This is a genomic window from Treponema pedis (assembly GCF_017161325.1).
GTDB lineage: Bacteria > Spirochaetota > Spirochaetia > Treponematales > Treponemataceae > Treponema_B > Treponema_B pedis.
On the sequence record NZ_CP045670.1, the window covers coordinates 2,422,200 to 2,479,870 of the forward strand.

Genomic DNA, 57,671 nt, shown 5'->3' on the forward strand with positions numbered 1-57,671 from the left:
TAGCCGCCGGACTTTGAAAGCATAACTCCGTAGCTTCCGGCGGGAACGGCAAATTGCATCCAACCGAAAAAAAATGCCGTACCTCCTAAGATACCGAAAATAAAAAGCCAAATAAAAAACTTACAGATTCCTTTTTTCATAAATGTATAATAGCATAATCGCAAGCGTTTTTCAAGGGAGTGTAATAAAGTTTAAAACCTTCCGATTTAAAAATAAGCGGAAGAAAAATAAACATTACAAATTTCAGAACAATCCATATGCATTTACATATCTACATTTAGTGAATATTTTCTATATTTAAAATATTCCACTGCAAGACATTTTTGCTTATAGGCATCTGTTTATTTATGAGTTTAGACAGGCTTAAATTTTTGTTTTATTGTAAATATAAATTCGGTTTTATATATAAAATTATCACAAAAAACATTTTGATATAACTTAACTCAATGCGATTTATTTAATTTATAAATTAACACAAGTTAAATTACAGCCGATTATTTTTCATATACCGGTTTGCTAAGAAATTTCATTTTTTTAAACTTCAAAATTTCTCAAATACAAATTTCGTAGTTGACATTAAAAAATTTTTATTTTATACTTCGTTTTATGAACGAAGCATTAGAAACATTAGAAAAACGCGGTTTTATCAAACAGTGTACCAATTTGGATTTACTTTCGGAAAAAATGAATAACGGCCCGATTGTTTTTTATAACGGTGCGGACCCGACGGGGCCTAGTCTTCATATAGGACACTTGGTTCCGATTTTTGCATTGAAACACCTGTGTCGGGCAGGACACAAGGGAATTATTTTAATAGGCGGCGGAACGGCGCGCATAGGCGACCCGTCCGGAAAAACGGAAATGCGAAAAATGCTTGATTACGATACACTCGATAAAAATGCGGAAGCCATTCAAAAGCAGCTTGAAAAATTTTTAGCGGAAGATGCCGCTTCAGTACGTTTTATGAATAATAAAGAATGGTTTGCAAATGTAAACTATATAGATTTTTTACGCGACATCGGTTCTCATTTTTCCGTAAATAAAATGCTCACATTTGAAGCTTATAAAAAGCGTATGGAAACGGGTCTTTCCTTTTTGGAATTTAACTATCAGCTTTTACAAAGCTATGATTTTTTAACGCTTAATAAAAATTACGGTGTAACGCTTCAAATAGGCGGAGACGACCAATGGGGGAACATGGTAGCCGGCAGCGATTTAATCCGCAGAAAAACCGGCAACGAAGTTTTTTCTTTAACCTTTAACCTCATTACACGCTCCGACGGGCAAAAAATGGGAAAGAGTGAAAAGGGCGCCTTGTTTTTAGACCCGAATCTTGTTTCCCCTTACGATTTTTTTCAATATTGGCGGAATGTGGACGACTCGGACGTTAAAAAGTTTATGAAGCTTTTTACTTTTTTACCTATGGACGAAATTGAAAGCGTTTGTGCAGGCAATATAAATGCGGCAAAAGAAAGGTTGGCTTTTGAAGTTACCTTTTTAATACACGGAAAAACCGAAGCGGAAAAAGCCTTGGAAGGGGCAAAGGCGGCCTTTTCAGGCGGAGGAAATAAAGAAGCTATGCCCACGGTAGACTTTCCCGCAAGCCGTTTTGCCGAAGGTATCGGTGTATTGGATTTATTCGCGGAAGCAGGCTTGGCTTCAACCAAAAGCGAAGCCCGCCGTCTGGTGGAGCAGGGAGGAGCCTTTATAGGGGAAGAAAAAATAAGCGATATAAAAGCCATTATAAAAACCGACAGGCTCGATAAAGATAATGAGTTAATTTTACGTGCCGGAAAAAAACGTTTTATCAGAGTTAAATTGACATAAAAATTTATTTAAAACCGATTTACAAACGGAAAGGGAACAGGTAAGCAAAAACTTATCGGTTCCCTTTCCGTTTTATTTGCATTTAAAATTTTATAAAGGAAACTTCGATATAAAATTTTTTAAAACTTCATCGGATGAGGGACGTGCGTCAATATTTACGGTTAAATTCTTTTTTCCGTAATAATCTATTAACGGAGCGGTTTGCTTGCGATATGTATCCAACCTGTTTTCAATAGCCTCGATTTTATCATCAGGACGTGTAATTAACTCTCCGCTGCACGAATCACAAACTCCTTCGGTTTTAGGTTTTATAAATTCAATATGAAAACTTTTTCCGCACGAAGAACAAATTCTTCTGCCGGAAAGCCGCTTAATTACCTCATTATCGGAAATATCGAAATTAACAACCGAATCGATTTTTACGATTTTTTCCAAGGCGTCCGCTTGAGCGGTGGTTCTGGGAAAACCGTCAAGAATAAATCCGCTCTTCGCGTCATCTTTTTCCAGTCTTTCTTTTACCAATGCGACCGTAAGGTCATCACTTACCAATTTTCCCGAATCAATAACCGCCTTAACTTTTTTACCCAATTCGGTTTGATTTTTAATTGCAGTGCGAAAAAGATCTCCGGTAGAAATATGCGGTATCTTGTACAACTTTGAAACCTCAAAAGCCAAAGTCCCCTTACCTGCTCCCGGCGGACCTAAAAAAATACAGTTCATTACTTTTCTCCCATTCAATGCCTTAAAAATTTATTTAAATGCCTTTAAAGACAGTTTAAATGAAAAACCTCAAATCGCGCGGATTTGTCATTTCAAAAATATGCCCTACTATATATGTTCCGGTAATTGCCGTAAGAGAATCAATTGCAGCCGCTATGGAACCTATAAAAAATGCGGCAGGCTGTAAAATTAAAAATCCGGATTCAAATCCCTTGTAAAGAGAACATATTGCAACAAGGGAAATATATGTTCCTCCTATCGGAAATCTGCCCAGGAAAAAAGAAAATAAAGCGGACATACAAACCAGCCAAAACATATCTCCGGTTACAAGCCCCAAACTCGAATACGATTTTAAAATAACTATAAAGCTGATAGTTACCACCATTGCACTCCCGGCTCTTCCGAAAATGGAAAAAACCGGCAAACTTACGGAGGAAATTCTTCGGCGAACGCCTAAACTTTCGTTTGAATGACGTAAAAGTACGGGTAAGGTTAAATTCGTATCGCCTGAAAAAAAAGCGGCGCAAACGGGAGCTATCGATGCATAAAGAATTTTATAGGGATTTACGTCCCTGCAAATAATTTTTAATAAGACAGGATAAATAACCAAGGCTATTATTACAAAATCTATGAATAAAAGCATTATAAAACCTGCAAAAAACTTCGTAGCCAGCATACCTTTAAATTGAATTATCCAATTTGCCGAAATTGCAATTAAACCTATCGAAAGCATATCAACAAAAAATGCGGTAACGGCATAAGCAATTCTGGAAAGAGAATCGAAAAGCGTCAAGGCGGGTTTAGAGATATTCTTATCCACCGCGCAGCCGGCTCCCGCAAACCCTGCAAAAATACATACGGGAAGTATATATAAGCCGTTTATAAAAGCTTCAAACGCACTTGAAGGAAATAAGGTTAAAAACGAATCTATAATCCCCAAACGTTCAATCTTGGCGGTTTCTTCTACAAAAATGGGAATACGCGAAGGGTTTCCTATTAAAACCGATATAAGACCGAAAAAAGACATAAAGAATGAAGATAAAACGATAAACAGTGAAACCGTTATTGCCAACTTTAATAAACTGCGAGATTCTCGCAGTTTAAAAATACTTACCGTAAAACCGAAAAATAAAACGGGATATAACGAATACCGCCCGAATTGAACGGAAAGGTCCGTTAAAAATTTAATTGCGGAATTGAAGAATTCGCCGTCGGCGGGAGCAAAAAAAGCAAAACAGCCTCCGAGCAAAATACCTATCAGATATTTAATCCAAATTTTCATAAACCTCATTGTACAAAAAGAAAACGGTTCAGTCAATAGACGGAAAAATCAACCGTACCGCCCCTTGTTTTTTTGCAGCATAAATGTTATATTATGAGTAGAAATTTAAAATAAGGAGTATGCAAATGGCTTATAAAATTTCTAATGCCTGCACGAATTGTGCCTCGTGCGAAAGCGAATGCCCTGTAAGTGCTATAAGCGAAAGCGGCGGCAAACGCGTAATTGATGCTGATGCTTGCATCAGCTGCGGTGCTTGTGCGGGAGTTTGTCCTGTAGAAGCAATATCTGAAGAATAGTGCTTTAAAAGCGCTGTTTAAAAAAGACGAGTCTCGGGGGAGCGATGAACTTAAAAAAAATTCTTAAAGGTTACGGAGCCTTATTTTCAGGGCTTTTAACCTTTATTGTAATCGCAGGAGTCAGTGTAATTGTAGGCTTTACGGTAGTGTACCCGCTTTGGATACTTGCAGTAAAAAACGCCGCATTATACACGATAATATCCGGCTTTATTTTCGGCTGCGGTATTCTTTACCTTTTAATAAAAAAGATAATAACCGCATACAAAAAAAGCCCCCGAAGGCTCTTTATTTCTTTATCAAAAATAATAACCGTAACAGGCGGCACGGCTCTGGCGGTATACTCGGTTTTTAACTATTACAATATTGCAGCCCTTTTAACGGTCATAGCCGTATTTATAATTTACGGCTTTTTAGCCTTTGCTTTACCTCAGGAAAAAGCATAACTTTGAAATTCAATAAGCAAAACCGGATTATCGTATTTTCGCTTTTATTTGTTTTGCATTGCACCTTTTCGCAAACTCCTAATGGAAGCTATGTAAAAAGCGTTTACCCTGAAATTAAAAACCTGGAAATTACAGATGAACTTTTTATCCAATACAACGAAGGCGTTTCATTGGCAAGAAGAGCTATTGCGGCGGGAAAACAGGGAAAAGACCTCCCCTTCGCTTTTTTCTTATACACCCCTAAAAAAGAAGACTCGATTATAAAAATTGCAGCCCGTTGCTCAATTCCGTATGACGCAATAGTAACTCTTAACAGAATAGAATCGGTAGAAACCGATATTACAGGTAAGCCCCTTATTTTACCCTGCCTGCCTGCCGTCTATTTACCTGAAAACCCTCTTTCCAGTATTGAAAAATTAAATGCTGCCCTTTTTGAAAAATACAAGGCCGAACCCGTAGAATTAAATATCTATGATACCTCAACGGGAAATTTAAAAAAAAGAAAGGTTTTATGCTTTGCAAACGAAGTTTTCGACGGCACTGCAAGAGCCTTTTTCTTTAAACCCTTTTATAAATTTCCGTTAAAAGAAGGAGTCTTAACTTCAGGATTCGGTATGAGGGCAAATCCGTTTAACGGAGAAAAAAGCTATCATCCCGGAATAGACTTGGCGGCCCCTACAGGTACACCCGTTATGGCATGTGCCGCAGGAAAGGTAAAAAAAATTTCATACAGCAATATCTACGGAACCCATATCGTATTATCTCATACTGACGGAAGAGAAAGTCTTTACGGACATCTAAGCGCAGTTTATGTGTCCTTGAATGAAAGCGTAAAATCGGGTACACTCATCGGCGCAGTAGGTTCGACAGGCCTTTCTACGGGACCGCATCTTCATTTCGAAATACGGGAACACGGAATCCCTAAAAACCCTGCAAAATATATAGAAAAGGGAAGAAAATAATGCAGGAAACTCTTATTTTAACTGAAAAATACAGGGAAGAATTCGATAAAACCGTAAATCACCCTATCCAATCATGGGCTTGGGGAGAATTTAAACGCTCTATCGGAGCAATCCCGGAACGTATAGGCTTTTTTGAAAACGGAAAAATGTTTGCGGCATTGCAAATAATTTTTTCTAAAATTCCCAAAACAAAATACACTATAGGATATGCGGCAAAAGGCGTTTTTTCGGATAAGGCTCCCATTACGCTCCAAAAAGATATTTTAAAAATCCTTGCAAAAAAACATAATGCGATTTTTATCAAACTTGAACCCGATTTTTGTCTTTCAGTAAAAGAAGATAACTGCGAAGAAATAGAAAAAATTTTTATCGAAAAGGAAAAAGATTTTTTAGCGGGAAAAATTATTCGGGGAAAACATATTTTTACACTTTATGATTTTCACTTAAATTTAAATAAATCCGAAGAAGAATTAACCGCATCGTTTCATTCAAAAACAAGGTATAATATACGCCTTGCCGAAAAAAAAGGCGTAACCGTAATCGATAAAAGTTCCGAAGAAGGAATGGAAGATTATATCCGTCTTATGGAAGAAACGACGAAAAGACAAGGCTTTTTTAATCATAATGCCTCTTATTTTAAAAAAATGTTTAAAATTTTACCGAAAGAGCAGCTTCGTATTTTTGAAGCCGTTTATAACGGCGAAGTTTTAACCGCATGGATTCTTTTTAATTTTAACGGAAAACTTTATTACCCTTACGGAGCTTCCTCAAATAACCGCCGCGAAGTAATGCCCAACAATTTAATAATGTGGAAGGCTATTCAATACGGAAAAAATACGGGCTGTTCCATGTTCGATTTATGGGGAAGTCTGGGGCCTAAGCCCGAAGCCGACGATCCATGGATAGGCTTTCATAAATTTAAAGCCGGTTACAATCCTACTCTTGTTAAATATATAGGAGCTTACGATTTTATATACAAACCGGTTTTATATAAACTCTTTAATGCCGCGAATAAAATACGCTGGAAAATCTTGCGCAAAAAGAAAAAATAAGTTTTTTATATTGCTATTCCGTTTTAAACTTACCTACTTCCGCAGCAAGCTCATCTATACTTTGTTTGTTTTTTACGGCAATATCGAGAGATTCTTTTGTAGCATCGTTTATCAAATCAACTTGCGAGGCGATTTCATTCATATTTTCCCGTAAAACGTCTGTTAAATTTCCGAGACGGGCGGTTTCCGCAATAATCTTTTCTCCGCCCAAAAGCATTTCTCCGGAACTGTGTTTAACTTCGCTTGTCATATTGCTTACATCTTTAATCATTTCCCAAATGGCTTTTCCGTTTTGCTCCTGCTCTTCCATTGCATGAACAACACCTTCAATGGAATGGCTTACATCCTTTGAATAGCCTGCAATAAAATTAAATTTTTCAACGGCATTTGAGGCGGAAGCTGCAAGAGTTTCAATTTCACCTATTAAATTTTTAAGCGTTACCGAAATTTTCTTTCCCTGAGCGCTGGATTCTTCGGCAAGTTTCCTTATTTCCGAAGCAACAACGGCAAAACCCTTGCCGGTTTCCCCTGCATGAGCGGCTTCAATAGCCGCATTCATTGCAAGTAAATTTGTTTGACTGGCTATATTTTGTATTACGGAACCCGTTTCAATTAAACCGTCGGAAGCCTCCGCAATACGCTGAGAAATTTCGTTCGCTTTTATAAGAGTTTCCCGCCCGTCGGTAGTTGCGGAAGATAAATTTAAAATAGCTTCACGGGTTTCTTTTACGTTTCCGCCTACGGCACCTATGCTGAGAGTCATCTTATCGAAAGAGGAAAAAGATTTTTCTACAACCGATGCCTGTCTTACAATGCTTTCGTTTAAAAGTCTTAAAGTCGTAATTATCTGCTCTATAGCGGCATCCGTTTCCGAAACGCTCTTTTCCTGTTCGGTAAAACTTATATTTAAATTTTCTATACTGGAAGTAATTTGCGTAACAAACTCGCTTACCGAAAGCATATTGCTTTCCAAATCGGAGCCGACCTCTTCCATTACTTTAGAACCTGAGCCTACTTTTTGAATCGAATTTCTTAATTTAAAAATAGTTTGATTAAAATATGAAGATAAAACGCTTGTTTCATCTCCGCCGCCTGCCGGCAATTTTATGGTTAAATCGCCCTCTCCTTGAGAAATATTTTTAAGCGCATCTATTATGAGGTTAATCGGTCTTACAATTTTTCGAGCTATAAAAAAGCCTATGATAACTGCCAATATCAATCCTACCAGTGCTATTAAAGTAAAAATACGGATTAAATTAAATACGTTTTCCGAAATAAATTCTCCGGAAGGAGCCGTTATCAATAATGTCCAATCGGAATACCTCATAGACGATACCGCGGAAATATATTGAACCCCGTTTATTTTTGAAACATTAACCGAGGAGACTTCGGAAGTTAAAGCCTTTTTTAAAAAATCCGAAAAACCGTTTTTTTCTTCCGCATATATTTCAGTAAAAATATTTTTATACAAAATTTCAGGCCGGCGGTTACCTATAATAATTCCCTCCGGGCTTATAAGATAAGCTGTTCCCGTTTCGCCGACAATAATATCGCTTATTAAATTTGAAAGCGAATCACCTAAAAGATATGCGCTTATTACGCCCGTAATCTTTCCCTGTAAATCGCGCACGGGAATTGCGGCTATTGAAATATATGTACCGCCTCCGCCGATATTTTCGGCTCCGTAAGCACATACTTACCCTTCACAGCCTTTTTAAACCAATCCTCCGAAAAAATATTTTCACGTTTACCGTCCGTACGGTACAACAGTCCGTCAAGACCTGCTATACCGAAATGAAGCCAACCGCGCTGTTTTTGCATTTGAATTTCATTTTTAAAAAGTTTTATTTTTTCTTTATAAGATACGGAGTCTTCCTGCATTTCTGGAATATTGGAAAAGGCTTCAAGTTTTCCGAAAATGGATTTTGCCCGTTCATCTAAAATTTTTGATGAACTAAAAACCAATTCCTTTAAAAAATATTCGGTATTGCGCATTAAGAAAAACGACGCAAGCTGTACCGAAACGATACACAAAATAGTTAAAATCGAAACGGAAAAAAATGCAAATGCGGCTATCATTCTATTTTTTATTGAAAATAAACTTAACTTTTTATCCGTAAATAAGGGTTCTTTTTTCATAATTTACTCCTAATTATAAAACATTCAAACGGTTTAAGCTAAAAGCCGCCTGCATAAACGGTGTACATCTACCGGTTTTTTAAACTATTATCGGAATTCCGTACAAAGTCGTTTAAAACTTCTTGAACATCTTTACCGGCAGCGGCTTCTTTTAAAGCCGTATTCCAATATTCCCGCATCTTCGAAAAGCCGTTTATATTATTATAATATTGCCCGAAAAAGCGTTCCAAAACCGAATTATATAATATTTCATCGTCATCTATTTCAATTTCTATTTTCGAACTTGCAGGGAAACCTCCCGATGCCTTTATTAAACGCTTTGCCCAAATCTTATCCGTAGCGGCAAAATGCAAAAATTTTTTAGCGGCTTTTATTTTTTCCGCATTATTTTTAGAAAATATACAGGCACCTCCTGCAAGAAATTCCAAAGAAGGAGAGGAGGAGTCGTTAGGAAACGGCATATAAATAGGAGTAAAATCTTTATTTTTATATTTGCGCTTACCGTCATTAAGTTTATTTAATTGAGGTGAATACAAAATAGTATGAGCTGCATTACCTTCGATAAACATTTTAATCGCATCGCTTGAAGTTAAATCGGCTCCGTCTAAAAGCATACCCTGTTTTATTGCATTTAATGTCCACTTAACGTTTTTTACCGCATTCGGGGAATTATAAATATATTCGGAATAATCGCCGTTTAAAAGATTTGCATCACCGTATAAATTAACTAAAAAAGCCCGCGTACCTTGGTCTCCTCCCTGATTTTTGTAATAAAAAACACCGGGAGTTTTGTTTGCAGGCAGTTTTGCTCTTAATTCTTTAAGAAGGGTTTCATATTCGGCAACCGTCCAACTGCGGTCGCGGCGTTTGTAGGGAAGTAAATCTATAAGACCTAAGTCTTCAAGCATTTCTTTATTAAATGCCATCGAAAAAGGTACTTCATGAATGGGATACATGTATGTACGCCTGTCCTTCCCTGCGGAAACCGCCAAAAGCCCCGTAGTTATATAAGGCTTTTCAGTTGCAAGAATATCGTCCAAGGGTTCAAGCAAATTTTTATTTGCCCAAACGATGATGCGCCCCGGAGAATCATATATAATATCGGGAGGATTACCCGAAGTAATGGATTTTTCTATTTTTCCAGGACCCTCGCTGAAATCCAAAAGCGTAAATCTTACTTTTATTGAAGGGTTCTCCTTTTCAAAAGCCGCTATAAGGCTTTTTTCAAAGTCTCCGTCTTTTCCGGTTTCGGAAGTAAAATTGGGGAAACCCCAAAATTCCAGCTCCACCGTATTTTGTGCCGAATTTTTATTATTACAGTTTACAAAAAATAGAGAAAGAAAAAACAGTAAGGCCGTCTTTTTTAATAATATAAAAAAAGTTTTTTTCATATAACACTCCATAAAAACTTTTTGCAAAAGATTATTAAACCCTTTCGAGGTTCCTTCCGCAAAGAAATTTATTTTACATACCCGCAAAGCGGCTAAGATATGCGTTTACGGTAAGCCGATAACGTAAAACCGACTTCAAAAGGTTTAACATCAAAGGCGGAAAACCTCTTCCCTGCCGCTTTTTTAACGGGTTTTTATTTCCAATGAAGTTTTTCTCCGGAATAATAATTTTTATCCTCCTCCGATGCGGGCTTACCCTCCAAATCGGTATACGGGCAGGCCATAGAACCGGTCCCTAAAAAAATAGGGCCGTACTCATTATTTGTAATTGTACTTATAGGCAGATTTCTATAAGCAATATCGTAATCAAGACCGCTTCCGCGTGTATTGCGCTCGTACAAAAAACCTATACCTCCGTCCCTCTGCACTGACATAGTGGAATAAGCACCTGGCCCGTTTTCCACCAAATATTTCTTCCATTCGGAAGATTTTACAAATTCATCTATAGAAATTGTACCGTTCGGGATTTCCCTCCAGTAAATTGTAACATTTTTACGGTCGGAAACCTCGGGAAAGGATTGCAGTACAAGATATACAGGAGATTTCGTATCTTTTTTACGCGCCTTTACTACAAGAATTTCCCCGTTTGTTCCTCTGCAATTTCCCGAATTATACTCTTTTACTCCTGACCAAGTACCCGACACTTTATCAGCATTATAAGTAAAAATATTAAAATACCTTCCGTTATCCTTGCGGCTTGAAAGCACTACGCTTCCGTCAGGCAGTTCTTCCACCTTAGGCTCATCTCCATTATGTATGGGAGAAGTATTCGAATTCCCCAATACATTCCAGTTCTTACCGAAATCGTCCGAATAGCACACGGCATTCCCGTAACCACGGCTTAATAAGGCTGAGTAAATGCGGTAATGGCTTCCGTTTTTTATATAACGCGACTGCATAATTCTTCCCGAACCGAAAAATAAGCTTTCCCATGTATTGTTAAAGCCGAAAATAGTATCCGTTATATCGCTTTCCGTAAAGCCCCCCCCGTCGGAAGAAACAAATTGCTTTACTTTTTGATGATTACTCTTTGTTCCCGCCTGATAAGAAACATTTCCCGAAACACATAAAAGAAGAACAGCATCGGATTCCCTATCCGCAACAAAGGCGGAATCTCCGTAACCGTAATCGGCAGTATCGGGAACTTGTTTAATAAATTTTTCATCTTTCCATGACCTTCCGTTATCGTAAGAATATTTAGCCAATAGACTTATTCGATGGTTATTCCCTAAATCTGAATTATTGCCGTACCGCAAATCGGTTACCGCAATAAGGGTTCCGTTATTTGTAACCGCAAGGGCGGGAATTCTGTAATAATCATTAGGATAGGGAGAGGTTTTACTTTGCCATAAATCCATTGCTTTCACATCTGTTTTTTGTGTCCATTTCGCATATAGGGTAATATCTTCGGTTACAATATCCGTATCGTTCTTCCATGGATTCGTACATTCTTTTTCTTTATACCAGCCGCCGAAATCATACCCCGAAAATTCCAAAGCGGGAGTTTTTTCTACAGGTATTTTACTTTCTACTTTGGTAATAAAGACCTCTGGCGTTTTACCCATTCCCTGCGCGTCAAAATTTACGGTAACGCTTAAGGGCTGCCCCGGAGCGGGTATAATAGGCACAAGTCTTTTATGAGACATGTTTTTTAAATTATCATCGCAGGCTGTTAAAATAAGCACCGCCGTAATAGCCGTAAAGATAATCGGTTTTAAATTCTTTTTCATATAAATACCTCCCGATATTTAATAAATGTTTTTACAGTACAAAAATATTCCTAAACCGTCAACTTTTTTTAATAAACTTTGCCGTTATCTATATATATAATTTTAACTATAGTATAAGCACTTACATTAAATGCCTAATATTAGACATTTTTAATATATTTTTAACATAATAGATTAAATAAGTCAATCATTTAATTATAAGCCGTAATTTTTTATATACAAAAACATCGCGGCATTCATAATAGCATGAGTATAAGGCGGCCTTCCCATATTTTTTATTGCAGTTTTTACCGGAACATTTACAACATTTAAAAATTCGTCCGAATCTAGTTCTTGCGATAAAGATTCCTCTCCGGTTTCGGCATAAAAAATATGACACTCGTTTTCCATAATTGCAGGATTCGGAGAAAGAACCGCCAAATGCTTTAACACCCTTGCCTCTTTTCCCGTTTCTTCCAAAAGCTCGCGTCTTGCTGCGGCGTCCGGAGCTTCGCCTTCATCGATAACCCCGCCGGGAAATTCCATAAAAACCTCTTCAGCCGCATGCCTCCACTGCTGTACCATAACAAAATTTTCTCCCTCTTCGCTCTTACATACGGGAACTATAATAACCCAATCGGGAGCCTTTAAGGATGTAAAGGTCTTTTTTTCACCGTCAGGGGAAATACTTTGTTTTTCACAAACAGTACATACGCGCGTATTAAAAATTTCTTTTACGTCAACAGGTTTCCATAAAATTTCTTTATTTTTTTTCATAAATTCGCAATTCTCCATTTGACATATCTTAAATTTCGGTTTATTCTATTATTATAATTAGATGAAAATTTTAATTTAATTAGGAGGTTTTATGGCAATTATAACAATTTCACGAAAAATCGCTTCTTTCGGAGATGAAACGGCAAAAGAATTGGCAAATATTTTAAATTACGATTTTATTGACCGTAAATCTTTGGAACAGGATTTATTAAATAGAGGAATTTCAGAAGCACAATTAAAAAAATACGATGAACGCAAGCCCGGATTTTGGGCATCTCTTTCGCGCGACAGAGATGCATATTTCGATTATTTAAGAGAAGCCGTGTATGAGCACGCTTCTCGAGGCAACTGTATCTTTATAGGACGAGGCGGATTTGCGATTTTACGGAATGTACCGGGATTGTATTCCGTACGCCTGGTAGCTGCCGACAATATCCGTATCGCACGCATTATGGACGAATTTAATTGGCCTGAAAAAAAAGCGAAAGACTTAATTGAAGAAAGCGATAATAACCGTGACGGTTTCCATAAAACTTTTTTTAATACGGAAAATGAAGATTCTTCCGAATATAATATGGTTATAAATACGGGGTTCATAGAACCTAAAACGGCGGCGGAAATTATAAAATTCGGACTTGAAAAAACGGTTTCGGCCGATGAAATAATTTTAGGCGAAAAAAGAATAAAAGAACTTTTACTTGCTCAAAAAATAGTAAACCACATTTCCTTTGAAATTAAACTTCAAATTTATTTTTTAGAGGCGGAAATAGACGGAGAAGAATTGACTCTGCACGGTGTTGCGGATAATAATGCGGCAATAGAAAAAGCCTGTGCCGTTGCGAAGGAAATGTCCGGAAATAAAAAAATCAATTCCGCAATTACAATCGTAAATGAATATAAACCTTTTCCGTAAAGGAAATTTTCGTTATAATTAAATACAAATGAAGCGCTTTAAACTTATTTCCGATTATGCTCCGTCAGGCGACCAGCCTGAGGCTATTAAACAATTGGCGGACGGTATCCTTGCAGGCGATAAATTTCAAACCTTAAAAGGCGTTACCGGCTCAGGAAAAACATTTACCATGGCAAATATCATTCAGGCGGTACAAAAACCTACGCTTATTATAAGCCATAATAAAACACTTGCGGCACAGCTTTACCGCGAATTTAAGGGCTTTTTTCCTGAAAATGCCGTTGAGTATTTTGTATCATATTACGATTATTATCAGCCCGAAGCCTACGTACCGGCGCGCGACCTTTATATAGAAAAAGACGCCTCAATAAACGATGAAATAGACAGACTGCGCCTTTCGGCGACCTTCAGTTTAATGGAGAGGCGAGATGTAATAGTTGTGTCTACGGTTTCCTGTATTTACGGTTTGGGATTGCCTGAATCTTGGCGCGATTTGCGCATTACAATCGAAAAGGGGCAAACGGTTAATATCGAAAAATTTAAAAAACAGCTCATAGGTTTACAATACGAGCGCAATGATGCCGTATTGGAGCGCGGACGCTTTCGCGTTAAAGGCGATGTTATGGAAATTTTTCCCGCTTATATGGAAGAAGCTTACCGCATAGAATTCGATTGGGAAGAAATTGTAAGGATAAGAAAATTTCACCCTGTAAGCGGCGAAGTAATTCAAGAATATGAAGAGCTTTCAATTTATCCTGCAAAGCACTTTGTTTTACCTGAAAACGCAATTCCCAACGCTCTTGAGCGTATTAAAAAAGAATTGGAAACTCGGCTTGAGGTTTTAAAAGCACAAGGGAAACTTATGGAAGCGGAAAGGCTTAAAACCCGTACGGAATACGATATTGAAATGCTTTCCGAAATGGGCTATTGTCCCGGTATAGAAAATTATTCGGCTCCCATTGCAAACCGTCAACCTGGAGAACCTCCGGCAACGCTTTTTCATTATTTTCCTAAGGATTTTTTGCTTTTTATGGACGAAAGCCACGTAACCTTTCCTCAAGTGGGAGCAATGTATGAAGGCGACCGCAGCAGAAAACAAAACCTTGTAGACTTCGGCTTCCGTCTTCCATGCGCTTTGGATAACCGACCCTTAAAAATTGCGGAGTTTGAAAAAATGCTTAATCAGGCCGTCTTTGTTTCCGCAACGCCGGGCCCGAAAGAGCTTGATTATTCCGTACGCGTAGTGGAACAACTTATACGCCCCACAGGCCTTTTAGACCCGGTCATCGAGATTCACAAAAGTGAAGGTCAAATGGAGCATATTTACGAAGAAGTTCAAAAACGTATCGGCTTAAACGAGAGAAGTTTAATTTTAACTCTTACAAAAAAAATGGCGGAGGATTTGACCGATTATCTTACAGGGCTCGGACTTAAAGTAAAATATATCCACAGCGAGGTGGAAACAATTGAACGGGTTGAAATTTTAAAAGGCCTTCGTGCGGGGGAATTTGACGTCCTTATAGGAATTAATCTTTTACGCGAAGGAATAGACTTGCCGGAAGTTTCTTTTATCGGAATCCTTGATGCCGATAAAATAGGGTTTTTACGCTCCGCTACAAGTCTTATTCAGATTGTAGGTCGCGCCGCCCGAAACGAAAACGGAAAGGTAATTATGTATGCCGACCGCATAAGCGACGCAATGAAAGAAACCCTTGCGGAAACGGAACGCCGCCGCACGATTCAGCAGGCATATAATACCGAACATAATATAACGCCGAAAACGATTAAAAAGGCGGTAGAAGATATTTTAACTCGTGAAAACGAAATAAAAAAAGAAGCGGCGATTGCTCAAGCGGAACCCATTATTTCAAGTTTTAATATACTCAATCCTGCCGACCGCAAAAAACTCATTAAAAAACTCGAAGCTCAAATGGCCGAATATGCCGATATGCTGATGTTTGAAGAAGCGGCGGTTCTCCGCGATAAAATCGAAGAAGTAAAAAGGTTAAGCGGATAGTTTCGGAATATAAGCGAAAATACTTCATAAAAATTTATTTATTCTATACTATTGCATAAAACAAATAAATTTAGTATAATCTTTCGATACACCTTAGGAGGTTTATAATGAAAAAAGATATTCATCCTAAATATGAAGAAACAACCATTACTTGTGCCTGCGGCAATGTAATCAATACACGTTCTACGGCTAAAGATATTAAGGTTGAAATCTGCTCGCAGTGTCATCCGTTTTTTACGGGAAAACAAAAACTTGTAGATACTGCAGGACGAATTGACCGCTTTAAGAAGCGTTATAACATTAAAGGCTAGTTTCAGCGGAGTTTTAACCGTACCGGGTTTAAGCAATACCCGGACCGACGGTTTAATAAGTTAAAGTGCAGAGATTTTTCTCTGCACATTGCTTTACAGCACTGGCCGAATAGGAGGATTTTATGGATTTATGGTCCGTTTGGCTATTAGCCGGAATTATCTGTATCGGACTGGAATTAATTGTTCCGGGACTGGTAATTATTTTTTTCGGTTTAGGTGCAATTCTTACTGCCGTATTTGCTTTTGTTGTTCCGGAAGTTTTATGGCTTCAAGTTCTTGTTTTCATTGTATGCTCGCTTTTCTCTTTACTTTTTTTGCGAAAAAAATTCACTTCCGTTTTTAAAGGTTCCATGTTTTATCCGGATAAAAAATCGGATAACTCTGCGGCCGACTTTGCCGAAGTATCGGAAACCGTCTATGAAAACAAAGAAGGAAGAATCAAATATAAGGGGACGACGTGGAATGCTCTTTCAGTTTCGGGCGAAATCGAAAAAGGTTCTTCCGTTAAAATTATAAAAAAAGAAGGCCTTACCTATTTTGTTGAAAAAGTAATTGCCAAATAAAATACAAATGAGTATTGACAGCTTACAAAGTAAGCCGCTTACTTTGTAAGCGTTTTACGATATAAGCCTTTTACCCGAATTAAGTTGAATTTTATTAAAACTTTTAAATAACATATTGCAGACTTACACAAAATAGTGTATAATCAAAGCCATAAACATAAAAGGAGCTATTTATGTCCACTTTAAAAGCTATAGATCTTTTTGAAGCTTATGCGCAAAACAAACTGCCTATGGATCAGGGATACATCGTATCTTCTTTTTTTAAAGAAGAATCAGCTTACAGCGTATATGAAATTATTTCGTATTCGACTGTAAAAGATATTTATATGACGGGAGACGGATTGACCTTCCAAACAAACGGTAAAAAACTGTTTCTTTTGGTTGAACCTGCAAATTTTCCGCATAAATCAACGGAACCCGTATTTCGTGCCAAGGGCTTTCAAGTACCTTTGCGCTTTAAAGAATCTAATATTATAACTGCAAAAAACCAATCGACGGTAATGTTCAGTAAAGCTCCGCAGGAAGCGATTTCGGCATTTACCGTTGTAAAACCGGAAGGTATAAATTTTGCTTTTTTGTTTTATCCTCTGCCCGATACATTTAAATCAATAGAAATGTTTTTTGAAAAAACTTTAAACCAGGAAGCCGTTATTCCTCTTGCGGACGCAAAAAAAGTGGCAAAAGAATTTGCCGCTATATGCGAGCAAAAGCTGACTTGGCCTAAAGAGTAATTAAAGTTTTCGTTTTTATATAAGTTAAAAAGCTGAAGCCTCAATGGCAACAAAAAAACGGCGGTTTAAACTTATAATGAAAAATATCGTTTAAACCGCCGTTTCGTCCGTATAACTGTAAAATAAAAATTCATATTACAGCTTAAATAATCCGTCTTGTATAGAATCTACCTGCGCTTATCATACGGCGCAGGTAAAGCATTATTTTAACTTTCTGGGTTTAGTCATATTTTCGGGTTTTAAAACCTCATCCAGTTTTTCTTTTGAAAGAAGGCCGCGTTCCAAAACAAGGTCATAAACACCCTTGTTCTCGCGCAAGGCGGTCTTTGCAATATCGGAAGAAGCTTCGTACCCGATAACCGGATTTAAAGCCGTAACCAAACCTATACTTCGTAATACGCTGTTTTTGCAGTGCTCGTAATTTCCGACAATTCCGTCTATGCAGCGTTCCCTCAAAGTTTTCATTCCGTTTATGAGAAGTTTAATAGATTCAAAAATAGAATAAATCATAACCGGCTCAAAAACGTTAAGTTCAAGCTGTGCGGATTCCGCTGCAAGAATTACCGCCGTGTCGTTTCCTATAACGCGGTAGCAAATTTGGTTTACAACTTCGGGAATTACCGGATTTACTTTTCCCGGCATAATGGAAGAGCCCGGCTGCATCGGAGGCAGGCTTATATCGTAAAGCCCGGTTCTGGGTCCAGACGAAAGAAGCCGTAAGTCGCTGCATATTTTAGAAAGTTTTGCCGAAAGGCGTTTTAATTCGGAAGAGTAAGTAACAAAGCCCGATGTATCGTTCGTAGCGGCTATCATATTTTTTGCAGCCTTTAACGGAAGAGCCGAGATTTTAGAAAGGTAATCCGTAACCTTCGGAGTATACATAGGGTCGGAGTTAATACCCGTACCTATTGCCGTAGCGCCCATATTTATTGTATAAAGATTTTTTTCAGCGAATTCTATTTGCTCAATTTCATCTTCTAAAGAAGCCGCATAAGATTCAAATTCCTGTCCCAACGTCATAGGAACCGCATCTTGAAGCTGGGTGCGTCCCATTTTTATATTGTCGCCTAAATCTTCCGCTTTTTTTCTAAAAGAAAGTATAAGGCGTTTCAGTTCTTCGATTAGGGGTTTTGTGTTTAAGCATATTCCGAGTTTTGCAGCCGTAGGATAAGCATCGTTGGTGGACTGCGCAAAATTGACATGATTATTAGGGTGGCAGGGATTATATGAACCCTTAGGTTTACCTAAAATTTCGTTTGCACGGTTTGCGATAACCTCATTGGCGTTCATATTTGTTGAAGTTCCGGCACCGCCTTGAATCATATCGACGACGAATTCCTTGTCGAATTTTCCTTCGGCAACCTCCCTACAAGCCTGCACCATAGCCTTGTACACTTCATCGCTTAAATAGCCAAGCTCATGGTTTGCTTCAGCTGCCGCTTCTTTCGTATAAGCAAGCCCTTTAATAAAATCGGGAAAATCGCAAAGTTTAAGCCCCGTGATTTTAAAATTTTCCGTACTTCTAAAAGTTTGGATTCCATAGTAAGCATCTGCAGGTATTTCCAATTCTCCAAGCAGATCGTGTTCCTTTCTCATTGGTAACTCCTATTGTTAATAGTAATTTATTATATACGTTAGTTTAAAAACAGACAAGTGGGAAAGAATAAACGCGCCGACTTTAAAATGTAAATGCTTAAGCGGCATACTTAAATTTATAAAAGACTCCCTTATAAATTTTTTTTAATTATGTTAAAATATAAAGCGGAGGTATTTATGGATTTCAGTAGAAGACTGCCTATAGGCGTACAAAGTTTTGAAGTTATGCGAAGCGATAAATTTCTCTATGTCGATAAAACGGAATTCGTTTACCGTCTCGTTAATTCAAGCAGGGTATATTTTTTAAGCCGTCCGCGCCGCTTCGGTAAAAGCCTCTTTCTTTCCACATTGGAAGCCTTCTTTTTAGGCAAAAAAGAATTATTTACGGGCTTAAAAATTGCGGAATCGGAAGACGCTCAAAGCACCCCGTGGAAAAAATATCCGGTTCTCCGCTTTGATTTCAGCCCGAAAAATTACGAAACTGAAAAATCAATTTACGAGATTATCGATTCGAATTTATCGTCAATTGAAACTATGTATTCCATACCTAAAACAAAGAACGCTCCTGAAGACAGATTTAAATTTATTTTAGAAACCTTACATAATAAAACCGAAGAAAAGGCAGTCGTGCTTGTTGACGAATACGATAAACCTCTTTTACAAACAATGAATGTAAACGAAAAATTAAATGAAAAATACCGAAACGTTTTAAAAGCCTTTTATTCTGTATTAAAAAGCTGTGACCACGTTATACGCTTTGCCTTTTTAACGGGAGTTACCAAGTTCAGTAAGGTAAGTATTTTCAGCGATTTAAACAATTTAAACGATATAAGCTTAAAACCCGATTACTCGGGAATATGCGGAATTACTCAAAGCGAACTTGAAAATACTTTTAAACCCGAAATAGAAGTCTTGGCGGAAAGAAACAGGTTAAGCTATGAGCAATGTATAAAAACATTAAAACAAAATTATGACGGCTATTGTTTTGCGGACGGAACGGAAAATATGTATAACCCTTTCAGCTTATTAAATGTGTTTGACGGAAAACAATTTGAATATTATTGGTTTGCAACGGGAACGCCTACATTTTTGGTAAATGCTTTAAAAGAGGCAAATTATAATATACCCGATTTGGACGGAAATGTGGAAATGGACGCCTCGGGATTATCGGATTACAGGGCGGGAAACGATTCTGCAATACCTATTTTATTTCAAGCGGGATACTTAACCATAAAGAGCTACGACAGTGATTATAAGATGTATAGGCTAGGCTTTCCCAATGATGAGGTAAGATACGGCTTTTTGCATAATCTTTTACCGGCGTATTCAAATTTAAATTTCGGGGATACGGCGTTCAGCGTAGTAAGTTTTACAAAAGACCTTAGAGCCGGGCGGGTGGAAGAGTTTATGCAAAGATTAAAGTCCATAATGGCGAGTATTCCCTACGATAATGTAAAGAAGGAAAGCGGAGAAAGCCTTGCATTAAGGGAGCATAATTTTCAAATATGCGTTTATTTGGTGTTTGCCCTTATGGGACAGTTTGTAAAAACAGAAACGCATTGTGCAGGCGGGAGAAGCGATTGTACGGTGGAAACCGAAAATACGATTTATATTTTCGAGTTTAAATTAAAAGGAAGTGCGGAGGAAGCCTTAAAGCAAATAATAGAAAAAAAATATGCTGAAGCATACAGGGCTGAAGACAAAGAAATAGTTTTAATAGGCGTAAGTTTTAATGCGGAAGAAAAAACGGTAGGAGAATGGCTTACGGAAAAAGCGTAAACGCCGTATACAATTAAACCGTTTTAACTCCGCTTAAAAGATATCCGTTTAAAATAAAACCGTTTTTATTTTACATCAACCGGCCTAATTTTTCACGGATAAACTCGCTTTTTTCTTTTAAACCTATTTTCCCTGTTTGAAGAATTAAAACATTCGGAGCCTTAGGGTCAAGCGTTACTCTTCCGTCAGATTCTTTTATCATACGTAAAAGTTTATCAACGGAAATTTTAGAAACGCGGGCAAACTCCACTCTTACCTTCGATTTTCTTTCTTTTAAACTTGAAATTGAAAGCGTATTGCAAATAATTTTAATTTCGGAAAGAGCCAATAAGCTTTCCACTTCTTCAGGTGCAGGCCCGAAGCGGTCGGAAATTTCCGCATAAATACCGTCCAAATCTTCCTGAGTTTTTACCGCCGCAATTTTTTTATAAACTTCCATTTTAGTTTCCGGAATGTTTATATATGAATCGGGAATAAAACCTGAGTATTCAAGTTCTATAACGGATTCCTGCATAGGCTCGTAATTTCCGTTTTGCAGCTTTTGCACAGCTTCATCTAAAAGACGTAAATATAAATCAAACCCGACGGAATAAATATCTCCCGACTGCTCACGTCCCAAAAGGTTCCCCGCTCCGCGTATTTCCATATCCTTCATTGCAATTTTAAACCCGGAACCCAGCTCCGTAAAATCGGAAATTACCTGTAAGCGCTTCATAGCAACTTCCGATAAGGCTCTATCTTCCGGATACAAAAGGTAGGCATAAGCTTTTTTATCCGAACGCCCCACCCTTCCGCGCAGCTGATACAATTGCGAAACCCCGTACATATCCGCTCTGTCGATTATAATCGTATTCGCATTGGGAATATCTATTCCGTTTTCTATAATTGTAGTTGCAATTAAAACTTGAAAACCGCCCAAACTGAAACGTTCGAAAATTTCTTCCAATTCGTTCGGAGACATTTGCCCGTGTGCGGTTTCAATCATAATTTCGGGCAAAAGCGATTGAAGCATAAAAAGAGTATCTTCCAAAGTTTCGACTCTGTTATGGAGATAAAAGACCTGTCCGCCGCGCGCCGATTCACGCCTGATAACATCAGCAATTTTTTCCGCATTGAATTCTTCTATTACCGTTTCAACCGGTTTACGGTTTTGAGGGGGCGTTGTAATTACGCTCATATCGCGTATTTTTAAAAGCGACATGTGAAGCGTACGCGGAATAGGAGTTGCCGAAAGCGAAAGACAATCAACATTATGTTTTAAGGCTTTCAGTTTTTCTTTATCTTTAACTCCGAAACGCTGCTCTTCATCTATAATCATTAAACCCAAATCTTTAAAAACAACGTCTTTTTGAATAATACGATGTGTGCCTACAAGTACATCTATTTCGCCTTGTTTTAATTTTTCCAAAACCTTTTTTTGTTCACCCTTAGAAATAAATCTTGAAAGACGTGCAATTTTTACGGGGAAATTTTTAAAACGTTTATTTAAGGTTTCAAAATGCTGTTCGGTTAAAATTGTAGTAGGCGATAAAAATGCAACCTGTTTACCGCTCATTGCAGCTTTAAAAGCCGCCCGCATTGCAACTTCGGTTTTTCCGTAACCTACATCACCGCAAATAAGTCTATCCATAGGGACGGGTTTTTCCATATCCGCTTTTACGTCTTCAATGCAGGTAAGCTGGTCGTCCGTTTCCTCATAAGGAAAGGCGGCTTCAAAGCTAAGCTGCCATTCATCGTCTTTTTGAAATGCAAACCCCTTGCTTGCTTTCCGCCTTGAATATAAGTCTATTAACTTTGCCGCAATATCTTCCACCGATTTTTTTACTCTGGTCTTGCGGTTTTCCCATGATTTTGAACCAAGCACATCAAGATGCGGCGCTTCGCCTTCATTTCCGATATAACGTTGAACCATATCGGCCTGTTCAATCGGAATAAAAACGGTTTCATCGTTTGCATATAAAAGATTTATGTAATCGCGTTCGGTATCGGCAATTTTTACGCGCTCTATGCCTCGGAATTTTCCTATGCCGTAATTAACATGAACAACATAATCGCCGGGATTTAATTCTATAAATGTATCTATTACGCTGCTTTTTGCGGTTTTTACCGACTTCGGGATTCTTCTTCGCCGTCCGAAAATTTCGTTTTCGTGAATTACAAGAATTTTAAGCTCCGGAATTGAAAAACCCGCCGAAAGATTAAAGGGTAAAACATGAACGGCAGATTCATGCAAAATTTCCTGAATACGCAGAGCTTGGTTATCGCTTTCCGCAAATACGTAAACCGTCCAGCCGGAATTTAAAAGAGCTTTTAGTTCTTCCTTTAAATAAACTATGTTACCGAAAAAACTTCTTGCAGGTTCAGTATAAAATTTTATAAAAGACTCCTCGCCGCTTAAAGAACTTTTTTCGTTCAGGGTTTTAAAAAAGACGGAACGCGTATAATTTTGACTTAATTTATCGAACTGAAATAAAATATGCTGAGGTTCGGGGAATTCGGGAATTACGGCTTTACGTTTTTCGTTTTCGTCAAATTGATTTTTTGCTTTTTTATAAAGCCCCAGATATTCCCGAGACAATGTTTCAAAAAAATTTTTTTGTCTGTCGTAATCGATATAAAAAACCGTTATATCTTTTTTAGGGAAATAATCCAGTATTGAAGTTTGCTTTTCAAAACAAAGCGGATAAAAAATTTCTTCGCCTTCAAATGTTTTATAAGTTTTAAGTCTTTCGATTATGCGTAAGGCATCAGGTGAAAACTCTTTTAAATTCTTTAAGTTTTTTTCCAAAACCGAAATACGTTCTTTATCCCAAATAACTTCTTTTGCAGGGAAAAAGGTTACCGACTTTATTTCTTCAAGAGAGCTTTGACTGTTTACATCAAAGGTTTTTATTTTTTCAATTTTATCAAAATCAAATTGAATTCTATATGCATTTTTTAACGAAGAAGTATTCGAAGCAAGACATACGTCCAACACTTCACCTCGTAAGGCAAACTCGCCCCTCACGCTTACCCGCGGAACTCTTGTGTAACCCCAAGAAGTTAAAAGCTCTGCAACTTTTAAAATATCTACCGCGCCTCCTACGGCTAAAGAGCATTTATTTTTTTTTAAATATTCTCCGGGAGGCACCGGCGTTAAAAACGAGCGCTGACAAGTTATAAAAATACGCGGATTTTTTTCATCACTTTTTTTTGATACGCTCCCGTCAGCCTCCCCGCCTTCTTCTCCCGCTTGCAAAAGAAGAGAGAGAATTTCAGCCCGTTCCGCAAAAACCGAAGAAGAAGGTGAAACCGGTCTATATGCAAGACTTCCCCACCACGGTAAAACACGGGTTTCTATATTTGAAAAATCCAAATCGGCTAAAACCTGTTCCACTTCTTTTTCCGTGGGAACAATTATCAAAACGGAGCGTTTGGTTTTATAAAAATATTCCGCCAAAAAAAAGCCTAAAAGCCCGCCTGAAAGACCTGCAATATTAAAAGGATATGCTCCGCTTTCAATTTGAGTAAAAGCGGTTTTCATACCGCACCACGTTAAGATGTTGTTTTGCAAAGATTGAATTGTCCGCGATGACATTAAATTTTACCGTCCAGTTACCGTAATTACCGTTGCTATATGACGGCAATCATCAAGATTCCTTTCTTTATAAACCCGCACTGCTATAAATTCTTTTGACAGATTATCAATATAAGTTTAAAACAGTCTCTTTGTTTTATACAGTTATTATAACACTAAAATTATACTTTTTCTACATTATATAGCCGCATTTAAATTCTTATTCTTTTAACGGCCTCTATGGCGTCTTTATAATCGGGCCAAATTCTTAAAGCGGCTTGAAAGGCGTCCAAGGCGCTTCGTTTTTCACCTGCCGCCTCTCGCACAATACCCAGCCTGTACCACCACAAACCGTTTCCGGGTTCAAGATGTACGGCAATTGAATAAGCAATGTCTGCCTTATTGTATTTTCCCATAATCCTATAAATTTCACCTACAAAAAAATGCGCAACACTTATTCTTTCCCCGTTCGGAGCCATATCAATATAATTTTCCATGTTGCGTAAAGATTCTTTATAATTACCGAGATAAAAAGAAGCTTCTCCCAATGTTTCTATTATTCTCGCATCGCGGGAAACTTTTAAAGCATCGTTACAGGCTATCTCGGTATCCTTATACCGCCCCAGTCTGAAAAGACACCATGTATAAACCGCATAAGAATCCATATTTTTCGGATTGAGGCTAAGTTCACTTCGGCAAATACTTATGGCCTCCGAATAAGCCTTACGGGCATCGTCCCTTCTTCCGATGGAATCAAGACTCCGTCCGTTTCTGTAAAGTTTTAAAGCGTCCGGTTTTTCCTGAGAGTAAACGGCAAAGGATAATCCGAAAACAAAATTTAATATAAAAACAGATTTTAAAAACTTATTATTACGCATTTTTATCTCCAATAAAAACTTTTTACAAAAATCAATTAACTACAACATTTATTTTTACATTGTAATTCCCGTCGAATTTTTAATTGTACACAATTTCGGTAATTATTCAATAGATGTTACCGAAACTTTTTAAAATATAAATATTTTTTTAAAGTTTTATACCTGCCTACTAGCACATAAAATAAAAAGGTGGTAAAATCGGTCTTACATAAACGTTTATGCAGGAAACTTTTTATCGGAAGACTTGCAAAACCGTAAGGAGTAAATATGAACAAGAGAAAAATTTTGGTTACCGGTTCGCTCGGTCAAATAGGAAGCGAATTGGTTATGTACTTGCGAAAAGAGTACGGAAACGATAATGTTATCGCTTCCGACATACGAAAAAAAAGACGTGCCGAAAGTTATAGGAAGCGGTCCGTTTGAAAAACTTGATGTATTGAAAGCAAACAAAACTTTGGAGATTTGTAAAAAGTACGGCGTAAATACCGTTATACATTTGGCAGCTCTCCTTTCGGCAGTAGCGGAAAAAAATCCTAAACTTGCTTATGATATAAATATGAACGGTTTGTATAATATGCTCGAAATTGCAAGAGAACAAAATTATACTTTATTCGTTCCAAGCTCCATTGCCGCATTCGGGCCTTCTACACCTGCCGATAAAACTCCTCAAGATACGATTCAGCGCCCGACTTCAATGTACGGAGTTACGAAGGTTGCAGGTGAGCTTCTTTGCGATTATTATCATAAAAAATTCGGAGTAGATACAAGAGGCGTCCGTTTCCCCGGTCTTATTTCGTATGAAGCGCTCCCCGGAGGAGGAACTACCGATTATGCCGTACATATCTATTATGAAGCGCTTAAAAATAATGCCTACACCTCTTTTATAAAAAAAGGCACTTTAATGGATATGATGTATATGCCCGATGCTCTTATGGCAATTCATAAACTTCTTGAAGCCGATGCCGCAAAATTAAAACATAGAAACGCCTTTAACATTACCGCAATGAGTTTCGCCCCGGAAACCATTGCCGCAGAAATAAAAAAACATCTTCCGAAATTTAAGATAAGCTATGATGTAGACCCTGTAAGACAAGCTATAGCAAATTCATGGCCCAATTCTCTTGACGACTCCTGCGCCAAAAAAGAATGGGGCTGGAAACCGAAATATAACCTCGAAACAATGACAAAGGATATGCTGGAACAGTTAAGTAAAAAATTAAACATCGAGCTTCCGGCAGCTTCAAGACCCGCCGTATCCGTTAAAACAAAAACGGACGCTTCCGTTACGTCTGCAAAAAAAACGGCGTCTCCCAAAAAGCCAAAGACCTCAAAATCAAAAAAATAGATTATTAAAAACCTCTAAAAACTTATGTTTTTAGAGGTTTAATTTTATTTAACTTTAAAAAGAAAAATTTCCGTGTATAAAATTAAAAAAAAACTTTATACGGCATAAATCCGTTTATAAGAAATTTAGGCCTTACGGCATTTCGCAGCCCTAAGAGAATTAAAAACCGCTAAAAGAGCGACACCTACATCGGCAAAAACCGCTCCCCACATATCGGCTATTCCAAAAGCCCCCAAACCTAAAAAGCCGATTTTTATAAAAAACGCTAAGCCTATATTTTCCCACACAATTTTACGTGTAAAACGGGAAAGTTTTATCGCTTCCGCAATTAAAACGGGATTATCGTTCATTAACACGACATCGGCAGCTTCAATGGCAGCGTCGCTTCCGACTCCGCCCATTGCAATTCCGGCATCGGCTCTTGCCAAAACCGGCGCATCGTTAATTCCGTCTCCTGCAAAAATTACGGTACTGTTTTTATTTTCAGCTTTTATTTCAGAAGAAATAGTCTCGAACCGCTCCACCTTTTCATGCGGCAAAAGATTTGCACTATATCTTATCTTAAGTTTTTCCGCAATCTCTTTTGCGGAAACCTCGTTATCGCCGGTAAGCATTTCGATTCTTTTTACTCCTAAAGCTTGAAGCTCCTTTACCGCATCTTCGGAATCGGTCTTTACCGTATCGCTTAAAACTATACAGCCCAAATATTTTCCGTCAAAGGCTGCATAAACCCTTGTTCCGCTTAAGCTATTTTCCGAACGGGAAATTCCGCCGTTAAAATTATCCGAAACGAAAGATTCCGTCCCCGCAAAAAGAGGTTTTCCCTTATACAGTCCGGAAATTCCCTTTCCCGCAATCTCGGAATAATTTTGAATATCGGCTTTTTTAAATTCCTCATATTCCGTTACGCTTAAATTTTCTGCGGCATATTTACGGATTGCGTTTGCAATTGGGTGTCCTGAATGGGCTTCCGCTACAAGAACATAGGTTAAAACCTCTTTTTGCTCCGCCGTAATCATACCCGTATCGGAGGCTCCTTTTGAAGGAATAATTTTTTGAACGCTTAAAACTCCGTTTGTAAGAGTTCCCGTTTTATCTAAAACTACAGCGCCCGCCTTTGAAAGAGCGTCAACATAATCCGCCCCCTTAATTAAAATCCCCTTCTTTGCAGCCCCACCTATTCCGCCGAAATATCCGAGAGGCACGGAAATTACAAATGCACAAGGGCAGGAAATTACCAAAAAGACCAGCCCGCGTGAAATCCACGGAGAAAAACTTTCAAAACCGTTTAAAGGAGCTGAAAAAATAAGCGAATTCAAAATAGGCGGTATTATCGAAATTAAAACCGCAGCTGCCGTAACAATAGGCGTGTACACTTTTGCAAATGCAGTTATAAAGCGCTCCACCTTTGCTTTCCGGTTTTGAGCATTTTCTATTAAGCGCAGCATTTTCGCAGCAGCGGTGTTTTGTACGTCACGCTCGGTTTTTACTATAATAACCCCCGTAAGGTTTACAAAACCTGCAAGAACCTCATCACCCGTTTTTACCGCACGCGGAAGACTTTCACCCGTCATAGAAGAGGTATCAAGTTCCGCACTTCCTTCCGTTATAATTCCGTCAAGAGGGATTTTTTCTCCGGGCTTTATACAAATGAGAGTACCTATTTTTACACTTTCAGGATTAATTAATTTTTCTCCGTTTAAGTCTTCAGGATTATAAATTCGGGCAAACTCGGGGCGTAAATCCATTAAACCTATTATAGATTTACGCGATTTTTCCACCGCCGAATTTTGAACCAGTTCGCCTAAGTTATAAAAAAGCATAACGGCGGCTCCCTCGCTCCACTCGCCCAAACAAAAAGCGCCTATGGTGGCAATACTCATTAAAAAATTCTCATCGAAAATTTTACCGCGTAAAATATTTTTAAACGAAGTAAACAAAACCTTATAACCCGCAGCTGTCCATGAAGCAAGAAAAAATACCGAAGAAAGTTTTAAATTTAAAAAGTTAAAAAGTTTTATATCGTAAAAAATAAATGCAAATAAAATTCCTAAAATAAAAAAAACAGCTGCCGTTCCGAATTGAAAAGCCGTTTGTTTTAAAGAGCCGAAATTTTCTTCACAGCCGCACCCGCAAGCCGAACGGCCATGCCCGGTTCCGCAGCCGCATTTGGAAGAGGCATTTTCACCGTTATGACGTACTCCGCCTTCTTTATGAGTATCTTCACACCGGCAAGTACCGCTTCCCCCGCAACTCTCTCCGTAATGTTCATTTTTATCGTGTCCGTGAACTTCATAAATATGCGCATTACTATGCTCTTTACCGTCTGAATGACTGCAACAGCCGTCTCCGTCTTTATTTGTTTTATAATATGCCATTATCTTCCCTCTCTTATGTGTTCCAACCCTAAGCTGTACAAAATTGCAACATGCTCATCATCAATGGAATAATACATTTGTTTCCCGTTTCTGCGGGCTCTTACGATTTTTGCCTGGCGCAAAATTCTAAGCTGATGTGAAATTGCCGATACCGACATTTCCAAAACTTCCGCAATATCCGCAACGCAAAGCTCGCCTGAAATTAAAGCCGAAACGATTTTTATCCGCGTGGAATCACCGAAGTTTTTAAAAAAATCGCTTAAATCGCTCATAGTTTCTTCATCGGGCATCTTCCGTTTTGCATGTGCTACCGATTCCGGGTTAAAACCTTCCGTAAAATCATCTTCCTGCATGCCTGCGGAAACCGGAGTCGGAGAATTTCCCGCTTCCAAGCCTTCCAAAACGGTTTTAACACGATTCCGTTTATCCCCACTTATAACAATCTCTTTCATTCAGCCCTCCATTGCTCAATTGAATAATTATTCAATTGATTATACGTACAGTATACTTAAAATAAAATATTTGTCAAGCAAAAACCCGAATTTTTTGTACAACATTATGAAAAACTGTATTAAACATTCTTAACATTTCTCCATTATTTTCATCTTGACCTTTTACCGAATAAAGTTTATTATATGCGCATGGCATTTGCATCAAGTCAACAACTAAACAGATATTACGACTTATACAAAGATATAGATGTAACTTTCTCGCGGGAAGTTATTTTAGCTCTTAATTTGGACCCTCGTCAGGCATTTATCCGCTGCTCGGGCGGACAGTGGCCGTGTATTATAAATTCAGCGTCTATGACTAAAGCAAAAATTATTTGCGGAAAAAAAAGCGGTTTTATCGAAAAGCTCAAAGCAGGTACTACGGCAATAAGCCTGCGTTTTACCTTTTTTGAACCTGAAGCAAAAGATACTCTTTCTTTTTTCGTATCGGCAAAACTGATAGGCATTTCATCTTATGAAGCCGGAAATCATGAGCTTGTTTTAATCAGTCTTGAATATACGCAGCGTGCACCTGACGATTTAATTGAAAAACTTGGGATTCTTCTTGAAGCCAATATCAATTCAAAAAAAAGACAGTACGACAGAGTAGTTTTAAATGTGGAAAATTCAAGAAAAATAGGGCTCGTTCAAAAAGAAACCGTTGTTTTTGTAGACGGAATCCCCAGAAGATGTATATTGCGCGATATTTCGTTTTCGGGAGCAAAAATTCTTCTCGTAGGCGTTGCAAACTTTTTAATCAATAAAGATGTAACGGTAAGATTTACTTTTGAAGACCCTCCCGCAGTATTCGGAATAAAGGGAAAAAGTTTAAGAGCCGAACACGTGGAAGGAAGAAAAGACCTTGTGGCAATAGCCATAGATTATTATAGCGAAACTATTCCTATGATGTACAAAATGTACTTAAACCGTTATTTTTCCGTTGTACGTAAACCTCAAGCGGAAGAAGACGGCGAAAATATCGACAATCAAATTCAGCAGACGGACTCTCTGCCCGCAATTTAAAAATGCGGTATATAAATTTATTAAAAATCGGTTTTAAGATTAAATTTTAGGAGAAAAAATGTATAACAGCCTCAACTCTCTTTTATATGTAACCGTACCTGAAGAACAGGCAAAAAAAATGTTTCCTGGATTTGACGGCTCGATTCCGCTGCCGGTTCAATTACCCGAATTTTATGAACCTTCCGATTTTAAGCCTGAAGACCTTGAGCCTGAAATGCTCCTTGCAGGAATGCTTACGGTATTTGCATATAACCGGGAAAATATTCATATAGAGCGTTATCGAAAAATATTCAACATGCTCAAGCCCGATATACGTAAAGAAATGACGGAGGCGGCTATAATAAAAAGTAAAAACGGAGATTTCGATACCGCCGAAGAATTATTACTCGCCTTGGAGGGTTTATTTCCTCAAGATAAGGTTACGAAGCTGAACTTGGCTCTCTTAATGGAAGAAAGAGCGGCATTTTGTAAAACCTCGTCATCGGAAGGCTTTAAAACTTCCGCCTTAAACAACTCATCAATGTATACGGAAAAGGCGGAAATCCTTTACAATGAATTAATCGTTACGGAACCGCCGCTTCCCGAGGCTTTTTTTAACGCCGCCTATTTTTTTATGCAGCACGGAAAATATGAAAAAACAAAATCGTTTTTACAAACTTATTTGCAAATAGAAACATCGGTTTCCGACACGGCGGAAATCAGAAAACAAAAAGCGTCTGAGCTTTTAAATTCGATTAAAAGCCAATCGCTTGACGATAAACTTTTTTCGCAAAGCTATATCCTAATGCAGGAAGGTAATGATAAAGATGCGGCCGAAAATATTAAAATATTTTTACAGCATAATCCCAAAAGTCCCAAAGGCTGGTTTTTATTGGGTTGGGCACTGCGACGTATGGAGCGCTGGGAAGACGGAAAGGCGGCTCTTTTAAAAGCCCTTGAGCTTTTGCATGAAACGGACCGTGAAGAAGAGTTTTTTTGCGAAATATCCAATGAAGCGGCCATTTGCTGTATGGAACTTAATTTATTTAACGAAGCTGAACAACATCTTTTAAATGCCTTATCATCTGCACCTGAAAATATAAAAATAATTTCCAATCTCGGAACCCTCGCCCTAAAACAGGGAAAAAAAGAAGAGGCGGAAGCATTTTTTAAAACAGTCCTTGAGCTTAACCCCAATGATGAAATCGCAAAAAACGTATTGACAAAATAGGTTATATAAAAATTCGTCTCTTGACATTTTTACCTTAACTTGTTAGTATAATTCTGCAATAAATAATAATTGCAAAGATTCTTTAAAAAACGGGAGATGTAAATATGATTAACTATTAAGAACCTCTTAAAACAAAAAGTTTTAGAGGTTCCCTATCATTTTAAATATACTCAACAACAAGGTAGGATAGTTTTTCATGATTAAAAATTTCTTTAAATTATATTTTAAAAGTTTATCGGTTATATTTAAAGCCGATAAACTCCGCTCAAGTTTACTTTCGGCGATAATTCCGCTTCAAGCATTAATGCCGTCTCTTCTCATATATTCCGCAAATAAAATTATAAATGCGGCTTTAGAAAAAAACATAAACGGCCTTCTTATAATCTTATTTATTTGGGCAGCGGCTTTTTTGCTTTCAAATATTTTGCAGCCGGTTTACACTACAATACAGGGCTTTTTAACGGACAAGCTTACGTTTTATTTAAACACTTCGCTTATGAATAAGTCGAAAACGATAACGGAATTATACATTTTTGAAGACAGCCGTTTTTATGATGATGTTGATATTCTGTGTCAGGAAGCAAGCTGGAGACCCGTAAATTTACTGGTTTTCGGAGCAAGCATAATAAGCAGTCTTATTACGGCGGTATCTATGCTTGTTTTACTTGCCGATTTCGGAAGTATTATATCTATACTAATGCTAATTGCAATAATTCCTCAAAGTATTGTTTTTTACGGAATACAAAAAGAAGCTTTTGAGGTTTTGGTATCGAATACTCCGGACGCAAGAAAATTAAGCTATTATTCAAGTATACTGCTTTCAAAAGAAAACATAAAAGATGTACAGTTATACGGACTTTATGATTTTTTTATCGATAAATATACCGAAGCCTTTAAAAAAATCGGTAAGGGAATAAAGCGGAACCGCTTAAAAAAACTTTTAGCCTCGGTTTTCTTTTTATCGGTAAGCACGATAATAAGCGTTTTCGTTTTTAATAAAATTATAGAAAACACTTTTTTCGGAATACACCCGGCAGGAAGTATCTTAGTTTTTTCTTCAAGCATTCTTTACACAACGCAAAGTATTTCACGTCTAGTGGAAGACTCAAGTCTTTTATACGACACGCTTTTGTATATGCAAAAATACTTCGATTTTATTTCTCTTCCTGCAAATAAAGGCGAAACAAAACTCTTATCCGATACTTGTTTTAATAAAATTATTTTCGACAATGTTTCGTTTAAGTATAAACCGAACAAAGAATTCGCTTTGCAAAATATTTCCTTTTCGGTTTCCCGCGGAGAAAAAATTGCAATTGCAGGCGAAAACGGAAGCGGTAAAACTACAATGATGAAGCTGCTTTGCAGATTTTACAAACCTGCTTCAGGGCAAATAAAATTTGATGATACATCTATAACGGAGTATGATATTTTCAAATACAGAAAAATAATCGGAGCGGTATTTCAAGATTATGCAAAATTTGATTTAACGGTACGGGAAAACATAGGACTTTCCGATTTGAAAAATTTAAATAACGATGATAAAATTTTATCCGCTTTAAAAAAAGCCGGCTTTGACAAAACATGCAAACCGGACACTCTTCTCGGAACTCAATTTGAAGACGGACGCGATTTATCGGGAGGTCAATGGCAAAAATCGGCAATAGCCAGAGCCTTTTTCGGTAATTTTAAAATTCTTATTTTGGACGAACCCACAGCCTCCCTTGACCCCCGTTCCGAATTCGCTCTTTACGAAAGATTTTTGGAATTGGCAAAAGGCAATACCGTTTTCTTTGTTACTCACCGTCTTTCTACCGTAAAAAAAGCGGATAAGGTGTTAGTTTTAAAAAACGGAAAAATTGAAGGCTTTGATACTCATTCCGTATTGATGGAAAACAACGAATATTATGCGGAGCTTTATAATATGCAGGCAAGCTCATTTCAAAACTGAGGCTTATTTAAGACTCAAACAGAAAATATCATGCCCTTTAATTTTTTCCGTAAAAAGTGTATTTTCTTTTTAAACGGAAACGGAGCTTATGAGTTTTAAAACGGTTATTATTTTATGCCGCCCCGAAACAAGTATGAACATAGGGGCGGTTTGCAGGGTTATGGCAAACACCGGGTTATCCGAACTTAGAATAACGGGCAATAAAACGGATTACAACGAAACGGAAGTACTGAAACTTGCCTTACACGCAGACTATATTTGGAAAAAGGCAAAATTTTTTCCTCCTACAGCCGACGGATTAAAAGAAGCGGGGGCGGACTGCTCCGCTCTTGCGGGCACTACCCGCCGCACAGGACAAAAACGAAAAACGCGGGGTATTACACCGGAAGAACTTTGCGGCAATATAGAAAAATTTTACGGAACAAGTTTAGGTATCGTTTTCGGAAATGAGAGAACCGGACTGACCGATGAAGAGCTTAACCAATGTACCTTTGCAATAAACATTCCGGCGGAAAAAAACTTCGGCTCTTACAATCTGTCCCATGCGGTTTTAATATTGGCATATTCCCTTTACTCTTCGCAAAAAAATTACCGCCGCACGGAAATTCCCGTTGAGCAAAAATCAAACCTAAAAAAAATACGGGAAACTTCTAAAAAAATATGCTCATATCTTACGGACTTGGGAATGTTTAAAACAGGCGGCAAAAACGAAAACGAAGCTTTTTTTACAAAACTCTTATCTTCCGCAGGAGCTTCCGAATTCGATACCGAACATTTGGAAGGAATTTTTAAAAAAATTTTTTATATAAAAAACAATTCCGAAGACAAAGGCGTCTAATCGGCAAAACGTTTTTTTATTCCCTGAATACGCGGAAGCACTTCAAAAAACGCTTTTACAAGTTCCGGGTCGAATTTTGCTCCCGACATTTTTTTTATCTCTTTAAGAATCTTATCTTCACCCCAAGCCTCTTTATATGTGCGCTTTGAAGAAAGAGCATCATAAACATCAGCTAAGGCGACAATCCTCGCTCCTAAGGGAATCTCTGCGCCTATTTTTCCTTGAGCCCTGCCCGTTTGCGGATTGATTTTTATAGGAGAGCCGTCCTCCAAATTGATATGCCCCGGATACCCCGAACCGTCCCAATTTTCATGATGATTTAAGGCAATTTCACTTGAAAGAGTATCAAGATAGGATTCATCTTTATTAAAAAGCTTAGCCCCTACCCAAGTATGAGTTTGCATTAAAAAAAATTCTTCTTCGGTTAATTTACCGGGCTTTTTTAAAATTACATCGGGAATTGCAATTTTTCCTACATCGTGCAGCATTGCGGCAATTTTTAAAGCATCTCTAAAGCTGTTTTGTTCTTTTTGCCGAACCGAATTGTTAAAAGCCCAACGGTCATAAATTTCCACCGAATAGTTTGCAACTCGATTTACGTGCATTCCCGTTTCCATAGGGTCCCTAAGCTCGGCCATCTTAATCATTCTCATAATCATAGAACGCGTCAGTAAAGCCCTCTCAAGGGTAATACTGGCATTTGAAGCAAAATGACTTAAATAAAGTTCATCATCATGGGTAAAGGCTCTGGGTCTTCCGTTTTCGTCCAAAGCATTTAAAACCTGCAAAACACCCAAAAGCATTCCGGATATGGAAAGTAAGGGAATTGCCAAATTGGAAACGGTTTTATAACCGGTAGCCTTATCGGTACCTTTGCCGAATTTATACGGCTTATCTTTACCTATGTTATAAACGTCCGGCACATTTATAAGTTTTTTCATATTGGCGGCGCAGCCTGCTATCGTCGAATTGTTAATGGGAAAATCAAAAAAAACATAAGGAGGTTTTTGGCCGGCGGGAAGCTCTTTTTGCAGAGTATCGTTTTGCGCATAATGAATTATAAGCTTTCCGTTTTTTGCAATATAAATAGAGCCTGCATCGGCATTTACAACGCTTCTTGCCTGAGCAAGTATTTGCTCCAAAAGAACGTCAACGTCCTGTATAGTGTGCAAAAGAGCTTCCGTTTCTATTATCTTTAAAAGGATTTCTTCCCGTGAAAGATTTTTAAAATTTTTCTTGATACTCATCGAAAATATTATAGTATATTGCAATCAAAATGTCTAGTTTGAGTTTTTTGTCAATACCCCCACCCCCGCTTTTTTATAATAAAAAAATAATTTTATTTTAATTTATTGACATACGGCTCTTTCTGCTTTATACTGCCCGTATGAAAAAAACAAACGAAAATCCGCTTGCAAAAATTCCGCAAACGGAAAAAATCTTAAATGAATGTATTTTAAAAGAAACAATAAAAAAAATAGGAAAGCCCAACGTCGCAAAAGCGGCTTGTTTATATTTGGAAAAGGTAAGAAAAGAAGCTCTTTTAGGTAAGGCCGTCCCTTCGATTACGGAATGTGCCGAAGAAGTAAAAAAATTATGCATTCCTATTTTGCGCAAACGTATTACACCTGTAATAAATGCAACGGGAATAATTTTGCACACCAATCTCGGACGCTCTCCCTTGCCTGAAACAATTTGGGACGCTGCAAAGGAAGCCGCTTCTTCATATTCTTCGATAGAAATGGATTTAACCGACGGCAGCCGCGGAAAGCGCTTTGAATTTTTAAATGAATGTATGTGTCTTCTGACCGGAGCGGCTTCCGCAGTTATGCTTAACAATAATGCCGCAGCCGTTTTTTTAATGCTTAAGGCCCTTGCGGGAAACAAAGAAGTAATTGTTTCAAGAGGGCAACAAGTACAAATAGGCGGAGGTTTTAGAATTCCTGAAATTTTAGAAATGGCAGGCTGTAAATTGGTTGAAGTCGGAACAACCAATATAACAACCCTTGATGATATAAAAAAGGCAATTAACGAAAACACCGCTATGCTGCTTTGGGTTCATACCTCAAACTATAAAATACGGGGCTTTACCGGACAGCCTGAAATAAGAGAAATAAAAGAAATTTTACCTGAAAACGTTATCTTAGCGGTTGACCAGGGTTCCGGAAATTTAAGTTTAAATGTACCGGAAGAGCCCTCCGTTTCTTCCATTTTAAAAGAAGGAGCCGATTTGGTTTGTTTTTCGGGAGATAAAATTTTAGGAGGCCCGCAGGCAGGCTGGGTAGCGGGTAACGCCGATTATGTAAAAACAATTTCAAAAAATCAGCTTATGCGGACTTACCGTGTAGGAAGGGCTGTTGCAAGTTTAATGCAGGAAACTTTGGTTTTTTATTTAAATCAAGGCGAATCGGCTGCGGCAAAAGCGTTAAATACAGAAACCGAAAAAATAAAAAAGCGCGCGGAAAAAATAGTTTCCATGCTTCCGCAAAACAAAGCGGAAGTTATAAAAAAGCCTTTTTCTTTAGGCGGCGGAAGTACTCCGGATACGGGATTTCCCTCATGGGCGATTAAAATTAAATCGGCAAAAACCGCAGAAAAAATAAAAACGGAATTACGCGGAATGGAAATTCCTATAATAGGCTTTATAGAAGACGGAAACTTTTTTATTCACCCTGCAAGCATACCAGAAAAAGACGATGAATATGTAATCGGCTGCGTAAAAAAATGTATATAAAATTTTTATAAATTAAAGACTTTCCGCAAAGCGGGAAAAAACCGCAAGTCTATTAGGTACTGGATTTTTTTTCGGAAACCTGATATATTCACAACAGGTTTATAAAACTTTATAAGGAGTTTAAAAATGCTGAAAGAAATACGCGGAAAAAGCGCAAAGAATTTGCGCGGCAGAAGTTTTTTAAAATTGTTGGATTTCACTACGGATGAAATCCGCTATTTACTCGATTTGTCTAAAAATTTTAAAGACATGAAACGGGCAGGAATTCCTCACCGCTATCTGGAAGGAAAAAACATTGTTCTTTTATTTGAAAAAACATCTACAAGAACACGATGTTCTTTTGAAGTCGCAGGTTATGACCTCGGTATGGGTGTTACGTATCTTGACCCCAATTCATCTCAAATGGGGCACAAAGAATCAATCGAAGATACAGCCCGCGTTTTGGGAAGAATGTACGACGGAATTGAATACAGAGGTTTTAGCCAAGAATTGGTAGAAACCCTTGCCGAATATTCGGGCGTTCCCGTATGGAACGGCTTAACCGACCTTTTCCACCCGACTCAAATGTTGGCCGACCTTTTGACAATTGAAGAAAAATTCGGTTATCTTAAAGGCTTAAAATTCACATATATGGGCGATGCCAGAAACAATGTAGCAAACTCTTTGATGATTGCTTGCGTAAAAATGGGAATGCATTTTACTGCCTGCTCGCCGAAACACCTTTTCCCGACGGAAGACCTCGTAAAGCAAGCTAAAGAAATTGCAAACGAAACAGGCGGAAGCGTAACCTTAACCGATGACGTAAATGCCGGAACAAAGGGAGCTCACGTTCTTTATACCGATATTTGGGTATCTATGGGCGAACCCGACAGCGTATGGGAAGAAAGAATTAAACTCTTAAAACCCTATCAGGTAAACAAGGCCGCTATGGATAATGCGGACAAAGATGCTATATTCCTGCACTGTCTGCCTTCTTTCCATGACCTTAAAACGACAAAAGGTCAGGAAATCAATAAAAAATTCGGCTTACCCGAAATGGAAGTAACAAACGAAATATTCGAATCTTCCAAATCGGTAGTTTTTGATGAAGCCGAAAACAGAATGCATACAATAAAAGCGGTTATGTACGCTACAATGTGCTAAATAAACTGTTATTGCACTCTTTAGTCGAAGCTGAAGAGTGCAGTTTTTATAAAAACCGCTATAAACCAATCACGAAGATTAAAGTATAAAACAAAACCTTATTCTGTATTCGAATTTACTATTCACCTTAACCGAAGTTAAATTTTATATATTTTTAAGGATTAACTTTGATGAATTCCAAAATTTCAATATTATCCCGTTTAGCCCTATTGGTTACGGCAATAGTATGGGGAAGCTCCCTAGTTGTGGTAAGTTCTTCTTCGGATTTTTTTAAGCCTAATTTTTTACTTGCAATCAGATTCAGTATAGCCTGCATTCTTTTATGCATAATCTTTTTTAAAAAACTGAAAACGATAAACAAAAGCTATCTTGTTAACGGCTTTATTGTAGGCTTTGCTTTGTTTATTGCATATTCAAGTCAAACTTTCGGAGTTACCGCCGCAGGAGGACTTCCGGGAAGAAGTGCATTTTTATCGGCATCATATTGTGTTATAGTTCCGTTTTTATCGTGGGCAATAAATAAAATGCGACCGGATAAATTCAATGTAATCGCAGCATTGTTATGTATAACCGGAATCGGTATTACATCTTTTAAGGACTTGGCTGCCTCTTCTTCAAGTATAACCTCAGGCGACTTTTACGCCCTGCTAAGCGGTCTTTTATTTGCAAGCCATATAGTTGCCGTTACACGCTTCAGTAAGCGTAAAGAACCCGTTTTAATGACAATAATCCAATTCGGAGCCGCCGCAGTTTTTTCATGGATTACTACTTTTATTTTCGAAGATAACGGCAAAACCGTTTGGAACACCTCTTCGGTTTCGGCGATATTGTATTTATCGATAATGTGTACGACCCTTGCCCTTTTATTACAAAATATCGGACAAAAATATACGGAACCGTCCACCGCTGCAATCATACTCGGACTTGAATCGGTATTCGGTATAATATTTTCAATAATATTTTACGGAGAAAAAATCGATTTTTATTCCGTAACGGGGTTTATTTTAATTTTTGCAGCCATAATAATTTCGGAAACAAAGTTGGAGTTTTTAAAAAAGAAAAACTTTGTACACGGATAACAGGTTAATAATTTGAGGAAGTTCTCATACCGCCTAAACCGCTTTCCGTAAAATGCTCAGAAAGGCTTATTTCATTTTGAATAAAACTGTAATAATCTCCCGAAGGGACAAGAATTATATGGTCTAAAAGTTTTATTCCTAAAATATTTCCCGCTTCATATAAACGGTTTGTCAGTAAAATATCTTCCCTTGAAGGCAACAAATTACCCGACGGATGATTATGAGCTACGATTACGGAAGCGGCGCGGTCTTTTATTACATCGGAAAAAACTTCACGGGGATGAACCAGAGTTTTTGTCAAAATTCCTATACTCACAACCCTTGCCGCAATTACCTCGTTTGCTCCGTTAAGTGAAACGCAAATAAAATGCTCTTGAGAACGTCCCGCATAATGCTGCAATAAGGGCACGACATCCGAAGGATGTTCTATTACTCTTCCTTGAGTATTGTAATAACGCCGGCCCAATTCCATTGCGGCCATTACAGATGCAATTTTAGAATCCCCCATACCCTTAACGGAACGTAAATATCCTTCTATTTTTTCAGGTTTTATTTTATCTATATGAAAAATTATATCTTCAGCTAATGCCTTTACGGGCTTATCTTTAAGTCCTGTTCTAAGTAAAATTGCCATTAACTCGGAATCATTTAAACTTTCCGGGCCGCGTTCCAAAAGCCTCTCCCTCAAATCCGGTTTATGCACAAATCCGTTAATTTTTTTTATTTCTTCCATACCTAATATATACGTATTTTTTTTAAATTTAACGAAAAACTCAAAAAAAAATCCCTCCGGGAGTATGCAAGCCGGAGGGATCAAGAATAGAGTATAAACCATTCATAGAAAAATACTTTTATGAACGCTTTTGCAAGAGAGGTCTGGGAAACCTCCCTTAATCTGTGCCTATAGTCAAGTTACCATATTCTTACATAAATGTCAATAGGTTTTAACAAAAAAAATACATTTTTTTATAAAAATTTACAAATTTTTCTTAAAATTTTACCGTTTTTTTACAATAAAACCGATTTTACGATAAAATTTACCTTGTATAATAACAAAAGCTCTGTTATAATATACCTGCATTTCTATTTCAAGGAGGATTTGCATGAAAAAAATTTATAAAATTTTGTTTATCACAGCCGTTTTTTTTACTTTAACGGCGGCATTGTTTGCAGGCGGAACAAAGGAACTTGAGCCTACAGAGGAAGAAAAAGAAGCCGGCTGGCGGTATTTTATGCCTATCGGCTTTAAGCTTAAAAGACCGGCATTTTTTGACGCCTACGGCGACAACCTCGACACCAATGCGGTCGACGGTAAAAACGAGGCTCCCGAAAGTCCCCTGTATGCGGCATATGAATACAAGTTTTTTTCTGATGAGTTGATAGAAATTTATACCGAACTCATAAACGACAAAAAACTTTCGCGTGAAGAAAAGCACGAAAAATTCAATGCGGAAATAGCTCCCAAGATAAAACCCATTTACAGTTTGATTGTTTTAAAAACACCTTTAATCGAAAATAAGCCCCTTGAAGAAATTACAGGATATCCTTACAACGATGTTATCAGAAAAACAAAGGAGTTTACTCAAATTTTATCGATTGCGGAGTTTAATGCGGAAGGCTTAAGCGCCGAATCTGCCGAAATTTACAAAACTATGATTTCTCAAGTCAAACCCATAAGAGACACCATTACCTGTACGGACCCTATAAGTCCTGAATCCGTTATGTTGGGAATCAAAAACTTAAAATTCGAAACAATCGATTTGGAAGGCGGTAAGGTAACAAGCGATATTTTAAAAAACTACGATGTTACTATGATAAATATCTGGGCAACATGGTGCCCTCCCTGCCGTGCAGAATTACCGGAAATTGCAAAACTTTACGAGTCGTTCAAAGATAGGAATTGCAATATTATAGGAATAACCGGAGATGTAAGCCCGAAAGAACAAGATGCTCTTGAAACTGCAAAAAAACTCATTAAAGATGCAGGCTGCAATTATACGGTTGTCCAAAACAATGAAAGCTTTAAGCCGTTATTTAGAGGCTTAGTCGCTTGGCCGATGACCATTTTCGTAGATAAAAAAGGAAATATAATAGCCTCTTCGGAAGAAGACCTGATTGTAGGAAGCAGAACGTTTGAAGAATTTACCGAAGCTATGGAAAAAGCTATAAATACGGTCAAAAAATAAAACAATATCGTACCGGATAGTCCGTTTTAACGATTATTCGGTACAATCAGGTAACCGTAGCCGCCTTTCTATGTTATAAATAAAGGGAAGAGCAAACGTTAAGTTAAAAGCTTTTTGTTTGTTTTTTTGAAGTATGCGGGGAATTACTGTGCCGTTTTACAAAAAAGTAATCGCCGATGTGCAAAAAAATTTTATAAAGAAGAATACACTTTGCGGTTATTTTTATTCAGATTTTGTACTTACCGCACTTATTTCAAAATCCCTCAAATTAAAAAGCTCTTTTAAAAATTAGTCCTGTTTAACGGATTCGGGCATGTTTTTAATCTGCACAACGTTATTACATTGCACGGATTAAATTTAAAGTTTTGTTTAAAAGCAAAATCGATGCCGTAATATGCCGTTTCGCAACGCAATAAGAAACGGTAAAAATAAACACTCTTCGGAATTTGAAAATTCCTTGCGGTTGTTTATTTTATAAGAGTTTTAATAGGCGGGAATTCGTCATCTTCGGATTGGCGGATTTATATTTTAAGCAGTTAAATTTTAAAATTAGGAGTTAATCAATTGAATAAGAAAATGGCGGCGGCAATTGTAATTGTTTTATCCCTGGGAATGATGCTTTTCGGGATTTACCGAGGAGAGGTTTCGGTCGTGCTTAAAAAAGCAATAAATATCTGTATGGAATGCATAGGAATAGGCTAAAATGAAAAAACAAAAACTTTAAATAAAAAACGGCATATAATTCACGCATTGGGAATGTTGGCCGTAGACGGAAATTTAAGAGGGTTTTTAGAAGGAAGAATCTATAAGGGCCCTTTAAAAAAAGCCTGTGTTCCGGTTTTAAATTGTTATTCATGCCCCGGAGCCCTTTTCGGATGCCCAATCGGTTCGATTCAAGCAACAATCGGAAGCAGTAAATTCAATTTGGCTTTTTATGTTGTAGGTCTTTTGAGCTTATTCGCTATAGCTGCAGGACGATTATTTTGCGGTTATGTTTGTCCGTTCGGTTTTTTTCAAGACTTATTGGATAAAATACCCGTAAAAAAATTAAAGGTACCGAAAAAAATAGCCGGCGTACTTAAATATTTAAAATTTTTGATTTTGGCATTTTTCGTATTTATTTTACCTTTTGCTCTTCAAGATAAATACGGAACAAGCGACCCGTACTTTTGTAAATATATTTGCCCGTCGGGAATTTTATTGGGAGCTTTGCCTTTAATTGCGGTAAATAAAACTTTGGTTGCAGCACTCGGAACCTTATTCAGCGTCAAATTTACGGTATTGATAATAATGGCAATTTTATCGACAATATTTTACAGACCCTTTTGCAGATTTATATGCCCCCTAGGAGCTTTTTTAGGCATTTTCAATCCTATAAGTTTATACCGTTTAAAAATTAACGATAAATGCATTAAATGCAGAAAATGTGAAAGAACATGTAAGATAGATATTCCGACATACAAAACGCCGAACAGTCCGGAATGTATACGATGCGGGGAATGTATCAAGGCTTGTCCCGTCCATGCCATAGAACACAGCTTTTTGTTTATGGAAAAAGACGCGGGAAAATTTAAGCCTGTAGAAAGACCTGCAAAGGTAGGTTTTATACGCCCCGAGCCGGCAAAAGCAAAATAATATTATTCCTTGCATTAAGCGTATATACAAGCCGCTAATGCAAGGTTAATTTATACAATACATACTATCTTAGCCCGACTCTAACCTTATTTTATTTAAAGCTCATTTACCATCCTGTGCCTGCCATAAGGTTTTATAATAACCGTCTTTTTCAATTAAAGCCGCATGAGTACCTTTTTCGGTTAATATGCCTTTTTTAAAAACCAAAATATTATCCGCATTTTTAATCGTCTTTAAACGGTGGGCAATAACAAGCACGGTTCTGTTTTTTGCAAGCTCGGTTACGGCATCTTGAATAAGCGATTCGTTTACAGGGTCTACATTGCTGGTCATTTCATCTAAAATCAAAATAGGAGCATTTTTTAAAAATGCTCTGGCAATGGAAATACGCTGCCGCTGTCCTCCCGACAAAAGACCTCCGTTTTCTCCGATATGGGTTTTATAGCCTTCAGGAAGCGTCATAATAAAATCGTGAATGCGGGCTTTTTTGCAAGCGTCAATTATTTCCTTTTCGGAAGCGCCTTTTTTCCCCACCCTAATGTTTTCTTCTACGGTATCGTTAAAAAGCTGAACATTTTGCATAACAATACCGATACGATTTAACAGCTCATCGTAAGGAATATCCCGTATATCGGTACCGCCTACGGTGATACGCCCCTTTTCAACATCATAAAAACGTAAGAGTAAATTCGTAACCGTTGTTTTTCCTCCTCCGGATTCGCCTACGAGTGCGGTAGTTGTATTTTCTTTTATATTAAAGCAAATATCCGAAAGCAAAAACGAATCTTTTTCATAGCAAAAATAAACATGCTCAAAGGAAATTTCATTTCCTGAAGGAATATAGCCGTCCTGTCTGTCGGCTACGGAAGGTGCAAATAAAATTTTTCCCAGCCGTATATAACTGTCTGCGGCGGACACATAATACATATAATGAGTTTCCATTAAAGCAAAGGGTTTATAAAATTCTTTTGAGATAACCGCAAATAAAATAAAGGTCAATACCGTAATGCTTCCGTTTAATGTAAAGATTCCTCCCGTTATCAATAATCCCAAATAAGCGATATCCAATAAAAATGCAAAAATCGACAACTGCTTAGCTTTAAAAGCGGAAGCAGCCTTGCTTGTCATACCGAAAATTTCCGTTTTTTCCGCAAGAGAAATATCTAAATTTTTATTGTTTGAAAAACTTTTTAATACCGGAATCCCCCGTACGTATTCGGTAAACAAGCTGACCATATCCGCCAAAGCGGAGTTGTTAGTATGTTCTTTTTCTTCGGAACGCTTAAGGCTCAAGGCGAGAAAGCCTAATGCGGGAAAAACTCCCGCCGCCATAACCGCTGCAAGGCGGATATCCGAAACTGCAAGTCCTACAAACACAACGGCGGAAATTAAAAAATCCCCTATCATTCTCGGCCATACGTGTCCCGCTACCATAGACATCGTATCTACATCTTTATGAAGCACCGTACTTATTTCGCCCAGTCTCTCATCGGTGTAAAACCCCAAACTGAAAGTTTTGAGTTTTATAATCATTTTTTCGCGTATTTGCTGTACAATATCAAATCCCGCATTGTGCTTTTCCAAATCGGCAAGCATATTACATACACCCTTAAATACTACCGAGATTGCAAGTGCAGTAAAATACATGTATAAATTCGATATGTTTCCTTTTGTAATTTTAAACAAAAGAAAAAATACAATTACAATCATCGCAGAAGAGCTTAGCCCGTACAGCGCAAAAAATATAGCCGACAGTACAAGAGAGCGTTTCCCGCTTTTTGTAAAAAGTTTCATTATTTCTTTAAACATAAATTGTCCCCTTGGATACAGTTATCCGGAATAAACAAATTTAAATTCAATAATAAATTTATATTCAATTTTGTCAAGAGGGAATTATTTAAAATGCTTATTTTCTTAAAAAAAGACCGTATCGTTTTAATTACCGATTTTTTCAGTACTTCTTTGAAAAGTCTTTTATGAATATTTATTTAACCGACGGTTTTTAATTTATCTTTCTTTTTGTCTGTTTATACAGGTTTTCCAAATCGGCCTTAAGTTCTTCGCTTTCGCCCAACTCTTCCATAGCCGTACGTAAGGTAATTTCCGCCCTTGCATAATCTCCTTTTTCGGCCGCAACTACGGCAATAAGCCTATAAATACGTTCGGAAGGTTCCATATCCAAGGCTTTTACCAAAAGGTCATCCGCATCGTTTAAAAAACCTATTTGAAGAGAGTTTTCCGCCTTATCCGTTAGAAGTTCCGCATCTGCGGGACGGAGTTTAATTGCTTTTTGATACCAAACATCGGCCAGCTCGTATTCTTCATCAAAAAATAAGGCGTTTGCAAAAATATGAAAAGCCCTGGCCCGGTTTCTTTCGGCGGCAAGGTCGGCGGTTCCCGCTTCTATATCGAAAAGAGGAGCGCACTCTTTTAAACGGCCTTGAAGTCTAACCGCTTCCATGTAGTTTTCTAAAATAACTATTTCATCGGGAAGAATTTTACGGGCCTTTTCAAGTTCCGCTTCAGCTGTAGAAAAATCGTCTTTATCCATTGCACAAAGCCCTTTTAAATTGTAAACCCATCCGTTACCGGTATCCAAACGTTCGGCTTCGGCTAATATATCCGAGCAGTCTTCTCCGTTTAAATAAAGGGCTTCGGCAAGACGGAACGCATAAAGTCCCGCTTCAGGTTCAAGTTTAAAGGCTTTTTTAAAGGCCTTTATAGCTTCATTTGCATTTTTATCTTCGCATTTTTCGGAATCTTCCGCTTGTAAAAGAAGTCCGTACAAGTACCATATGGCGGAATCCTTTGTTTTACCGGCACAAAGTTTTTTAATGTTTTTTAAGGCTTCCGTTTTGTTTTCAATTGCATAGTAGAATTTACCGGCAAGAGATAAGGTGTTTTCATTATCCGGGTCAAGCCGCTCAAGAGCGTTAATTACATCGGCCATATCCTTGTACTCTTCTCCGGCTAAAAAAAGATTTCCGGCCTTTATATATGCCTGTACAGCCTCTTCTCTTTTGCCGGCAAGCGAAAGTTCATTAGCTTCATTATATTTTAATAAACCTTTTGTAGGCTCAAGATTAAAAGCGGCGCCGTACATTTCCGCAGCTTCCTCATGTTTTCCTTCGGCATTCAATAAATGCCCCTTTAAAGAACAAAGTAAAACGGAGCTTTTTATCCGCGTTTGAGGTATTTTTTTAAACAAGGTTTTTAATTCTTTTATTTTATTTCCCCGATAATAAACACTTGCCAACTCCTGCATAACCTCAACATTGTCGGGCTCAAGCTCCGAGGCATTTAAAAATTCTTTTTCGGCTTCTTCAAGCAAGTGCTGGGCAAAATAAATTCTCCCCGCCAATATATAATCTTGAAATACCGGCTCCCTTAATTTCCAAGCCTGTTTAATTTGATAAATTGCCGCAACATACTGACCCATTCCGAAATAAGTAGTCGCCAAGTTAATATAGCTTTCGGCGGAAATCGTTTCGGGCGCATTTGCAGCGGAATCGGCGGTTTCCACTAAAAGCGCTTCGGAAACTATTTTAAAACTTTTAAGCTTAAATTGAACTTGCGGGTAAGTTTCCCAGTTTTGTCCTGCAAAGGCAATTTTTCCGGCCGCCTGAACAATATCCGAATCGAATTTACCCAGCCAAGTATTGTTTATAAGAATTGTAATACCTGTTCCCGCACAAATTATTTTAACTTTAAAAACCGAATTTAAAATTTCGCACAAGGGTTTTGTCCAGCCGATAATCGGCATGGGAGTACTGTTTACAACCGCATCAAGCCTTACCCAGCCCTTATCGGAAATTAAAAGAGCGTAAAATGCCTTGTCGCTTATATGGCGGAATAAAAGTCCCGCAGCGCAGGCACCGGCATTATCGGTACGCCCGTTATCGTTTATATTTTTTACGGTATCTTCTTTAAATTTAGGCAATTCTATTTCGGCATCAAGAACAAAATCCTTGTACCTGAACATATTATTTAAGGTCCAAGCATATAAGTGCTTGCGTTTAAGTTCAAGAGAAAAAAACGAACCCGTATCTTCCGTTTTAAATAAAGCTTCATAACCGTCTCCCCTTTCTTCGGAAAAACGGGCTTGTGTTTTTTTTGAAAAATCCGCTTCCCAAATTTCCCGTTTTATTTCTTCGGTATCTATTTGCGGATTTTGTTTTGCTTCTTTTCTTTTTTGCAATTGGTGTTTAACGTAATCGATATATAATTTAAGTCTTCCCATAGCTTTAAATTTACACGAAAAAAAAGGTTTAGTCTAGCAGGGAATACGGTGCCCGGCACTTTTCAAAACAAACACGTATCAAAAAAATGCCTAACACAGTTTTTAAAGCCGACAGGCAGTCAGGCTACCTGCGGTTTAAAACACTGTTAGGTTGACACCTACGGCGCAATGAAATAGATAAAATGTTTTATTATTAATTTTAAAATACCAATTAATAAAAATTCTTAAGATAAAGAAACCCGTATATAATACTGAAATACAATGTGCACAACTTGACAATGTTGTACATGTATATTATTATATTTATATGAAAACATTACCGGTAGCCGAAGTAAGAACAAATTTCTCCGCGCTTTTAAAAGAAGTGGAATTAGGTAACGAAATCGGTATCTCATTCGGTCGAAAAAAAGAAACAATAGCTGTAATTGTTCCGATTGAAGAGTATAAAAGAATAAAAATGAAGAAGCTCGGTACATTGGAAGGGAAAGTAAAAGTTGAATTTAGTGAGAATTGGACAATAACGGATGAAGAGTTTATTAATTTATGAAAATCCTATTAGATACGCACTATTTATTATGGGCATTTATTGATACAAGTAAAATACCTCAGTCGGTTTATAATAAACTATTAGCAGATGAAAATGAGGTTTTTTATAGTCAGGCCAGTTTATGGGAAATATCAATAAAATTTAACATGGGAAAATTATCTCTAAATGGAATGAAACCTGAAGGTTTCTATGAAGAAGTAGAAAACAGCTTTTTAAAATGCAGGCCTTTTAAAAGTGATGAATTAATTACTTTTTATAAATTACCAATAGAACACAAAGACCCATTTGATAGAATTATGATTTGGCAATCAATAAGGTCCGGTTACTATTTTTTATCTGTTGACAGTAAGGTAGTAAATTATAAAAAATATGGCTTAAAAATTTTGTCCTAAAACCCGTTTCAAGGAGAATTTAAAAAATGAAAGCTAAAAGCGGAGATGTATTTTGCGTTTATAACTCATATCTAAAAAAAATATACGGCTTGTCAGATAACGAAGATAGAAAATAAGGAGGAAAAGCTGTTTGCAGTCCTTCTTTCTCTGGATTGGTCAGGCGACCAGCCGCTTAAAGAGGAAGAGTTAGCGACGCTACAGCCTCTTTATAAGGATTTTATGTATTGGGAAAGGGGCTTGCATTTGGATAATGTCGAGCCGGAGATACCCGCAAACTATATTTTGGCAGGGAATATCACACCTCTAACCGATGAAAGTACCGATTCATACACTTATTTTTGGGGAAACGGATATGACGTGTATCGCCAGCTTAAATGGCAGGAAATCCCGAAGGAGCAAAGGGACGCGTTTAAAAAGGCGGATAAAAGCAAGGAAAAGATTGAATTCGCCGGCGAGCAATGGAGTGTTTCCAAGCGCTGTTTATATGATGATTCGATTTCCTTTGAAAGCGCGTTGGAGCTAAAGGCATTTCCCTGCCTGTCCTATTTGTCTTGCAAAAGGTGGCATGCCGATTTGTATGAATATTTGCGAATCTGTCCGTTTTTGGATGAGCTGGTACTTGAAAACCATCAGCAAAAGACGTTGAATTTTGCCGGCACGCATTTGCATAAACTTTCCATTGATATGAACGGCGTCGAAGAGCTTTATCTGAATGATGAGTTAGAACAGCTTATTCTGCTAGGCGAGACGACGAAGAATTGTAAAATATCCGCTACAGAAAACGGAGCAAGGCTGCTTTTAACGGCAAATAAAACAATTCCCAAAGTACAAGGATTAGAGAGGCTAGAAAATCTGCATTGCAGCGGAATTTCCGAACTCGATATAGCGGAAATTACAGCGGCTTACCCAAGACTGAGGGAACTGCGGCTATGGGGTAAGCCCGGAACTCTTTCTAACTTCGCTATGATGTCTAAGTTTACAAAACTTGAAGGACTTACCACCAATGATTTATTCGGCTTTTCCGCCGAGGACATTCCGGAGCCTGAACGTTTACCCAACTTAAACTGGTTTTGGATGAGCAGTTTGCCGGAAGATGCGGCGAAAAGAGCCAAGCAGCTTTACAAAAAGAAAGCGGGGCTTAACCTTTGGATACAAAAGCCGCGAAAACCGGAATGGCTGGCACAAAACCTTGACAATCCGTTTCGCTCTTGGGACGGACAGGAAAATATTCCGCAGGCCACCGCCAAGAAAGCGGCCGATTTGTACAGAAAGACAAGGGCGGAAATACTAAAATTGGAACAAAGCTCTCCGCCGGAAGCTGCCCTGACCGCCGAAACTTTAGTGAGGGCATACACCGAATCCTTTAATAAAATGGACAAACGCAAATATTTTATCGAAACGGTCGAGCGGGAGGATATTTATTTCGCGTTAACCGAACTTTTGGAACTGCTACCGGAATCATTGCAGGTCGATAAAGAAAAGCTGTTGCAGATTTTTGACGAAGTACGGGATTTTTAGGAATACGGAGAGCCGGCCCAAAAGAACGGCGGCGAACCGGCAAGAATACCGAAGAGAGGAAATTAAGATGAAAGCATATCCGTTACTTTTAGAAGGAATTTCATTCAGGGCTCATAACATAATAGGTATTTATAGGATAAAAGAAAAAATAGCTGTCCTGCACTGCGCTTTTAGCTTTGCCGGCGCGGAACAATCCGCGGAGGATAAAAGGAAGCCGAATTATATTCTACTTGATTTGTTCTCAGAAAATTTTAAAGAACATAGCAAAACGCATTTGTGTTTTTACGAGCAGGGATTTGTTTCCGCTTTGGACTCGGAACTTTATGAGGAGAAAGGCAAAATCATTTTAAATACCAAAGCGTATAAAGGATTTGCCCCAACGATTGCAAAGCTGATTGAAGTTTCCGATACAAGCTTAGTGGAAATCGGGCAGCCGCCGATGCCGATTGCTCGAATATATAATGACCGCAAAATATATCCGTTCGGCAATGTGGAAGTTTATATGCATTCTCCGTTTATGATGGCATGCCGAAATAGCTGCTCCGGTGAAATCCTTTGGAAAACGAAAATCGGCGCTTATTTATATACGGAAGTCAAAGCGGAAAGCGGCATTTTGTATTTTGGAACGGACGGCAAGGGCGGGAAGTTTTGGGCGGTTAATTTATTAGACGGCAGTACAGTCTATAATTATAACAGCAGGGGAACCTCAAACTTTTTGTTTTATCGGGATTATGTATTATTATCCAACGAGAAAAATAAACCGATTTTATTACACCGAAAAGACGGCACATTAGTTAAAGCGCTCGAATTCGGCGATTACAAAATAACGGTCTATCAGCAGATGATTATAGTAAAAGACAGATTATACGCTATTGCCTCTAAAAAGGATACGGTTTATGCAGTATACACCGATTTGGTATAATTAATATAAGGAGAATAAACTGCTTACTATTGAAAGAATTGATTAAAAATCAAAAAATTTTAATGAAAACTTCTTTGCAAAAGTATCGGATAAACTATGGGAAAGAGGAGAAATAGAAGAAATTAAAAACCGAACCGATGAGAACTTATTTCTTTTTCATAATCTTCTGTGAACTTCCTTTTATGCGGGCTGCCGACAACGCAATATACGCTTAAATCGGACGAATTAAAAACGGGCTTGTGTTTTTTTTGAAAAATCCGCTTCCCAAATTTCCTGTTTTATTTCTTCGGTATCTATTTGCGGATTTTGTTTTGCTTCTTTTCTTTTTTGCAATTGGTGTTTAACGTAATCGATATATAATTTAAGTCTTCCCATAGCTTTAAATTTACACGAAAAAAAAGGTTTAGTCTAGCAGGGAATACGGGGTCCGGCACTTTTCAAAACATACACGTTGTGATAAACTGAAAAAATGAATTGTGTTGTTTTTACAGGCGGAGGAACGGGCGGTCATATTTTTCCCGGTCTTGCCGTAGCGGAGATTTTCAGCTCCAAAACAAATTACAGGATTTACTGGATAGGCTCAAACGGCGGTGCGGATAAAAATATTGTTGAATCCGAAGAAAAAATTTCGAATTTAAAATTCATAAGTATACCCGCCGGAAAACTTAGGCGTTATTTCAGCTTGGAAAACTTTATAGATATATTTAAAACGGCGGCGGGATTTATAAAATCTTTTTTTATTCTCTTAAAATTAAAACCCGCTTTTGTTTTTTCAAAAGGAGGCTTTGTTTCGGTACCGCCCTGCGCCGCGGCGAAACTTTTAAAAATTCCTATTATTACACATGAGTGCGATTTTTCTCCGGGTCTTGCAACCAAACTTAATTCCAAATTCGCTTCTCATATTTTGACCTCCTATAACGAAACAATAAATCAATTGAGTAAGGCTGTCAGAGGAAAGGCGGTTTGTACGGGCAACCCGGTAAGACTTTCTTTTTATTCCGCAGACGAAAAAAAAGGAAGAGATTTTATAAAAGCGAACTCGGATAAACCCATTCTTTTGGTTTTAGGAGGAAGCCTCGGCGCCCGCCAAATAAATGACCTTATTTTTGATTCCATAGAATTTTTAGCGGAACACTTTACAGTAGTTCATCAAACAGGTGAAAAAAATATTGAGCAGGGAAAAGAAATTTCGGAAAAGTTAAAAAAGTCGCAGGCGGCGGAATTAAATCCGTCTATATGTAAAAATTATAAACCGTATGCTTTTATAAAAGATGAAATGCCGGATATTTTAAAAGCCGCTTCAATTATAGTTTCCAGAGCGGGAGCAAACACTGTTTGGGAATCCGCGGCGGCGGGAAAACCTATGATTTTAATTCCTTTGGAAAAAGGAAGTTCCAGAGGGGACCAAATTGAAAATGCAGAATTTTTTAAATTAAACGGAGCTGCAGCCGTACTGAAAGGAGATGAAGTTTCTTCCGATAATTTTACAAAAATCGTAAAAGAATTTTTAGACAACCCCGAAAAGCTGAAAAAAACGGCTGAAGCGTCCGGAGCCCTTGCAAAAGAAAAGCCCGCATGTATAATTGCCGATTTTTTAATGAAGTTCTTAGATGAATAACCGTGAACATAAGGATTAACTCGACAAGGACGGAGAATTTATTCTTAAAAAGCAAATCCGTAACCAATTAAAAAGCGTTTTTAGAAATTTATGCGAAACGCCTACTTTGAAACTCTAACAGTCCCGATAAATAAAAAGGTAGACTTCTTTTAACCGCTGTTGTTACACCGATTAAAAACGCAGCGAGTTTTGCTTACATACTTATTTTTGCAAAACTCGCATTATTTCAATACACGTTTTCATTCCATTTAAAACATGCACAAAATCAACACTTTCGCAATTCGATAATTGCTAAAACGCCGATTTTATATGTACATATTCAACAAATGATAAATTAAATCGCTTTACTGTTTTTCTCGCCGAAATTTAAATAAGATTATTGATACATGACTTTACGGATTTATCAGCCGTTCTGTATACTCTGTAACTTTATTTTTTTAATAGAGGTGTTTTCGGCTCACCGATTTTCAAAAGGCTTCCGAAACATTCGGCACTACCCTCCTCCCGCTACCGTATCTCCGATGTTATGTTTTAAGACGATATGCATCAGATGTATCTACTTTTACCGATTCAGCCTGCTTTATTTAAGATAAAATCAATTGAACGTAAACACTACGTCATTCAGCAGTTTATGCAGCCTGCACTACACACCTCCGCCTGATGGAAGCGGCTTAATAAAAACAGGTCTAATTCGGTTTTGAGGTATTGATTGTACGAGTTTTATTATGGTAGAAAGTCATGTTGTAAAATTTTTCCGGCAGATTAGGTTGAGTGAATAACGGATTGTGGGATATAATAGGGATAGGGTGAAAAGGTGTTATACGCACAACTAAGTGTGTCGGGTTTTAGGAACAAAAATGTATTTTTTAATGATTTTAATTGTATTTTCAATTTTTTTGTCGGTTATTATAAAAAATACAAAGCAGAGCAAGAAGTTCCGATAAACAGTGAAATTAAAGAAGAAGATTATCAAGAAATTCAAGAGTATATTTCTAAAACATATAATATAGATATACATGAGATTTTGTTTACATTAATAAAAAATCCTAATAATAAAAATCTGATTCGTTTTGAATTAAAATTAGAAAATAACTCGCAAGAAAAAAATATTAAATTTGATGATAAGAAAAAAAAATGAAATTACTTTTTATATAACAGAAAAAGAATTTGAATTACAAAATAAGTATAAGGCAGAGTTCTTCACCTGTTTTTAATCATTCGAACGAGAAGAGTTAGAGCGAATATATAAAAATTTACCAGCTGATTTGAATTTCCTAAATTAAAGGCATAAAAGAATAAATACTCAAAAAGAAAAAAGACAGGTTGCACGGAAATTATCTGAAATGTAAAAAAACCGACAAAGCGGGAAAACCGTGAGGAAAAGTATCAAGCAAGGCGAAAGAATGAAAAACCAAATGCTTTGACAACCCGCAAAAGATACCGGCAAAAGGCTATGGATAATAAACGGCATAAATAAAAACTATTATTTACATAGTTAGTTGACTATAACTTAAATTATCGCTATGATAAAAACCGACAAAATTGTCGGTTTTTATTTATAAGGAGAGGTTTACTTTGGAAGAAACAAAACAAAAAGTAGGTCAGGTCAGAAAAAAAGAGATATTGGATGCGGCAAAAAAGGTCTTTTTAACGAAAGGATTCGCCGACACGGTAATGGAAGATATTATTACCGAAACATCACTGTCTCGAGGAGGCGTGTATTACCATTACAAAAATAAGGTGGAAATATTACATGACTTAATGAGAGAAGGCATGGCGTATCGCGTAGAGAAGATTAATGAATTTTTAGCGGATTATCCGAAAGCTTTAGATGAAAATGCCGCAGCACAGATGATTGTCGATAAAATACTCGACGAAAGTGAGCTTATGAGCGTATATGCCATCTATCTCCAAGCTCAAAAAAATAATGAGGAGCTAAAAAATTTATTTCCGGTTTTGGTTGAAGAATCCTTAAAAACTGCGTATACCGGCGTTAAAGGGATAAAAAAAGAAAGCTATACATATCTTACCGACGATTTTTTACTCTTTTTTATGAATACGATTATTCTGGGCTGCGAAATTTTGGACGGAGCACGGGAAAACTTTATCAATAACAGAGAGTTCTTTGTAGAAATAGTAAAGCTGTTTATTGAAAGCTATAATAAAGGCAAAATAAAATAATTTTTTTAACTATAAGTTAGCATAAACCAACAAGAGGAGCGATTTATATGAATAACAAAAAAACCGATTTTGACGAAATGCTTGACCGTACTTCGGACGGCAAGAAGGCCAAGCAAACCGAAGATTTAATCAAGGAAGTCGAAAGTTTAAACCTCGATATTCCCAATGAGATTATGAAGCGGATTAAGAATGAGGTGCAGCAAAGTGAAAAGCAGGCACAAATCAGTATGGGCGGTTTGAGCAAGGCTCTTATGAGTGTTGCTCCGGAGTGCAAGGGCAGGATGCGCCTTTCCGTTATTCTTGCCTGTGTCGGAGAGATGTTTAGCTTTGCTACCTATTTCTTTAGCGCTTATGCTGCCGGTTGGCTTATAAAAAGAGCCGGCAACAATCCGGCAGGTTTTGACGAACTTTTGAAATATGCTTTTTTAGCAATGGGTTCATTACTGCTTTATTTTATATGTACCGGATTCAGCACAGCCATTTCGCATAAAACATCCTTTTCCATACTTGCAAAACTCAGACAGACCCTATTTGAAAAATTGAAAGTCATTCCAATGGGGTACTTGGTGGATAATCCCGTCGGCAAGATTAAGGTAATTCTTATGGAGCGAGTGTCGGATATGGAAGATTGGGTAGCCCATCTCATGCCGGAGTTGCCGAGCCGTCTATTACATCCGGCGCTTTGTATCATCATCTTATTCTTTTTCGATTGGCGTATAGGTTTATCGATTTTTGCGCCCTTGCCGATTGTCATTGCCGGTATGGCGGCGATGATGTATAAATACCGCGGCAGAATGGCTGTTTGGCTTTCGAGTTATGCAAATGTTGCCGATAGAAGTGCGGAATATGTTCGAGGAATTCCGGTAATCAAAGCCTTTGCGCAAGATAAGCTCTCTTACGGAAAATTTGCCGATGCGGTCAAATTCTATCATTTTTCCACGATGAAGTGGTGGAAACAAAGCTGGTTAGGTAAAGCCTTGATGACTGCGGCGATGATGACGCCGCAGCTGATGAGTATGCCCTTAGCCTTTTATTTTTACGGACAGGGTCAAATAGGTATTGAAACCCTGCTTTTAGCCCTTACCCTTCCTATTTCCATACTGCCGCAGGCTTTTGCACTAATGACGAGCTTTGAACTCTTTCAGATGGCTTCCGGCAACTGGGGGCATATACAAGAATTGCTTGATATGCCTATTCAAAAACGCCCCGATGCGGAACATAGAGCTGCTATCGATGCTGATAAGGGAATCAAATTTGAAAAGGTAAGTTTTTCATATACTGACGGTAATGAGGTGCTGCACGATATCTCCTTTGAGACCAAGCCGGGTGAGGTAACTGCGCTTGTAGGTCCTTCAGGCGGCGGAAAATCGACAATTGCAAAGCTTTTGGCAGGGTTTTGGGACCCCTCATCGGGCATAATTTCTCTCGGCGGTGCGGAAACAAAATCCATTTCATTTAAGCAGCTTGCCGAAGAGATTTCTTTCGTTTCTCAAGATAACTTCCTGTTCGATGTAAGTATCAGGGATAATATTCGTCTCGGAAAACCGAATGCGACTGAAGAGGAGATTATTGCGGCGGCAAAGGCTGCGCATTGCCATGAGTTTATCACGGCGCTCCCTGAAGGGTATAACACAAAGGCGGGCGAAGCGGGCGGCGCAATGTCGGGCGGAGAACGCCAACGCATCACCCTTGCAAGAGCCATTCTGAAGCCCGCTTCCACCATTATTTTAGATGAGGCGACCGCCTATGCAGACCCCGAAAATGAAGCGCTCATTCAAGAAGCGATATCGCATCTTGTAAAGGGAAAAAATCTTGTGATAGTTGCTCACAGGTTGAACACGATTAAGCAGGCACACCAAATTATCTTAATTGATAAAGGGCGGATTATAGCCAAGGGCAGACATGATGAGCTGATGAAAGAACCGCTCTATGCAAATCTTTGGAAACAATATTTAGGGGAGTAATAACATATGAAGTTTATCACATTATCTTTTAAATTAGCAGGACAGTATAAAAATCGTCTTAAAGCGGGAATGTTCCTTATTTTTCTGCAAAATGCTTCGATTTTATTCGGGTTTTTTGCGCTCTTTCTTGCATTCGGTTGGATGGGGGAAACGACCGGCGCTCATATTCGGACGATTTTCGCAGTATTGTTTGCCTCTTTCTTTTTTAATTTTTTAACGGGCTGGGCAAAAAGCAGTCTAAGCGACGGCGTTTTTTTCGGAATTTTTAAGGATTACCGGCTTACGGTCGGCGAAAAGTTAAAAAAAGCCCCTATGGGTTATTTTGCCGAACAAAGTCTTTCAAGAATTATGGCGGCATTTACCAATGTTATGAAAAGCCTCGAAATGTACTCTGCAATGAGTATTGACTTTAGTCTTTCCGGTGTTTCACTCTCCTTTTTCCTTTTAATCGGGATGTTCGGTGTAAATGCTAAAATCGGATTTCTAACCCTTATATGCTTAACACTTATCTGGCTCTGCGTATCTCTTATGGTACATCAGGCTAAGAAAGAGGTTATACGTGAACACGCTGCAATTACCAAGGTGAGCGACGCTCTTATTGACGGTATTTGCGGTATTCCCGTGCTTCGCAGTTTTCCGTTTGCGGATGCAGGGGTTGTGGAAGAAATTCATTCTAAATTGAAAAACGCTTCCGAGGAACTCAGACTTTCTCAAGTACATTTCGAGACGGTTTTTGTTATTTATGCGAGAATTTTTTCTACCGTTATCAATCTTTCGAGCCTGCTTGTTACACTCTTTTCCTGTTATCTTTATACGAAGGGTGAAGTATTATTGCCACAGGCGCTCACCGTTTCGGCGGCGGGCTTTATGCTTTTCGGCGGTTTAAAACAACTTGAAAATGCGGCAATCCTGATGGTTAAAAATCCCGCCAATATGCAGTATTTGAATGAGGTTTTAGATATTCCCGAAATAAACGACGGTACTTTAGAAGTCATGGAAAACCAGGATATTGTCTTTGACAAGGTACGTTTCAGCTACGACAAAAAAATCCCGTTCTAAAAGATATCTCATTTACCGTTCCGCAAGGCTCAAAGACAGCTATCGTAGGGCCGTCAGGCTCCGGGAAAACGACAATTATCAATTTAATATCCCGTTTTTACGATATCGATAGCGGCGAAATCAGATTGGGCAATAAGGATATACGGGATTATAAGGTTGAAAAATTACTTAAAAATCTTTCGCTTGTTTTTCAAGATGTGTATCTTTTCCAAGATACC

At 37.9% G+C, this 57,671-nt stretch carries 48 protein-coding genes and 2 pseudogenes (2 of these 50 cut by a window edge); 32 read left to right on the plus strand and 18 right to left on the minus strand.

Annotated features, from left to right (window positions below):
• Positions 1 to 140: the 5' portion of a hypothetical protein gene (locus DYQ05_RS11175; RefSeq protein ID WP_020966123.1), read on the minus strand. Its footprint begins 748 nt before the window's first position; 140 of the gene's 888 nt are visible here — the first part of the coding sequence; the start codon lies at positions 138 to 140; its stop codon lies off the left edge, out of view.
• 466 nt (positions 141 to 606) lie between these two features.
• On the opposite strand from DYQ05_RS11175, the gene tyrS reads away from it, so the two are divergent.
• Positions 607 to 1,827 carry a tyrosine--tRNA ligase gene (gene tyrS / locus DYQ05_RS11180; protein ID WP_024466739.1) on the plus strand — a complete coding sequence of 407 codons (1,221 nt, stop codon included), beginning with the start codon at positions 607 to 609 and terminating at the stop codon, positions 1,825 to 1,827.
• Positions 1,828 to 1,917: 90 nt separating this feature from the next.
• On the opposite strand, the gene DYQ05_RS11185 is transcribed toward tyrS, so the two are convergent.
• A complete protein-coding gene (locus DYQ05_RS11185; RefSeq protein WP_020966125.1) occupies positions 1,918 to 2,547 on the minus strand; it encodes an adenylate kinase in 630 nt (209 codons plus the stop codon).
• A 55-nt stretch (positions 2,548 to 2,602) separates the two neighbouring features.
• Positions 2,603 to 3,829, minus strand: coding sequence for a dicarboxylate/amino acid:cation symporter (locus tag DYQ05_RS11190; protein WP_024465272.1), 1,227 nt, complete (start codon positions 3,827 to 3,829; stop codon positions 2,603 to 2,605).
• Between the two features lie 125 nt (positions 3,830 to 3,954).
• Here DYQ05_RS11190 and fdxA point away from each other — a divergent pair, with 125 nt between their 5' ends.
• The 4 genes from fdxA to DYQ05_RS11210 are packed head-to-tail and all read left to right on the plus strand — an operon-like array spanning position 3,955 to position 6,582.
• Entirely contained in the window at positions 3,955 to 4,125 is a 171-nt protein-coding gene (gene fdxA / locus DYQ05_RS11195; RefSeq protein ID WP_024465273.1) for a 4Fe-4S ferredoxin, read from the plus strand.
• Between the two features lie 44 nt (positions 4,126 to 4,169).
• Entirely contained in the window at positions 4,170 to 4,568 is a 399-nt protein-coding gene (locus DYQ05_RS11200) for a hypothetical protein (RefSeq protein WP_020966128.1), read from the plus strand.
• A 2-nt stretch (positions 4,569 to 4,570) separates the two neighbouring features.
• Positions 4,571 to 5,530 (plus strand): LysM peptidoglycan-binding domain-containing M23 family metallopeptidase, encoded by a 960-nt coding sequence (locus tag DYQ05_RS11205; RefSeq protein ID WP_252722791.1) that lies wholly within the window; start codon positions 4,571 to 4,573, stop codon positions 5,528 to 5,530.
• Entirely contained in the window at positions 5,530 to 6,582 is a 1,053-nt protein-coding gene (locus DYQ05_RS11210) for a lipid II:glycine glycyltransferase FemX (protein ID WP_029409810.1), read from the plus strand. The genes DYQ05_RS11205 and DYQ05_RS11210 overlap by 1 nt, the downstream gene beginning before the upstream one ends.
• 13 nt (positions 6,583 to 6,595) lie before the next feature.
• Here DYQ05_RS11210 and DYQ05_RS11215 read toward each other — a convergent pair whose 3' ends face one another.
• From DYQ05_RS11215 to DYQ05_RS11230, 5 genes are all read right to left on the minus strand, one after another.
• Positions 6,596 to 8,212 (minus strand): methyl-accepting chemotaxis protein, encoded by a 1,617-nt coding sequence (locus DYQ05_RS11215; protein WP_252723369.1) that lies wholly within the window; start codon positions 8,210 to 8,212, stop codon positions 6,596 to 6,598.
• Positions 8,213 to 8,223: 11 nt separating this feature from the next.
• The gene (locus DYQ05_RS14150; protein ID WP_252723370.1) at positions 8,224 to 8,721 is read right to left on the minus strand and encodes a hypothetical protein; all 498 of its coding nucleotides are present in this window, start codon (positions 8,719 to 8,721) and stop codon (positions 8,224 to 8,226) included.
• Between the two features lie 68 nt (positions 8,722 to 8,789).
• Positions 8,790 to 10,112 carry an ABC transporter substrate-binding protein gene (locus DYQ05_RS11220; protein WP_029409811.1) on the minus strand — a complete coding sequence of 441 codons (1,323 nt, stop codon included), beginning with the start codon at positions 10,110 to 10,112 and terminating at the stop codon, positions 8,790 to 8,792.
• Positions 10,113 to 10,306: 194 nt separating this feature from the next.
• Positions 10,307 to 11,902, minus strand: coding sequence for a neuraminidase (locus DYQ05_RS11225; protein WP_252723371.1), 1,596 nt, complete (start codon positions 11,900 to 11,902; stop codon positions 10,307 to 10,309).
• Between the two features lie 195 nt (positions 11,903 to 12,097).
• The gene (locus DYQ05_RS11230) at positions 12,098 to 12,658 is read right to left on the minus strand and encodes an NUDIX hydrolase (protein ID WP_024466027.1); all 561 of its coding nucleotides are present in this window, start codon (positions 12,656 to 12,658) and stop codon (positions 12,098 to 12,100) included.
• Between the two features lie 91 nt (positions 12,659 to 12,749).
• Here DYQ05_RS11230 and DYQ05_RS11235 point away from each other — a divergent pair, with 91 nt between their 5' ends.
• From DYQ05_RS11235 to DYQ05_RS11255, 5 genes are all read left to right on the plus strand, one after another.
• Entirely contained in the window at positions 12,750 to 13,571 is an 822-nt protein-coding gene (locus DYQ05_RS11235) for a cytidylate kinase family protein (protein WP_024467743.1), read from the plus strand.
• A gap of 28 nt (positions 13,572 to 13,599) precedes the next feature.
• Complete coding sequence (gene uvrB, locus DYQ05_RS11240) at positions 13,600 to 15,588, plus strand: excinuclease ABC subunit UvrB (protein WP_024467744.1); 1,989 nt, start codon at positions 13,600 to 13,602, stop codon at positions 15,586 to 15,588.
• A gap of 107 nt (positions 15,589 to 15,695) precedes the next feature.
• Positions 15,696 to 15,899 carry a 50S ribosomal protein L31 gene (gene rpmE / locus DYQ05_RS11245; protein WP_020966137.1) on the plus strand — a complete coding sequence of 68 codons (204 nt, stop codon included), beginning with the start codon at positions 15,696 to 15,698 and terminating at the stop codon, positions 15,897 to 15,899.
• 122 nt (positions 15,900 to 16,021) lie between these two features.
• Positions 16,022 to 16,462, plus strand: a complete 441-nt coding sequence (locus DYQ05_RS11250) for an NfeD family protein (RefSeq protein WP_020966138.1) — start codon at positions 16,022 to 16,024, stop codon at positions 16,460 to 16,462.
• Between the two features lie 173 nt (positions 16,463 to 16,635).
• On the plus strand, positions 16,636 to 17,193 hold the full coding sequence (locus DYQ05_RS11255; protein WP_020966139.1) for a hypothetical protein: 558 nt from the start codon (positions 16,636 to 16,638) through the stop codon (positions 17,191 to 17,193).
• A 201-nt stretch (positions 17,194 to 17,394) separates the two neighbouring features.
• Here the strand turns inward: DYQ05_RS11255 and DYQ05_RS11260 are convergent, their stop codons facing one another.
• Positions 17,395 to 18,789 carry an aspartate ammonia-lyase gene (locus DYQ05_RS11260; protein WP_024467745.1) on the minus strand — a complete coding sequence of 465 codons (1,395 nt, stop codon included), beginning with the start codon at positions 18,787 to 18,789 and terminating at the stop codon, positions 17,395 to 17,397.
• A 177-nt stretch (positions 18,790 to 18,966) separates the two neighbouring features.
• Here DYQ05_RS11260 and DYQ05_RS11265 point away from each other — a divergent pair, with 177 nt between their 5' ends.
• On the plus strand, positions 18,967 to 20,568 hold the full coding sequence (locus DYQ05_RS11265; protein ID WP_029408985.1) for an ATP-binding protein: 1,602 nt from the start codon (positions 18,967 to 18,969) through the stop codon (positions 20,566 to 20,568).
• Positions 20,569 to 20,638: 70 nt separating this feature from the next.
• Here the strand turns inward: DYQ05_RS11265 and mfd are convergent, their stop codons facing one another.
• Together mfd and DYQ05_RS11275 are read right to left on the minus strand one after the other, a co-directional pair.
• Positions 20,639 to 24,145, minus strand: coding sequence for a transcription-repair coupling factor (mfd, locus tag DYQ05_RS11270; protein WP_206183446.1), 3,507 nt, complete (start codon positions 24,143 to 24,145; stop codon positions 20,639 to 20,641).
• A 191-nt stretch (positions 24,146 to 24,336) separates the two neighbouring features.
• The gene (locus DYQ05_RS11275; protein WP_020966143.1) at positions 24,337 to 25,002 is read right to left on the minus strand and encodes a tetratricopeptide repeat protein; all 666 of its coding nucleotides are present in this window, start codon (positions 25,000 to 25,002) and stop codon (positions 24,337 to 24,339) included.
• Positions 25,003 to 25,269: 267 nt separating this feature from the next.
• Between DYQ05_RS11275 and DYQ05_RS11280 the strand changes: the two are divergent.
• Positions 25,270 to 26,335, plus strand: a pseudogene (locus DYQ05_RS11280) (L-threonine 3-dehydrogenase); the annotation flags it as partial.
• A 137-nt stretch (positions 26,336 to 26,472) separates the two neighbouring features.
• Here DYQ05_RS11280 and DYQ05_RS11285 read toward each other — a convergent pair.
• Entirely contained in the window at positions 26,473 to 28,725 is a 2,253-nt protein-coding gene (locus tag DYQ05_RS11285) for a heavy metal translocating P-type ATPase (RefSeq protein ID WP_206183447.1), read from the minus strand.
• Entirely contained in the window at positions 28,725 to 29,078 is a 354-nt protein-coding gene (locus tag DYQ05_RS11290; RefSeq protein WP_024465519.1) for an ArsR/SmtB family transcription factor, read from the minus strand. Before DYQ05_RS11290 ends, DYQ05_RS11285 begins: the two co-directional genes overlap by 1 nt.
• Before the next feature lie 288 nt (positions 29,079 to 29,366).
• Between DYQ05_RS11290 and DYQ05_RS11295 the strand changes: the two genes are divergently transcribed.
• The 4 genes from DYQ05_RS11295 (at position 29,367) to DYQ05_RS11310 (ending at position 34,235) form a co-directional block, all read left to right on the plus strand.
• Positions 29,367 to 30,239 carry a PilZ domain-containing protein gene (locus DYQ05_RS11295; protein WP_024467255.1) on the plus strand — a complete coding sequence of 291 codons (873 nt, stop codon included), beginning with the start codon at positions 29,367 to 29,369 and terminating at the stop codon, positions 30,237 to 30,239.
• 58 nt (positions 30,240 to 30,297) lie between these two features.
• Positions 30,298 to 31,449 carry a tetratricopeptide repeat protein gene (locus tag DYQ05_RS11300; protein ID WP_206183448.1) on the plus strand — a complete coding sequence of 384 codons (1,152 nt, stop codon included), beginning with the start codon at positions 30,298 to 30,300 and terminating at the stop codon, positions 31,447 to 31,449.
• Positions 31,450 to 31,645: 196 nt separating this feature from the next.
• Positions 31,646 to 33,397 carry an ABC transporter ATP-binding protein gene (locus tag DYQ05_RS11305; RefSeq protein WP_024469003.1) on the plus strand — a complete coding sequence of 584 codons (1,752 nt, stop codon included), beginning with the start codon at positions 31,646 to 31,648 and terminating at the stop codon, positions 33,395 to 33,397.
• 88 nt (positions 33,398 to 33,485) lie between these two features.
• Complete coding sequence (locus DYQ05_RS11310; protein ID WP_024467257.1) at positions 33,486 to 34,235, plus strand: RNA methyltransferase; 750 nt, start codon at positions 33,486 to 33,488, stop codon at positions 34,233 to 34,235.
• On the opposite strand, the gene DYQ05_RS11315 is transcribed toward DYQ05_RS11310, so the two are convergent.
• Positions 34,232 to 35,482: an HD domain-containing phosphohydrolase gene (locus DYQ05_RS11315; RefSeq protein ID WP_024467258.1), complete on the minus strand. Its 1,251-nt coding sequence runs from the start codon at positions 35,480 to 35,482 to the stop codon at positions 34,232 to 34,234. The genes DYQ05_RS11310 and DYQ05_RS11315 overlap by 4 nt on opposite strands.
• A gap of 140 nt (positions 35,483 to 35,622) precedes the next feature.
• On the opposite strand from DYQ05_RS11315, the gene selA reads away from it, so the two are divergent.
• The 3 genes from selA (at position 35,623) to DYQ05_RS11330 (ending at position 39,191) form a co-directional block, all read left to right on the plus strand.
• The gene (selA, locus tag DYQ05_RS11320) at positions 35,623 to 36,969 is read left to right on the plus strand and encodes an L-seryl-tRNA(Sec) selenium transferase (RefSeq protein ID WP_206183449.1); all 1,347 of its coding nucleotides are present in this window, start codon (positions 35,623 to 35,625) and stop codon (positions 36,967 to 36,969) included.
• A gap of 126 nt (positions 36,970 to 37,095) precedes the next feature.
• Complete coding sequence (gene argF, locus DYQ05_RS11325) at positions 37,096 to 38,112, plus strand: ornithine carbamoyltransferase (RefSeq protein ID WP_024467260.1); 1,017 nt, start codon at positions 37,096 to 37,098, stop codon at positions 38,110 to 38,112.
• 170 nt (positions 38,113 to 38,282) lie between these two features.
• The gene (locus tag DYQ05_RS11330; RefSeq protein WP_206183450.1) at positions 38,283 to 39,191 is read left to right on the plus strand and encodes a DMT family transporter; all 909 of its coding nucleotides are present in this window, start codon (positions 38,283 to 38,285) and stop codon (positions 39,189 to 39,191) included.
• Positions 39,192 to 39,195: 4 nt separating this feature from the next.
• Here DYQ05_RS11330 and radC read toward each other — a convergent pair whose 3' ends face one another.
• Entirely contained in the window at positions 39,196 to 39,924 is a 729-nt protein-coding gene (gene radC, locus DYQ05_RS11335) for a RadC family protein (protein WP_020966157.1), read from the minus strand.
• A gap of 370 nt (positions 39,925 to 40,294) precedes the next feature.
• On the opposite strand from radC, the gene DYQ05_RS11340 reads away from it, so the two are divergent.
• From DYQ05_RS11340 to DYQ05_RS11350, 3 genes are all read left to right on the plus strand, one after another.
• The gene (locus DYQ05_RS11340; RefSeq protein ID WP_020966159.1) at positions 40,295 to 41,377 is read left to right on the plus strand and encodes a TlpA disulfide reductase family protein; all 1,083 of its coding nucleotides are present in this window, start codon (positions 40,295 to 40,297) and stop codon (positions 41,375 to 41,377) included.
• Positions 41,378 to 41,941: 564 nt separating this feature from the next.
• The gene (locus DYQ05_RS11345; RefSeq protein WP_187289346.1) at positions 41,942 to 42,079 is read left to right on the plus strand and encodes a CD1871A family CXXC motif-containing protein; all 138 of its coding nucleotides are present in this window, start codon (positions 41,942 to 41,944) and stop codon (positions 42,077 to 42,079) included.
• A gap of 54 nt (positions 42,080 to 42,133) precedes the next feature.
• Positions 42,134 to 43,012, plus strand: coding sequence for a 4Fe-4S binding protein (locus DYQ05_RS11350; RefSeq protein WP_152513837.1), 879 nt, complete (start codon positions 42,134 to 42,136; stop codon positions 43,010 to 43,012).
• Positions 43,013 to 43,114: 102 nt separating this feature from the next.
• Here DYQ05_RS11350 and DYQ05_RS11355 read toward each other — a convergent pair whose 3' ends face one another.
• Together DYQ05_RS11355 and DYQ05_RS11360 are read right to left on the minus strand one after the other, a co-directional pair.
• Complete coding sequence (locus DYQ05_RS11355; RefSeq protein ID WP_206183451.1) at positions 43,115 to 44,821, minus strand: ABC transporter ATP-binding protein; 1,707 nt, start codon at positions 44,819 to 44,821, stop codon at positions 43,115 to 43,117.
• A gap of 193 nt (positions 44,822 to 45,014) precedes the next feature.
• The gene (locus DYQ05_RS11360; protein WP_206183452.1) at positions 45,015 to 47,252 is read right to left on the minus strand and encodes a tetratricopeptide repeat protein; all 2,238 of its coding nucleotides are present in this window, start codon (positions 47,250 to 47,252) and stop codon (positions 45,015 to 45,017) included.
• Positions 47,253 to 47,559: 307 nt separating this feature from the next.
• Here DYQ05_RS11360 and DYQ05_RS11365 point away from each other — a divergent pair, with 307 nt between their 5' ends.
• The 4 genes and pseudogenes from DYQ05_RS11365 (at position 47,560) to DYQ05_RS11380 (ending at position 50,631) form a co-directional block, all read left to right on the plus strand.
• A complete protein-coding gene (locus DYQ05_RS11365) occupies positions 47,560 to 47,799 on the plus strand; it encodes a type II toxin-antitoxin system Phd/YefM family antitoxin (protein WP_020966167.1) in 240 nt (79 codons plus the stop codon).
• Positions 47,796 to 48,191, plus strand: a complete 396-nt coding sequence (locus DYQ05_RS11370) for a type II toxin-antitoxin system VapC family toxin (RefSeq protein WP_024465521.1) — start codon at positions 47,796 to 47,798, stop codon at positions 48,189 to 48,191. The genes DYQ05_RS11365 and DYQ05_RS11370 overlap by 4 nt, the downstream gene beginning before the upstream one ends.
• 26 nt (positions 48,192 to 48,217) lie before the next feature.
• Positions 48,218 to 49,709, plus strand: a pseudogene (locus DYQ05_RS11375) (gliding motility protein).
• A 67-nt stretch (positions 49,710 to 49,776) separates the two neighbouring features.
• Positions 49,777 to 50,631 carry a PQQ-binding-like beta-propeller repeat protein gene (locus tag DYQ05_RS11380; RefSeq protein WP_020966169.1) on the plus strand — a complete coding sequence of 285 codons (855 nt, stop codon included), beginning with the start codon at positions 49,777 to 49,779 and terminating at the stop codon, positions 50,629 to 50,631.
• Between the two features lie 225 nt (positions 50,632 to 50,856).
• On the opposite strand, the gene DYQ05_RS11385 is transcribed toward DYQ05_RS11380, so the two are convergent.
• On the minus strand, positions 50,857 to 51,006 hold the full coding sequence (locus DYQ05_RS11385) for a hypothetical protein (RefSeq protein WP_020966170.1): 150 nt from the start codon (positions 51,004 to 51,006) through the stop codon (positions 50,857 to 50,859).
• A 94-nt stretch (positions 51,007 to 51,100) separates the two neighbouring features.
• Here DYQ05_RS11385 and murG point away from each other — a divergent pair, with 94 nt between their 5' ends.
• The 6 genes from murG to DYQ05_RS11415 form a co-directional block, all read left to right on the plus strand.
• Complete coding sequence (murG, locus tag DYQ05_RS11390; protein ID WP_020966171.1) at positions 51,101 to 52,249, plus strand: undecaprenyldiphospho-muramoylpentapeptide beta-N-acetylglucosaminyltransferase; 1,149 nt, start codon at positions 51,101 to 51,103, stop codon at positions 52,247 to 52,249.
• A gap of 814 nt (positions 52,250 to 53,063) precedes the next feature.
• Positions 53,064 to 53,387 (plus strand): hypothetical protein, encoded by a 324-nt coding sequence (locus DYQ05_RS11395; RefSeq protein ID WP_206183453.1) that lies wholly within the window; start codon positions 53,064 to 53,066, stop codon positions 53,385 to 53,387.
• 437 nt (positions 53,388 to 53,824) lie between these two features.
• Positions 53,825 to 54,430, plus strand: a complete 606-nt coding sequence (locus DYQ05_RS11400) for a TetR/AcrR family transcriptional regulator (RefSeq protein ID WP_206183454.1) — start codon at positions 53,825 to 53,827, stop codon at positions 54,428 to 54,430.
• A 47-nt stretch (positions 54,431 to 54,477) separates the two neighbouring features.
• Complete coding sequence (locus DYQ05_RS11405) at positions 54,478 to 56,394, plus strand: ABC transporter ATP-binding protein (RefSeq protein ID WP_206183455.1); 1,917 nt, start codon at positions 54,478 to 54,480, stop codon at positions 56,392 to 56,394.
• 6 nt (positions 56,395 to 56,400) lie between these two features.
• Positions 56,401 to 57,453, plus strand: a complete 1,053-nt coding sequence (locus tag DYQ05_RS11410; protein ID WP_206183456.1) for an ABC transporter transmembrane domain-containing protein — start codon at positions 56,401 to 56,403, stop codon at positions 57,451 to 57,453.
• Positions 57,454 to 57,494: 41 nt separating this feature from the next.
• A protein-coding gene (locus tag DYQ05_RS11415) for an ABC transporter ATP-binding protein (protein WP_252723563.1) crosses the window boundary here: on the plus strand, positions 57,495 to 57,671 show its beginning. The gene runs 465 nt beyond the window's last position; 177 of the gene's 642 nt are visible here — the first part of the coding sequence; it begins with the start codon at positions 57,495 to 57,497; its stop codon lies beyond the right edge, outside the window.

What these genes read in the sequence shown, in the direction of transcription:
- tyrS (WP_024466739.1), top strand. Translation starts at nt 607, where the DNA reads ATGAACGAAGCATTAGAAACATTAGAAAAACGCGGTTTTATCAAACAG.
- DYQ05_RS11185 (WP_020966125.1), bottom strand. Translation starts at nt 2,547, where the DNA reads ATGAACTGTATTTTTTTAGGTCCGCCGGGAGCAGGTAAGGGGACTTTG.
- DYQ05_RS11190 (WP_024465272.1), bottom strand. Translation starts at nt 3,829, where the DNA reads ATGAAAATTTGGATTAAATATCTGATAGGTATTTTGCTCGGAGGCTGT.
- fdxA (WP_024465273.1), top strand. Translation starts at nt 3,955, where the DNA reads ATGGCTTATAAAATTTCTAATGCCTGCACGAATTGTGCCTCGTGCGAA.
- DYQ05_RS11200 (WP_020966128.1), top strand. Translation starts at nt 4,170, where the DNA reads ATGAACTTAAAAAAAATTCTTAAAGGTTACGGAGCCTTATTTTCAGGG.
- DYQ05_RS11210 (WP_029409810.1), top strand. Translation starts at nt 5,530, where the DNA reads ATGCAGGAAACTCTTATTTTAACTGAAAAATACAGGGAAGAATTCGAT.
- DYQ05_RS14150 (WP_252723370.1), bottom strand. Translation starts at nt 8,721, where the DNA reads ATGAAAAAAGAACCCTTATTTACGGATAAAAAGTTAAGTTTATTTTCA.
- DYQ05_RS11220 (WP_029409811.1), bottom strand. Translation starts at nt 10,112, where the DNA reads ATGAAAAAAACTTTTTTTATATTATTAAAAAAGACGGCCTTACTGTTT.
- DYQ05_RS11225 (WP_252723371.1), bottom strand. Translation starts at nt 11,902, where the DNA reads ATGAAAAAGAATTTAAAACCGATTATCTTTACGGCTATTACGGCGGTG.
- DYQ05_RS11230 (WP_024466027.1), bottom strand. Translation starts at nt 12,658, where the DNA reads ATGAAAAAAAATAAAGAAATTTTATGGAAACCTGTTGACGTAAAAGAA.
- DYQ05_RS11235 (WP_024467743.1), top strand. Translation starts at nt 12,750, where the DNA reads ATGGCAATTATAACAATTTCACGAAAAATCGCTTCTTTCGGAGATGAA.
- uvrB (WP_024467744.1), top strand. Translation starts at nt 13,600, where the DNA reads ATGAAGCGCTTTAAACTTATTTCCGATTATGCTCCGTCAGGCGACCAG.
- rpmE (WP_020966137.1), top strand. Translation starts at nt 15,696, where the DNA reads ATGAAAAAAGATATTCATCCTAAATATGAAGAAACAACCATTACTTGT.
- DYQ05_RS11250 (WP_020966138.1), top strand. Translation starts at nt 16,022, where the DNA reads ATGGATTTATGGTCCGTTTGGCTATTAGCCGGAATTATCTGTATCGGA.
- DYQ05_RS11255 (WP_020966139.1), top strand. Translation starts at nt 16,636, where the DNA reads ATGTCCACTTTAAAAGCTATAGATCTTTTTGAAGCTTATGCGCAAAAC.
- DYQ05_RS11260 (WP_024467745.1), bottom strand. Translation starts at nt 18,789, where the DNA reads ATGAGAAAGGAACACGATCTGCTTGGAGAATTGGAAATACCTGCAGAT.
- DYQ05_RS11265 (WP_029408985.1), top strand. Translation starts at nt 18,967, where the DNA reads ATGGATTTCAGTAGAAGACTGCCTATAGGCGTACAAAGTTTTGAAGTT.
- mfd (WP_206183446.1), bottom strand. Translation starts at nt 24,145, where the DNA reads ATGTCATCGCGGACAATTCAATCTTTGCAAAACAACATCTTAACGTGG.
- DYQ05_RS11275 (WP_020966143.1), bottom strand. Translation starts at nt 25,002, where the DNA reads ATGCGTAATAATAAGTTTTTAAAATCTGTTTTTATATTAAATTTTGTT.
- DYQ05_RS11285 (WP_206183447.1), bottom strand. Translation starts at nt 28,725, where the DNA reads ATGGCATATTATAAAACAAATAAAGACGGAGACGGCTGTTGCAGTCAT.
- DYQ05_RS11290 (WP_024465519.1), bottom strand. Translation starts at nt 29,078, where the DNA reads ATGCAGGAAGATGATTTTACGGAAGGTTTTAACCCGGAATCGGTAGCA.
- DYQ05_RS11295 (WP_024467255.1), top strand. Translation starts at nt 29,367, where the DNA reads ATGGCATTTGCATCAAGTCAACAACTAAACAGATATTACGACTTATAC.
- DYQ05_RS11300 (WP_206183448.1), top strand. Translation starts at nt 30,298, where the DNA reads ATGTATAACAGCCTCAACTCTCTTTTATATGTAACCGTACCTGAAGAA.
- DYQ05_RS11305 (WP_024469003.1), top strand. Translation starts at nt 31,646, where the DNA reads ATGATTAAAAATTTCTTTAAATTATATTTTAAAAGTTTATCGGTTATA.
- DYQ05_RS11310 (WP_024467257.1), top strand. Translation starts at nt 33,486, where the DNA reads ATGAGTTTTAAAACGGTTATTATTTTATGCCGCCCCGAAACAAGTATG.
- DYQ05_RS11315 (WP_024467258.1), bottom strand. Translation starts at nt 35,482, where the DNA reads ATGAGTATCAAGAAAAATTTTAAAAATCTTTCACGGGAAGAAATCCTT.
- selA (WP_206183449.1), top strand. Translation starts at nt 35,623, where the DNA reads ATGAAAAAAACAAACGAAAATCCGCTTGCAAAAATTCCGCAAACGGAA.
- argF (WP_024467260.1), top strand. Translation starts at nt 37,096, where the DNA reads ATGCTGAAAGAAATACGCGGAAAAAGCGCAAAGAATTTGCGCGGCAGA.
- DYQ05_RS11330 (WP_206183450.1), top strand. Translation starts at nt 38,283, where the DNA reads ATGAATTCCAAAATTTCAATATTATCCCGTTTAGCCCTATTGGTTACG.
- radC (WP_020966157.1), bottom strand. Translation starts at nt 39,924, where the DNA reads ATGGAAGAAATAAAAAAAATTAACGGATTTGTGCATAAACCGGATTTG.
- DYQ05_RS11340 (WP_020966159.1), top strand. Translation starts at nt 40,295, where the DNA reads ATGAAAAAAATTTATAAAATTTTGTTTATCACAGCCGTTTTTTTTACT.
- DYQ05_RS11350 (WP_152513837.1), top strand. Translation starts at nt 42,134, where the DNA reads ATGTTGGCCGTAGACGGAAATTTAAGAGGGTTTTTAGAAGGAAGAATC.
- DYQ05_RS11355 (WP_206183451.1), bottom strand. Translation starts at nt 44,821, where the DNA reads ATGTTTAAAGAAATAATGAAACTTTTTACAAAAAGCGGGAAACGCTCT.
- DYQ05_RS11360 (WP_206183452.1), bottom strand. Translation starts at nt 47,252, where the DNA reads ATGGGAAGACTTAAATTATATATCGATTACGTTAAACACCAATTGCAA.
- DYQ05_RS11365 (WP_020966167.1), top strand. Translation starts at nt 47,560, where the DNA reads ATGAAAACATTACCGGTAGCCGAAGTAAGAACAAATTTCTCCGCGCTT.
- DYQ05_RS11370 (WP_024465521.1), top strand. Translation starts at nt 47,796, where the DNA reads ATGAAAATCCTATTAGATACGCACTATTTATTATGGGCATTTATTGAT.
- DYQ05_RS11380 (WP_020966169.1), top strand. Translation starts at nt 49,777, where the DNA reads ATGAAAGCATATCCGTTACTTTTAGAAGGAATTTCATTCAGGGCTCAT.
- DYQ05_RS11385 (WP_020966170.1), bottom strand. Translation starts at nt 51,006, where the DNA reads ATGGGAAGACTTAAATTATATATCGATTACGTTAAACACCAATTGCAA.
- murG (WP_020966171.1), top strand. Translation starts at nt 51,101, where the DNA reads ATGAATTGTGTTGTTTTTACAGGCGGAGGAACGGGCGGTCATATTTTT.
- DYQ05_RS11405 (WP_206183455.1), top strand. Translation starts at nt 54,478, where the DNA reads ATGAATAACAAAAAAACCGATTTTGACGAAATGCTTGACCGTACTTCG.
- DYQ05_RS11410 (WP_206183456.1), top strand. Translation starts at nt 56,401, where the DNA reads ATGAAGTTTATCACATTATCTTTTAAATTAGCAGGACAGTATAAAAAT.